Below are 55,067 nucleotides of genomic sequence, written 5' to 3'. Positions count from 1 at the left end.
AGCCGGGCGGCAAGGGAAATCCCCGGCCGCCCGGCCGCACCCCGAGCGAAATTCAGGCGCGCGCCTTCGAATGCGTCCGCCCGCGCAGGTCGAGTTCGATTTCCTCCAGCGTCCGGCCCTTGGTTTCCGGGACGAGCCACTTGGTGAGGAAGAACAGGACCACGTTGATGCCCGCGAACAGGAACATCGAGCCGCCGAGGCCGAGTGCGCCCGGGTCGGAGATGATCGGGAACACGGCGCTGATGATGCCGGTCGCGGCCCACAGCACGACGCTGCTCACGCCCATGCCCGCGGCGCGGACCTTCAGCGGGAACACCTCGGCCATCATGACCCACACGACCGCGCCCCAGCCCAGTTCGTAGCCGACCAGGTAGAGCACCATGGCGACGAGCATCAGGATGCCCTTGGTCGCGGTGTCGTGGACTTCCAGCACGATGAACCCGGCCGCGACCAGGGTGAGCACCATCAGCACGTTGCCGATCAGCAGCAGCGGCTTGCGGCCCCACCGGTCGACCACGAACACGACCCACGCGGTGAACAGGAACTTGGTCACGCCGAGCAGCACGCCGGACAGCAGCGCCGCCTGGGTCGCGAAGCCGAGGCCGATCAGCATCGTCGGGAAGTACGCGTTCACCGCGTTCACGCCGCTGAACTGCTGGCCCATCGCGAGCAGCAGGGCCACCACGAGCATCGGCCGCACAGTGGGCGTCAGCAGGTCGCGGAAGCGGGTCTTCGCCGATTCCGAGTCGAGCCGGATGACCTCGCGGATCGTGCCGATCTCCTCGTCGACGTTCACACCGCCGCCGTGCGAGCTGAGCAGGACCGCGCGGGCCCGCTCCTCGTGGCCGTTCGCGACGAGCCAGCGCGGCGTTTCGGGCAGGAGCACCAGGCCCGCCAGCAGGATCACCGCGGGCACGATGGCGCCGGCGAACATCAGCCGCCAGTTGCCCGAGGTGCCGAGCCCGTAGCTGACCAGGAACGCGATCAGGATGCCGAGCACGATGAAGATCTGGTTCAGCGCGCCCATCGCCCCGCGCAGCCGGGCCGGAGCGAGTTCCGACAGATACGTCGGAACCGTCGACGACGACAGCCCGATCCCGACGCCGATCACCAGCCGGGAAATGATCAGCAACGTGAATGTCGGCGAAAACGTGGCCGCGAGCGTGCCGATGATGACGACGACCGCGGCCACCATGATCGTGCGGCGGCGGCCGAGCCTTTCGTTGAGCCGGGAGGAGAAACTCGCGCCGACGATCGCACCGATCGAAATGCTCGCGGTGATGACGCCTTTGTCCCAGCCGGACAGGCCCCAGAGTTTCCCGATGAACGGCAACACCCCGGAAATGACGCCGAGGTCGTAACCGAACAGGATGCCGCCGAGGGCACCGAAGAAATACAGCGTCGTTCTGCCGATAGGCCGCCGCGCCGCGGCTGTCTGTGTCATTGCCGAGCCGTCTCTTTCCGGGATGGCCGGCCGGTCCTGGTCCGCTGCCCGCGAGGTCAGCGCCGTCCTGGCCGGACGAATGGGGGTCGAGGGGACAAGGACTGCCGGACTGGTCCAGCACTGCGAAACGGCCGGATCCGCCGCCGTGCAACGCCTTTCCTCGCCGTGCGCCGGCCCGCTCGCTCCGGTACGAACTTCGCCGTACACAGTCACACGCTGGTCATCGGCGGGCAAGACGCGGGCTGATAACTATTCAGTCACGTGACTAGCGTTCACATATATGGACGCGGTAGGCGGGTGTTTTCACAGGTCACCGCCTTGATGGGGAGATCTTGCCCAGCGTTTTCGTGAACGTCGAACTGCCGGGAACCGGCTGCGGCGGATGTCCGTCGTACGGGTCGTCCGGTCGCCGCGGTGGGGGAGATGCGCATGGGAACGGGTTTCGAGGTCGCTCCGGGGGAGGTCGCGACCGCGGCCCGGCGGGCGCACCAGGCGGCGGCGACCGTGCGGACGGTCGACCTCGCGGGCGCGCTCGCCGGGGTCGGGCTGTCCGGCGGCACGAGCGTGGCCGCGGCGGACCGGCTGTCCAGCACCTGGGGCCGCGCCGTTCCGAAGTGGGCAGCCGCCACCGAGGCCTACGCGGGCAACCTCGACCAGGCCGCGGCCGGCTACCGCGACACCGACCAGAACGCGACCGGCAAGATCGCGGCGGCGGGCCGATGATCACCTGGGGAGACGTCCGGCGCTGGAATCCCGCCGCCCTTGCCGCAGCCGTCGACGCGCTCGGCACCCGCGCCGCCCGGCTCACCGCGGCGAACGACGATGCCGACGACATGACGAAGTTCGGTGCCTGGCAAGGCGACGCGGCGGACGCGGCGACCGCTAAGGGCACTGCGCTCACGGCGGAATTGCGGCAGCTGACCACCGACGTTTCGGCGGTCCGGCGCGGGGTGCACGACGCGCAGCTGGCGGTCGAGCGGATCAGCTCGGCGGTGCGGGAGGTCGACGATTTCGCCTCGCGCAACGGAATGCGGATCGACGACGGCGGCGGCGTCAGCGGCGAACCCGGGCGGCAAGCCGAACTCGCTGACCGCGTCAGTCAGATTCTCCGCGATGCCACCGAAACCGACGCCGACCTCACCGTCGTACTCGACCGCGCGGTGAAGGGCGAAAGCGGCGGGACGGGCGTCGTCGCGCTGGCGATGGCGACCAGCAGCCAGCCGAAACCGAACGGCACCCCGGCGGAGAACCGGGCGTGGTGGGACAGTCTGTCCGACTCCGCGCAGTCCGCGATCCTGCGCGACAACCCGGACCTGATCCGCAACCTCGACGGTATCCCGGTGGTCGATCGCGACGCGGCGAATCGCGTTGTGCTGCACCAGGAAATCGACAAGCGCAACGGTGACGACGCGCAACTGCGCGGCCTCACCGCGATCCGCGACCGGCTCGCGGCCACCGGCGACGGCAAACCGCCCGCGTTCCTGATCTCGCTCGACGTCAGCGGCGACGGCACCGCGGTGGTCGCGGCCGGAAACCCGGACACCGCGGCGAACGTCGCGACCTACGTGCCCGGCACGGGCAGCGAGCTGGCCAAGATCGGCGGCGACCTCGGCCGGTCGGACAAGATGTGGCAGTCGGCGACGATGGCGGGCTCGTCTTCGACGTCGGTGATCACCTGGGTCGGCTACGACGCGCCGGACGAACTCGTGAACGCCGCCAGCGAGAAATACGCCGACGGCGGCAAAGACGCGCTGTCGAAATTCGAGGACGGCCTGCGGGCTTCGCACGAAGGCGCGCCGTCGCACAACACCGTGCTCGGCCACAGCTACGGCACGACCGTGATCGGCCATGCGGCTCGCGACGGCGGGCTCAACGCCGACGACCTGATCTTCGCCGGCAGCCCCGGTGTCGGCGTCGAGCACGCGAACCAGTTACACCTCGACGGCGTCCCGCAGGATCAGGTCGCCCAGCACGTGCACTCGACGGTCGCGGAACACGACCTCATCAAGATCACCAACATCGGCGTCGGCGGCCACGACCCGCTCGGCCCGAGCCCGACCGTCGGCGGATTCGGCGGACAGGTCTTCGAATCGGCACCGGGCGACAAGGGCCCGTGGTACGAGGGCGGCTTGTCCGGGGCCGCGCACAGCCAATACTGGGAGGACAACAACCCGTCGCTGCGCAGCTTCGGCCGGATCATCGCGGGGCTGCCGGCGTGACGGCGCGCCGCACCGCGCTGGCCTGCCTCGCCGCCCTTCCTCTCGTAGCCTGCTCCCCAGGAGGTGCAGCCATGACCCCCACGATCACCGAAACCGAAGCCCGCGACCAAGTCGAGGACTACGTGCGCGGCGCGTTCTCCGCGCTGCCCGCGCCTGCTGGTCGGCAATTGTTCTCCCGCAACCGTTCCGAATGCGCCGACCCGACTGACAACGGTCCGGCCGGGCGGTACGAAATCTCCGCCACCTACGAGGTGACCGGCCTCGAACCGGACACCTTCAAGGCGCAGTTCGAGGCCGTCGTGAAGTGGTGGCAGGGACATGGCTTCACGGTGCTGACCGACCGGCGGCCGACCGACCAGTACGTCTTCGCGCGCAACGAGCGGGACGGCTTCGACATGTCGTTGCAGGCCAACGAACTCGGGAAGCTCTACCTCGGTGCGACGTCGCCGTGCGTCTGGCCGAAGGGCGCTCCCGAGGCCGAGCCCGCGGCCGCCGTGGAAGAGGAGGTCGCGGAAGCTCCGGAGCCCGAGCGTCCCCGGCCGCGCCGCGAGCCGGTGGACGACGAGGACTTCGGCCAGACGTCCTGGTCCGACGGAGGTACCGCGTTCTGAGTTCGCGCGGGTAGAGTGGACTCGCAGGTCCATTCAGGAGGCAGGCGGATGACGCTCACGCGCAAGGGCGAGGCTACGCGACAGCGGATTGTGGAGGGCGCGGCCGAGGTGATCCGCGAGCGCGGCGTGCTCGCGACGACGCTGGACGACGTCCGCGCGCAGACCGGGACCAGCAAAAGCCAGCTGTTCCACTACTTCCCGGACGGCAAGGAAGCACTGCTGCTGGCCGTCGCGCGCTGGGAAGCGGACCGGGTGCTGGAGGTGCAGCAGCCGTCGCTTGGCACGCTGCGCACCTGGGACGACTTCCGGACCTGGCAGCAGGTGGTGCTCAGGCACTACACCGAGCAGGGCAGGCACTGTCCGCTGAACGTGGTGATGTCGCAGATCGGCCGCAATACGCCGGGCGCGCAGGCCGTGGTGACGCAGCTGATGCAGCGCTGGCTGGGCGAGTTGACCGCGGGGATCGAGAACCTGCGGGCGGCGGGGGAGATCCGGCCCGGGCTGGACCCGAAGCAGGCCGCGTCGGCGCTGCTGGCCGGGGTGCAGGGCGGCGTGCTGATGCTGCTGACGACCGGCGAACCGCAACACCTCGAAGCCGCGCTAGAGGTAGGCATCGCCGGGTTGCGTGCCGCTTAGCCAAAGTACGTGAGGGGAACCCTGAGGGAATCTGATTCCCTGGGGGTTCCCCTCACATGCGGTCGGGGCGGTTCAGGCGTTCTTGATCGCGGAGATCTCGAACTCGAGGGTGATCTTGTCCGAAACCAGCACGCCGCCGGTCTCGAGCGCGGCGTTGAAGGTGACGCCGTAGTCGCTGCGGTTGATCGAAGTGGAGCCCTCGAAGCCGACGCGGTCGTTGCCGAACGGGTCCTTCGCGGAGCCGCCGAACTCGAACGGGATGGTGACCGACTTGGTGACGTCCTTGACGGTCAGGTCGCCGGTCACGTCGAAGGTGTCCTCGCCGGTCTGCGCGATCCCGGTGGAGGCGAAGGTGATGGTCGGGAACTGGTCGCAGGACAGGAAGTCGTTGTTGCGCAGGTGACCGTCGCGGTCGGCGTTGCGGGTGTCGACGCTCTTGGCCTGGATGGTGAGGTTCGCGCTCGAGTTGGCCGGGTTCTCGCCGTCCAGGGTGAACGAGCCCTCGAACTCGTTGAAGGAGCCGCGGACCTTGGTGACCATGGCGTGGCGGGCGACGAAGCCGATCCGGCTGTGCGCACCGTCGATCGTGTAGGTGCCGGTCAGGTGGGCGTAGGTGGTCGCGCTGGTCATGAGTTCAGTTCCTTCGGGTCCTTGGTTGAGTGTTCAACTAGCACTGTAGCCCACAATAACTGATTGCGCGAGCAAGTGTCGGATATACTCCTCTTCTGTGGTGACCAGAACCCCGCTGACCAGTGAAGAAGAGGCAGTGTGGCGTCCGCTGATGCGGGTCGTCACGGTCCTGCCGCGGGCTCTCGACGACCAGTTCGCGCACGACAACGGCGTCTCGCTGACGGACTACACCGTGCTCGTGTCGCTCTCGGAAGCGCCCGAAGGCAGGCTGCGGCTCACCGATCTGGCGGAGTCCACGGCGCTGTCGCTGAGCCGGATCAGCCGGGTCGTGGAGGCCATGGTGCGCCGCGGACTGGTCCGGAAGGTGAAATGCCCGCAGGACCGCCGGGCCGCACACGCGACGCTCACCGAACTGGGGCGGGCGAAGCTCGCCGCCGCGTACCCGGGGCATCTCGAACGCGTGCGGTCGTTCCTGTTCGACCACCTCTCGCCCGAGGAGGTCCGCGCCGCGGGCCCGATCCTCGCCCGGCTGGCCGCCGCGCTGGAGCCGCCGGACTGTCCGGCCTGCCCGGACGATCAGACCTGACTCCCGAAGAAAGGGTTCCGATGCCCGACCAGGGTGAGTTCAAGCGCGACACGAACTACATCTCCGACCGCATCACCGTCGACGGCCGCGACGGCTGGCCGGTCGAACCCGGCCGCTACCGCCTGGTGATCGCGCGCGCGTGCCCGTGGGCGAACCGCGCGTCGATCGTGCGCAGGTTGCTCGGCCTCGAAGAGGTGCTGTCGATGGGCCTGTGCGGCCCGACGCACGACGAGCGCAGCTGGACCTTCGACCTCGACCCCGGTGGCCGTGACCCGGTGCTCGGCATCGAACGGCTGCAGGAGGCGTTTTTCGCGCGGTATCCGGACTATCCGCGCGGGATCACCGTTCCGTCTATTGTGGATGTCCCCAGTGGACAGGTGGTGACCAACGACTTCAAGCAGATCACCGTCGACCTGTCGCTGGAATGGGGCGCCTACCACCGCGACGGCGCGCCCGAGCTGTACCCGGAACGGCTGCGCGACGAGATCGAGGACGTCGCGGAGAAGGTCTTCCGGGAGGTGAACAACGGGGTGTACAAAGCGGGTTTCGCCACTTCGCAGGAGGCTTACGAAGAGGCGTACCGCGCGTTGTTCTCCCGGCTGGACTGGCTGTCCGAGCGGCTGGCCGGGCAGCGGTACCTGGTGGGCGACACGATCACCGAGGCGGACGTGCGGCTGTTCACGACGCTGGTCCGCTTCGACGCGGTGTACCACGGGCATTTCAAGTGCAACCGGCAGAAGCTCACGGAGATGCCGGTGCTGTGGGCGTACGCGCGGGATCTGTTCCAGACGCCCGGTTTCGGGGACACCATCGATTTCGGGCAGATCAAGGAGCACTACTACGTGGTGCACCGGAATGTGAACCCGACCGGGATCGTGCCGCTGGGGCCGGACTTGGCGGGGTGGCTGACGTCGCACGGGCGGGAGGAGCTGGGCGGAAGGCCGTTCGGGGACGGGACGCCGCCTGGGCCGCCGCCGGCGGGGGAGCGGGTGCCTGCGCTGGAGTCGTGAGTGTTCCTGCCGGTTCTAACCGGCAGGAACACTCACGAGGCACCCGGGCTGCGATGCTGGCCTGGTGTGCTTCGAGCCGTTGCGCGACAGGCCAACGAAAGCGGCTCGGCAGTTCAGCCCGGCGCGTACGCCGAGATGAGCCGGACCGAGGGGCGATCACGGAGACCAATGCGCTGAGCGTGGTCGCGGCCAGGTGTGCCGGGCAGCGGCCGGTGTCCGGAAGTCGCCTTGGCCCACCGGCAGTCGTCCTCAGTCCGCCCCGGCACTCTGGTGCCGACCTGCAACTGATCCGGTAACGCCGGTGCCGAGGAAAGGAGCCTGCCGTGGTTGCTGAGCCATTCGAGGTCAGCATCGCCGAAGCCGAGATCGCGGACCTGCGCGAACGATTGCGCCGGACGCGGTGGCCCGAGCCCGAGCCGGTCGACGACTGGTCGCAGGGAGTGCCGCTGGCTTACGCGCGGGAGCTGTGCCGCAGCTGGGCCGAGGACTACGACTTCGGATTCGCCGAGCGGCTGAACGCCTTCCCGCAGTACCGCGACACGATCGACGGGCTGGGCATTCACTTCCTGCACGTCCGCTCGCCGGAGCCGGACGCGTTCCCGCTCGTGCTCACGCACGGATGGCCGGGTTCGGTACTGGAGTTCCTGGATGTCCTCGGCCCGCTGACCGATCCGCGCGCGCACGGCGGGGATCCGGCGGACGCGTTCCACGTGGTCGCGCCGTCGTTGCCCGGGTACGGCTGGAGCGACAAGCCGTCGGCAACCGGGTGGGGCGTCACAAGAATCGCGCGCGCCTGGGACACGTTGATGGTTTCACTGGGTTACGAACGGTATGGCGCGCAGGGCGGTGACTGGGGTTCGGCGGTGTCCGGCGCGCTGGGCGAGGTGGCGCCCGAGCGGGTCGCCGGCGTCCACCTGAACCTGGGGTCCGTGGCGGCGGGCACCTTCGACGACCCGACGCCCGCGGAGCTGGCAAACCTCGAAGCAGAGAAGGAATTCCAGCGCACCGGCCGGGGGTACTCGGCGCTCCAGGCGACCCGGCCGCAGACCCTCGGCTACGGCCTCACCGACTCTCCGGCGGGTCAGGCCGCCTGGATCGCCGAGAAGTTCTGGGCCTGGACGGACAACGACGGCCGCCCCGAGGACGCGTTGCCGCGGCAGAAGATCCTCGACGAGATCTCGGTCTATTGGTTCACCGCGTCGGCCACGTCGTCGGCACGCCTGTACTGGGAGAGCTTCGCCCGCTTCCGGGACAAAGTCACCGCGCCGTGCGGACTGTCGGTGTACCCACGGGACATAACGCGCCCATCGCGGCGGGAGGCCGAACTGCGGTTCACCGACCTGCGCTGGTTCGAGGAACTGCCACGAGGCGGCCACTTCGCCGCGCTGGAGCAGCCGGAGTCACTGATCCAGCAGATACGCGGGTTCTTCCGCCTCTTCCGCTGATCGTCGGCTATGCCCGCCCGGGCAACGGCAGGTCGTGTGCCTTGCGGAAGTCGTTCAAAGCGGCCCACGCGAGGTGCGGGTCCAGTGCGAGCCGCCGTCGGGCGACGGCTAGTTCGTGCAGGCTCGGCGTGAGGCGGGATTGGGTGAGCGCGTCGGTGAACACGTCCAGGACCGTGGCGCAGAAGAGAACGAACGCGCTGCTGTGCAGCCGCACTCGGTTGACCGCGCCGGCGAGGTCGGGGGTCGCGCCTTCGTGCAGTTCGGCGGCGAGTTCGGCGAGCTCCACGGCTTCGCGGGTGTCGGGGATGCGGAGCAGTTTCGGCCACAGTTCGGTCAGCTCCGGCGTTTGCGCGAGTCCGCGGGCTTGTCCGGTGAAGCCGCTCGCCTTGGCGGTCAGGTCGGCGCGGACCAGGATGCCGGTGACCGTCGACAGCGACGGCTCGTAGTGTTCGATCGTCACGTCCACCATGTCGATCGTCGTGCGGCGCAGGTCGCGCGGCAGGCCGCCGGAGAGGCAGTGGCCGAGGTAGCAGAACTGCTCCGGTACGCCGGGCAGCCGCTGCGCGATCCACAGCCTGCTTTCGTCCAGCGTGAACGATTCCAGGCGCACCACCTCGGAAAACGCGCTGTCGAACGCGTCGCGCACGGCCAGTCCGCGTTGCTCGAAGCTGAGCACCGCGTCGTCGGACACCGCCACGAAGTACAGGCAGCCGGGCACGCCGAAGATGCCCTTGATGTCGTTCACCAGCTGCTGGGCTTTGTCCTGCTCGCCGATCTTGTCCAGTTCGTCGATGGCGACCACGACCCGGTCGGTGATTCCGTCCTCGCGCAAGGACTCGGCGGTCAGCTGGGCGAACGCGCGGAACTCGTCGACGACCTCCGGATGCGTCAGCTGCTGTTCGGCCCGTTGCGTGGTGCGGGTGCGGCCCAGTTCGCCGCCGGCCGGGACGGCGAGCTTGCCCGACCAGCCGGTGGTGTAGGTCAGGAGGTACTGGATCCGCAGCAACTGGCGTCGTGCTTCGGCTTCGAGAGCGCGCGGTCCGGCGGACGACTTCCGTCGCAGGAAGAGGAGTACTGCGCCGGTCGCGGTCGCGAGGAGTTTCCATGCCCAGCGAAGCGCGAGGACGGCGACCACGGCCAGGGCGATCCGGTTGCCCACCGGTTGATTAGTCCACAATGGACCTAGCAAGTCCGGGAAGCGCGCTGCGGTGATGGTCTGCCACAGTTCGGCGGGGAACTGCGTGAATTCTCCGTTCCACAGCAGGCCGCCGATCGCCCAGCCGAACGCGGCCGAGAGGACGAGGCCGGCCGACCCGCGCCAGAACCGGCGGGCCCACCAGCGCCAGCCGAGTTCCGGGCCCAGTGCCCGCCGGATCCGGGCGAGGACGGCTTGGCACAGCAGTTTGTGCAGGTGCAGCACGAAATCGCGGGCGTCGTAGGTGGCCGGGGCGGAGGCGACGACGACCAGTGGCGCGGGGTTTTCGCTGCCGTGCAGCAGACCTCGCTGCAGGGAACGGATCGCGGTGGTTTTGCCGGACCCGCGTTGCCCGCCGAGCGCCACCGCGCCGGACCCCGCGCGTTCGAGGACACGCCGGATCCGTTTCGCCGCTGCGGTCGGCACGATCCGGCTGCTGTCCTCCTCGCCGAGGTCGTGTTGCTGGTCGAAAACCAGCGTCGTGCCGAAATGCAGCCGCCGGTGCGCGGAAATGACGTCGCGGACCTCGGGCAGCACGATCTCGCGCGCGGCGAACGAACGCCGCGGTCCAAGGCCGAATTGCTCCTCGTGGAACTGCATGGAGTCCGGATTGATCCACTCGTGCAGCGCGGCGACCTTGCGGACCGCGAGCGCGCCGGTGGCGAACAGGACGCACGGCATCATCATTCCGGCGAAAACCCGGAAGAACAGCGGAAGCTGGGTCCACGCGGCGCTCATCAGGCTGAGGTAGCAGAGCCCGAGCAGCACCGCGACGAGCAGCCAGATCACCTCGCCTGGCGACACCGCCCGGTTTCGCGGCCGGAACCCGCGGTCGCCTTCGGCCATGACCTGATCCTGCAGCGTCCGGATCTTCGCGAGCAGCGTCTCGTTCGCGAACAGTTCCTCGCGGACGACTTCGGTGCGCAGCGATTCGCGCGCGAGCAGCCGGGTGACTTCGGGCGAGCTGAGCGTTTCGTCGATCAAGGAGGCCAGCGCGGCTTGGGCGGTCCAGGAGTCGAAATCATCGAGGTCCTCCTCCTCGATGGAATGTGGGTCGCTTCGCTCTCCGGTCACCGGCGGATGATGCCATACCAGGTGCTGCGGGCAGGGCGGTTTCGGCGGCGGTTAGCGCGAAGCGAGCAGCCGCAGTGCGTCCCGGGAAGCGGCGTCGCACGGGGTGCAGGCTTCGAGTCGGTGGCCGGGGCTGTCGGGACGTCCACGCGGCCGGGCGTCCGATGGCGCAGCGCGCGACCTCGGTGTTCCGGCCCGCGGATTTGTCCGCGCGACATCCTCGTCGGCGACCGTCTCACGGAGGATTTCGGTGTGCGCAGCGGACAGTTCGGGGGCCGGATCCGCGCCACAGGTCGCCCCCTCGCGAAGCAGCACGGCGCGCTTCTCCTCAGATGCGATGTCCCGAGGCTGGGAAAAAATAGAGTCGACACCAAGTTTGCAGTCTGCTTCACTATCCGGCGTGGGACTTCGAGAACGGAAGAAGCAGGAGACGGTGCAGCGCATCGCGGAAACCGCGCTGCGGATGTTCGTCGACCGCGGATTCGAGGCGGTGACGATCGCCGAGGTGGCCGAGGCCGCCGACGTCGCGGTCAACACCGTCTACAACCACTTCCGCGTCAAGGAAGACCTGGTGCTGCCGCCGTCGGAGGCGTCGGCGGGACGGCTGGCCGGGATCGTGCAGGCGCGCGGGCCGGGAGTGTCCGCGGCGCGCGCGGTGCTGGACCACCTGCGCGGCGAGATCCAGCGGCGCTCGCGGACGATCGGGCTCAGTCCGGGGTTCGGCCGGGTGCTGCCGATGATGCTGGCCGCGCCCACGCTCGCCGCCCGGCTGCGGGATCTCGGCGAGCAGATGGTCGCCGAACTCGCCGACCTGCTGGCCGCGGAAACCGGCGCGGCGCGGGGAGATCCGGTGCCCGGGCTGGTCGCCGCGCAGATCGGGTGGGTGCACAACCTGCTGTACGGCGAGATCGGCAAACGCACCGTCGCCGGCGAGCGACCGGACGACATCGCGGAGGCGGCACTGACGCTCCTCGACGCGGTGGAAGGCCTGCTCGGCGAGCAAGTACTGACTTATGCGATCCGGAAGGACACTTGACATGGACGCGTTCCGCGTGATCATCCGCGGCAAATTCGACGCTCTCGACGAGGCCGCCCGTGCTTTGCTGGAGGCCGAGACCGACGTCGCCTTCACCGAGGAAGGCACCTTCACCCACGACGTCAACGCGACGGCGTTCACCTTCCGCTGCCAGGTCCCGGCCGGTCCGGACGACGACGAACGCGCGGCCAAAGACGGCGCGACCGCCGCGTTGGCCGCGCATGGCCTGCCGTACCGGGACCTGAACTACGCGGTCACCGACCTGCGGACGATCAAGATCCGGCGCAAGAACCGCTAGCGACCTCCGCCAGTGCGGTCGCCGCGCGCCAGCAGTCGTGGAAGGTGGAGTACATCGGCACCGGCGCGAGGCGGATGACGTCCGGGCGGCGTGCGTCCGCGACAACGCCGTGCCGGGTCCGCAACGCGGCGCTGACCTCGTCGGCGGCCATACCGTGCAGGCGGACGGAAAGCTGTGCGCCCCGACGGTCCGGGTCGCGCGGCGTGAGCACCTCCATCGGACCTTCCGCGCAGATCTCGCCGAGCAGCGTTTCCAGGTACGCGGTCAGCCGGATGCTCTTGGCGCGCAAGGCGTCCATGCCCACCGCGTCGAACATCTCCAGCGAGGCTCGCACCGGGGCCATCGCGAGGATCGGCGGGTTCGACAGCTGCCACGAGTCGGCGGTGTCGACCGGGGTCACCGTCGGCCGCATCCGGAACCGCACGTCCGGGTCGGTGCTCCACCAGCCTGCCAGCTTCGGCAGCGAACGGTCCGCGAGATGCCGCTCGTGCACGAACGCGCCCGCGATCGCGCCCGGCCCGCTGTTGAGATATTTGTAGGTGCACCAAGCAGCCCAGTCGACGCCCCAGTCGTGCAGCCGCAGCGGCACATTGCCCGCCGCGTGCGCGAGATCCCACCCCACGATCGCTCCGGCGGCCTGCCCGGCGCGGGTGATCGCCGGGATGTCGAGCAGTTCCCCGCTGTAGTAATTGACTCCGCCCAGCAGGACGAGCGCGACCCGATGCCCGTGTTCGGCAAGCCAGCTGGCGATGTCCTCGCTGCGCAACGTCGATTCCCCGGGACGGGGCGAAAGCCGGATGACGGCTTCGTCCGGGTCGTAGCCGTGGAACGCGACCTGGCTGCGCACCGCGTAGCTGTCGGACGGGAACGCGGTGTCCTCGATGACGATCGCCTGCCGTCGCGGGGTCGGCCGGTAGAAGCTGACCATCATCAGGTGCAGGTTGACCGTCAGCGAGTTCATCAGCACGACCTCGGCCGGGCGCGCGCCGACGAGCCGGGCGGCCGGATCGCGTAGCTGCTGGTGGTAGGAGACCCACGGACGCGCTGCTGCGACGTGGCCTTCCACGCCCAGCCGGGCCCAGTCGGCGAGTTCCGCGTCCAGCGCGGCGCGGGTCGCGGCCGGCTGCAGGCCGAGGGAGTTCCCGGCGAAGTAGGCCGCCTCGGGGTAGCCGCCGCCGGTCGCGGGCGGGAGGTGGAACCGCGCCCGCAACGTCGGCAACGGGTCCTGGGCGTCGAGATCGCGGGCGGCCGCTTCGGCGAGGGCCACGGTCATGGGAACTCCACAAGGTCGGAGAAGGAACGCGGGCTTCTCATCGTTCTTGCCGGGCGTCATGCCCGTCCAATGCCTGATTCGCTCGCTCCCATGCCCGCCCGGCTATCCCGCGGTATTCCCGAACGGCTATGCCAGGGCGGGCATTCGGTATTTCCGAAGCGTCGCGGATTGGGTCACGCTGTGCCGATCGACAACGGCCAGCAGAAGGCAGTGATCAGGATGCCGACCGAAGCAGACGCGAACCTCAAGCGAAGCATCTCCCTTTTCCAAGCCGTCGGAGTTTCGTTCCATCAGGTAGTCGGCGGCGGGGTCGTCGCGTTGATGGGCACCGCCATCGCGCTGACCGGGGCCGGCGCGCCGATCGCCTTCGCCATCGCAGCGCTCGCGGTGATCGTCTATTCGCTGCCGATCGCGTCGCTCGGCAGCGCGATGCCGGTCACCGGCGGCCGCTACACCTATGCCGCGCGGCTGGTCTCGCCTGCCGCCGGATTCGCGTCGATGTGGCTGTCCGCCGTGTCGGTCATCCAGCTCAGCCTGATGGCGCTGGCCGGGGCGAACTACGTCAGCGCGCTCGTGCCGGGCGTTCCGGTCCGGCCGCTGGCAATCGCTCTGATCACGGTGTTCTTCCTGACGAACCTGGCGGGCGCGACGTTCTCCAGCCGCGTCGGCATCGTGCTCGCGGTCGTCATGCTCGCCGCCTTCCTGCTGTACGGGATCGCGGGTGCCGGGCAGGTGCGGTGGAGCGAGTTCGGGAACCTGACCCCGCACGGCATCGGCGGCTTGCTCAACGCGGCGGCCATGCTCACCTTCGCCACCACCGGTGCCTTCCTCATCGCCGACATCGGCGGGGAGATGAAGCGGCCGGGACGCGACATCCCGCTGTCCGTTGTCGGCGGCACTCTCGTCGCGGCGGTGATCTACGTGGTCGTGGCGATCCCGTCGGTGGGCGTGCTCGGGGCAGCGGCGTCCGCGGGCAAGCCGATGTCGGACGTCGCCCGGCACCTCCTTTCCCCGGGCGGTTTCGCGTTCTTCATCCTCGGCGGCGCGATGGCGTCGGTGATCGGCCACATCAATTCGCTGCTGCTGGCCGCGACGAAACCCGTGCTGGCCGCGACCGGCGACGGCTGGCTGCCCGCCGGGCTCGGCGCGGTGAACCGCCGGTTCGGCACCCCGCACTGGCTGCTGGCGATCCTCTACCTGATCGGCGTGGTGCCGGTGCTCGCCGGCTTCAGCGTCGCGAACATCGCAGCCATGACGTCGATCGTGACCGGGCCGTTGCTCACTTTGCTGATCATCGCGTCGTGGCGGGTTCGCCGGCAGTGTCCGGAACTGCACGCGGCGGCCCCGTTCCGGATGCGCCGGACGTCGCACGCCGCGCTGTCCGTGCTCGGCGTCGCGATTCTCGCGGTGCAGACTTGGTTGCTGCTCAAGCAGATCACCCTGCCGGCGCTGCTCGCGCTGGCAGCCTGGAGCGTGCTGGGTCTCGTCGTGTGGCTGGCCCGCCGTTCTGCTTCCGTCAAGCTCGAAAGCGAGTACGCATGACCACGCAGCTCATCCTCCTCGGCACGGCGGGCGGTCCCGCACCGAAACGCACCCGGAGCGCTCCGGCACAGGCGATCGTCGTCAACGGAGCCACCTATGTGATCGACTGCGGCAACGGCGTCGCCCGGCAGCTGGTGCACGCGGGCATCCCGCTCGACTCGTTGCGCGCGGTCGGCATCACCCATCACCATTCCGACCACAACGCCGACTACGGCAACCTCTACCTGCTGGCCTGGGCCGCCAACCTGGAACGACAGGTCCCCGCGTTCGGCCCGCCGCCGCTCGCGGACATGACCCGGCATTTCCTGGCGATGAACCGCTTCGACATCGACACCCGGGTCGGCGACGAGGGTCTGCCTCCGCTGGACGAACTGCTCGACCCGCACGAGGTAGCGGCGGACGGCGTGGTCTTCGAGGACGAGAACGCGCGGATCACCGCGGCCCGCGTGGACCACCCGCCGATCGTGGACGCGTTCGCCTACCGAGTGGACACTGCGGACCGGTCGATCGTGATCTCCGGCGACACCGCGCCGTGCGAGAACCTGGTGCGGTTGGCTGCTGGTGCGGATGTGCTGGTGCATGAGGTCATGTATGTGCCTGCGGTCGATGCCATGGTGAGCCGGTACAACGGCACGACGTTGCGGGATCACCTGCTGGCGAGCCACACGAGTGTCGAGCGGGTCGGTGCATTGGCCAAGGAAGCGGGGGTGGGGACTCTCGTGCTGTCGCATTTCGTCCCGGCTGACGCGGATATCGCCGACGAGGTGTGGCGCGAGCACGCCGCGGCCGGGTTCGACGGTGAGGTGGTCGCCGGGAAAGACCTGCTGCGCCTCTGACCGGATCGGGCCGAAGTCGCGTCGTTCCCCGGGTTCGGCACCCTTCGTACCTACAGTGGCCAGGTGACTACGCCTGCAGAGGACCAGCGCGACCACGTGATGGCGCGCGCGTCCGCGCTCCGCCGTGAGCTTCGCGCGGGTCTGGCGCAGCTGCCGGACCAGGCGGAAGACGAACGCACGCAGACGCTCGACGCCTTGGCCGAGCGGGCGGAGGCGCTGCTGAGCGCCGAGAAGGAGGTCGACGCCGCCGTCGAACAGGTGCGGCTCGCCCGGTTGGCGGCGAAGCGCGGGAAGGTGCAGCGGACGACGCTGTACCTGGCGGTCGCGCCGGTCGCGGTCGGGATGGTGAGCGGGGCGATGATGCTGTTCGGCGCGCTCAACGCGGTCTGGCTGCTGCTCGCGTTGCCGCTGCTGGGAGCCGGACTGCGGATCGCGTTCGGGCCGCTCGGGCCGGCACCGATGATGGTCAACCGGCGGCAGCGTGCCGCCTGGAGCGGAGTGCTGGCCGCGGTCTTCACCGCGGTCGCGCTCATCGGGACCGGGCCGGCCGCCCAGCTGATCGTGGTCATCCTGGCCGCGCTCACCACGGTGGCGACCGTGGCGTTCCTGGTGCGGGAGGCGCGGTGACCTACTCCGAGTACTACCGCGACACCGAGTACTACCCGGCCGAGGAGGGGCCGGAGGCCGATCCGGAACTGCTTGCCCTCACCGACACCGTCGGCGGTATGCAAGAGACCGTCGACGATCTGGAAAACCGCACCGTCCGCGAGCTTTCCGAACTGCGCGAGACGGTCGAGTCGTTCGCCGAAACCCATTCCCGGCACGAAACCCGGCTGGACCACACCGCGCGGCAGCTCGAACGGCTCCGGCAGCGGTTGCTGGTGCTCGAACGCGCGGTTCGGGTGTCGGAGAAGGTGCCGGTGGTCGACCTGGACGACGTCGGCCCGCGGCTGCGGCAGCTCGCAGCGGAGGCGGAACGGCGGCACAGCCTGGCCGCGCAGTTGCTCACGCCGAGTCAGCGCCGACCGTACGAAGAGGATGTCGCGCGGCTGCCGCAGGCACGGGAAGTGTTGGGGCAGAGCGAAGAAGCGCTGATCGCCGTGCTGGAGGTGCTGGCGAAAGCCGAGCGTGGCACACCGGAACGCGACGACGCGGAGTCGCGACTGTCCGAAGTGATCGCCCGGCGGCGCGGTGTGCTGGATCGCCAGCTGCCCGCCGCGCAGCAGGATGCCGAAGCGGCGCAACAGGTTCTGGCGGCCGACGAGGTGACGCGGACCCGGGTGCTGCCGCAGATCGAGAAGTGCGAACGGGATTGGGAAGAGCTGCATTCCCGGCTGCGCGAGCGGATCACCGACGCGATCGGATCGAGCGCGTTGCTGCCGGTGTGGTTCACGCACGCGTTCGGAGTCGCGCCGCCCTCTGGTGCGGCGGGGGACAAGTGGATCCGCGCAGCGACTTCCGCGCTGGCCTACCGGGTGACGCACGGCGTGGTCGATCCCGCGCTGCCGCTGGGGGAACCGCCGCCCTCGGACACCGACTGGACGGAACCGAAGTGGTCCTGGCGGGCCCGCCTGGAGCACGACATCGAGGAACTGGACTTGGGCTCGTGAGTGGCGATCCCGGTTCTACCCGGGATCGCCACTCACGAGGTCAGTTCGCGCTGCATCCACGTCACGTCACGCCACGCACCATGCTTCCACCCGATCCGCCGATAAGTCCCGATCACCTCGAAGCCCATCGCCTTGTGCAGCCCCACGCTGGCTTCGTTCGGCTGCGTCATCCCAGCCACCGCCATCCGGAGGCCGCGCTCGGCAAGCCGGGCAAAGAGGGCTTCGTACAAGGCTTTCCCGCCACCCGCGCGTCGACGGTCCTGTGCCAGGTACACACTCACCTCGCACGACCAACGGTAGGCGGCACGCTCCTTGTGCGGACTTCCGTACGCGTATCCGACGACCTCGCCGTCGATTTCCAGCACCAGCCACGCGTACGACTTCGTCGCCTTCGCGATGCGGGCGGCCATTTCCGCCGGCGTCGGCGGTTCGGTCTCGAAGCTGATCGTGGTGTCCCGGACGTACGGCGCGTAGATCGCCGCGCACGCCGCAGCGTCCCGTTCTTCGGCAGGTCGGATCAACATGTCCCTGATAGTAGACACGATCCGCTGCTATAGTCGACCACTGTGACCGATCCCCTCTCCGCCTCGCTCGCCGCGGCGGTGCGCGAAGCCCGGCAGGACCGCGCGTTGTCCGCTGGCGTCCTCGCCGAACGTTCCGGGGTTTCCCGCGCCATGATCGGGAAAATCGAGCGCGGCGAAGCGCAGCCGACGGCCGTGCTGCTGAGCCGCCTCGCCACCGCGCTCGGGCTCACGCTGTCCGAACTCATCGCTCGCGCGGAGGGCGACGACCGCAGGTTTGTTCGGCGCGAAGACCAGCCGACCTGGCAGGATCCGGTCACCGGTTACGTGCGCCGCGCGGTTTCGCCGCCCGGGCACGGGGCTGCCGAGCTGGTGGAGGTCGACCTGCCGCCCGGTGCGAAAGCCGAGTTTCCGGCCAGTTCCTATGCCTTCGCCGATCACCAGGTCTGGGTGCTGTCCGGCCAGTTGCGGTTCCACGAAGGCGAAGTCGTGCACGAACTCGGCGAGGGCGACTGCCTCCAGCTGGGCCGCCCGGCCGACTGCGCGTACGAGAATCCCGGTGCCGAGGCGTGCCGCTATCTGGTGGTACTCACCAAAATGTGACCCAGTTCACGCCTGATTTGTCTGATTACCGGGGTCTCCCGCCCGGACATGATGCGACCGCGGAAGCATCCGGGAGGAGAAACAAGTGGGTTCGTGGCGCGAATTGGGAGCGCATTTCAGCACCGCGGCCGTGCTGGCCGGCGGCGTACTGGTCGGCGCGGTCAACATTTATGTGGCGGCCAGCCTTTTGCCGACCGCGGTCGCCGACATCGGAGGGGAGCGGCTCTACGCGTGGAACATGACAGCGTTCCTGGTCGCGCAGGTCGTCGCGACGATGTTCGTCAGCCGGGCGCTCGCCCGCCTCGGCAACGCGGCGGCGTACTACCTCGGGTTCGGCGTTTTCGCGGCGGGCTCGGTGGTGTGCGCGGTGAGCCCGGCGATGCCGGTGCTGCTGGCCGGTCGCGGAGTGCAAGGCTTGGGCGCCGGATTGCTGACCGGACTTGGGTTCGCGGTGATCCATTCGGCGCTGCCGCGGCATCTGTGGACGCGGGGGAGTGCGTTGATCTCGGCGATGTTCGGCGTCGGCAACCTCGTCGGCCCGGCGCTCGGCGGGTTGTTCGCGCAATTCGGTTCGTGGCGGGCGGCGTTCGTCGTGCTGGCTGGCGCAGCGGTCGTGATTGCGGCGCTGGTGCCGCGGGCGCTCCCGCGCAGTGCGCGAAGCGGCGAGCCGACCCCGGTGCCGACGTTCGCGCTGGTGGCCGTCGTGGGCGCGGTCGGAGCGGTGAGCATCGCCGGAATCTTGGCCAACGTCGTCGCGATGGCCGCGTGCATCGTGCTGGGATTCGGTTTCGTCGCGGCTTTTCTGCTCGTCGAGAAGCGGGCCGCGGTGCGGGTCCTGCCCGCTGAGGCCTACGAGCCGGGCTCGCCGCTGCGGTGGATCTACCTGACCATCATGTGCCTCGCCGCGGGAGTCTCGGTCGAGGCGTTCCTGCCGCTGTTCGGTCAGCATCTCGGCGGATTGCCGCCTGCCGCAGCGGGTTTCTTCTCCGCCGCGTTGTCCTTCGGCTGGTCCGCCGGCCAGATCGTCAGCTCCTCGGCCCGCCGCGTCCGGCTGCTCTGCCTGGCCGGACCGACGCTGCTGGCGGCCGCGTTCGTCGTACTTGCCTTGCTGCAGAAGGAAAACGCCTCGGTACTGGCGTGGCTGGTCGTCCTTCTCGCCGGGGGCACGGGGATCGGCATCGCCATGCCGCACCTGTCGGTCGCCGCGATGGCCAGCGGTCAGCAAGCGGCCGCCGCGATCGCGACCGTGCTGACGATGGCGACGGCGTTCGGTGCCTCGATCGCCGGTCTGCTGGTGAACTTGGGCGCACCGTCGATGGTGACGTCCGCGCGCTATCTGCTGATCGGCTTCGCAGTCGTGGCCGCGGCGGGGATTTTCACGACAGCCGCGGCAGGCGTTGGTGCACGTCAAGCAGCTGCGCGAACGGATCTCCCGCCTTCGCCACGCGATCGAGCACCGTCTGGATCGTCCACCGATCCGGAGTGAGGCCGGGGTCGTCGAGTTCGTCCCACTCCAGCGGGACGGACACCGGCGCCCCCGGCTTCGGCCGCACGCTGTACGGCGCGACGAGGGTTTTGTTCAGCACGTTCTGCGTGTAGTCGAGCCGCGCCAGCCCGCCGCGGCGGTCCTTCTGCCACGCCCAGCTCACCAGGTCCGGCACGGTTCTGCCGATCGATTTCGACACGGTTTCCGCCCATGCCCGGGTCTCGGCGTAGGTGTACCGCGGCTCGATCGGCACCCAGATCTGGATCCCGCGTTGCCCGGTCGTCTTCGGCCGCCCGATGAGCCCGAAGTGATCGAGCGCGGTGCGGTGCAGCCGGGCGAGCGCGAGCACGTCGTCGAACGAAGTTTCCGAACCGGGGTCGATGTCGAACAGCAGCCAGGTCGGATGCTCCACGTCGGACGTGCGCGACGTCCAGGCGTGCAGTTCCAGCGCGGCGAAATTGGCCAGCCAGGCCAGATCCGCGACGCCGGAGGGCACGAGGTACTGCTGCACGTCGCCGGGGCCGGCTGCCTCGTAATGCCACCGGTGCAGCCACTCCGGCGCGTGGCCGGGGACCTCCTTGTGCCAGAACCCGGGTTTGCCGGCACCGCCGGGGAACCGGTTGGTGTTGAGCGCGCGGCCGGCGAGGTAGGGGAGCATCGTCGGCGCGATCCGGGTGTAGTACTCGATCAGTTCCCGTTTGGTGATCGGCGCTTCGCCGTCGCGGCCGGGGATCAACGTCTTGTCGAGATTGGTGAGCTTCAACTGCCGCCCGGCGACCGTCCACGTGCCTTGCTTGCCCAGTTCGCTCAGCGCTTTGAGTTCGTCCTCCGACGCTGGCTCGAACACCGCGTGCAACGGTACTTCCGCCTCGGTCGCGGGCAGATCGCTCCGCCACAACGCAGGCGGAGCGGCCGCGATCTCGTCATTGGTGAGCCCGCTTTTCACCGACTTCGGATGATCCTCGGCGTCCCAGCCCGAGGTGGCGTGGTCATCCCGCTTGTGCAGCAGAAACCACTGCTTTCCGTCATCGTCCTTCTGGGGGCGGATCAGCACGAAGCGCCCGGCCAGCTTCTCGCCGTAGAGGTCGAAGTGCAGGTTCCCGTCCGCGAGCGCCTGCTCGGGATCGTCGGTGCCGACCGGCTCCCAGCGTCCGCGATCCCACACGATCACGTCGCCGCCGCCGTACTCGCCGCGCGGGATGACACCCTCGAAATCGGCGTACTCCAGCGGATGGTCCTCGACGTGCACGGCCATCCGCCGCGCCTTCGGATCGAGTGTCGGCCCCTTCGGCACCGCCCAGCTGACCAGCACGCCACCCAGTTCGAGCCGGAAATCGTAATGCTTCCGCCGCGCCCGATGCCGCTGCACGACGAACCGGTAACCAGGTTCCTTCGGGGTATTCGCACCAGAGGGCTCGTCGGTCTTCGCGAAGTTGCGCATGGCGCGGTACTTCGCCAGCCGCTCGGCGGCACCGTCCATGCGCTGCCCCTCCCGTCAGCAGGTCGGCGGAGGCTCCTCGGTGCAGGAGCTGCTGTCGACCGTTCCGGAAGCCGCTTGCAACAGCAAGTTGTAGAGCTGCTCGCGCTGATCCGGATCGAGCGCCGCGAAGACCTCGTCCTCGACCGCCGCGAGCGCCGCCTCGGCCCGGGCCAGCTCCTTCGCGCCACGCTCGGTCAGCACGACGACGTGCCGCCTGCGGTCCTCCGGCGAACGGCGCCGCTCGATCAGCTGGTCGGCTTCGAGATCGTTGAGCAGGCCGACGACGTTGGTGCTGTCCATCTCGAGGATCTGCGCGAGGGACTGCTGGGTGCTGGAACCGCGGGTCTGGAGGACGGTCAGGGCGATCAGATGCCGGGGCCGCAGCCCGAACGGGGCGAGCACGCTCTCCGCGCGCAGCCGGATCCGGCGCGCGAAGTGCTCGAGCAACGCACCAGACCTGCGCGGAGCCTGGGCGACGAGCGGCAGCGGAACCATGTGTCCAGTCTACGAGACAGTCCGGGTGGCTGCCGTGCTATAAATGGTTTGTCTTACGCAAACTATCTACGGACGGTCATCGACATGGCACACCTGCTGCACCTTGACTCCAGCATCAACGGCGACCGCTCGGTGAGCCGCAAACTCAGCGCTCGCGCCGCACAAGCCTGGCTCGCGGCTCATCCGGACGGGACGGTGACCTACCGAGATCTGGGCGCGAACCCCATTCCGCACCTGGACCCCCTGGCCTGGGAAGCCCGCATCACGCCCGCGTCCGAGCACACCGAAGACCACCGCGAAGCCGCCCGAATCGGCGAAGAACTGGCCGCGGAAGTGCTGGCCGCGGACACCGTGCTGCTAGGACTGCCGCTCTACAACTACGGCGCCCCCAGTTCGGTGAAAGCCTGGGTGGACCGTCTGATCGCCGCCGCGGGCGACGACCCGTCCGTCCTGGGCTCCGGCCGGGAACTCCTGGTACTGGCAAGCCGCGGCGGCGGCTACGGTGAAGGCGCCCCTCGCCACGGCTGGGACCACGCAGAAGGCTGGCTGCCCCACGGCCTTTCCTTGACCGGTCTGGAACCGCGCTTCATCACCGCGGAATTCACCATGGCAGGCGTCAACCCGGCGCTGGCGGAATTCCGCCAGCATGCCGAAGAAAGCCTCGCCGCCGCGGAACGAGAAATCGACGCCCTCTGGACTCCCGCCGCCGCCACCCGCTGACGATCCAACGCCCTCCCGGAGGCAGCCGAGCCGGTCGTGAGGGGAACCCGCAGGGACTCAGATTCCCCCAGGGTTCCCCTCACGACACCGCAACCGAGGCAACCCCCGCGAGGCCTCAGACAACATCCCCCCGCCGAACCCGGTAAACCTGCAACCTCAACTCGTAGTACTTGGTGGTCTCCCCCACCCACTGCATCCCGATCCGCTCCGCAGTGGCGATCGCCCGCGAATTGCTAGGCCGGGCAACCGCGAACAACTCATCCGTCCCGTCCTGGGAAAACGCCCACTCCACCAACGCCCGCCCGGCCTCGGTCGCGTACCCGTGCCCCCACTCCTCGGGCCGCAACTGCCAGCTCAACTCCAAATCCTCCCGATAGGGAGGCAGCAACCGAATCCCCAGCCCCCCGATGACCCGGCCGTCGGAACGCAGCTCCACCGCCCACCGCCCCCGAGGCGGAATCAGATTGGGCTGTGCCTCCTGCCAGGCCTGCAACACCGACCGCATCGCGGCGGCATCGGACACCCGGTCCATCGCGGGAGTGAGCCAATGCGTCACGTCGGAAGAGCCGTAGATCTGATACGCGGCTTCGGCGTCCTCAGTCGTCCAGTCCCGGATCACGAGACGGTCGGTGGTAATCGGCAGGGTCATGTACGAACGGTACGCCCGTTCCACCCGGTCCGGGCAAGTGATCCAGGACGCACCGAAGAACTCTTGCCTGCCAAGGACTCCGCCCGCAACACCACGCGGGGTAAACTGCGCGGGTGGAGATCTGGGTGAACCCGCGGTGCGCCAAGTGCCGCTCGGCGGTGTCGCTGCTCGACGAGGCGGGCGCGGAGTACACCGTGCGCCGCTACCTGGAGGACCCGCCGACCGAGGCGGAACTCGTCGCGGTGCTCGACCGGCTCGGCCTCGACCCGTGGGACATCACCCGCACCGGCGAGAAAATCGCCGGTGAACTCGAGCTGAAATCCTGGTCCCGGACCCCGCGGGACCGTCCACGGTGGATCGCCGCGCTCGCCGGGCACCCGGAGCTGATCCAGCGTCCGATCATCACCGCCGACGACGGCACCACGGTCGTCGCGCGCGACGAGGACACCGTCCGGTCGGTGCTCAGCTGACCGCGACCGCGATCAGCGCCGCCGCCAGCAGCACCACGTAGGCGACGGCGTGCACCTTGTCCGGCAACCGGTCGGCGACCCGGCGGACGAGCGCGATCGTCGGCAGTGAACCGGCCAGCAGCGCCGCACCCGAGATCGGATCGAGGTACCCCGACGGCCCGCTGCCCGCTGTCGCGTAAACCGCGGTCGCCACCACCGCGACCGGCACGCTGAGCGGGTTCGCCATCGCCGCCGCGTCCGCCATCGGCAGTCCCTTGCGGCGCAGCAACGGCACCGTCATGACGCTGCCGCCCACCCCGAGAAAACTCGCCACCGCACCGATGCCGACCCCGCCCGCGGTAGTCGTGAAGGTGCTCAGCGGCTTGGGTTCCCCTTGCGGTTTAAGGAATCCGCCGCGCGCCAGGCTGTCCACAATGGTCACTGCCAGGTAGCCGATGAACAGGACGCGCAACAGTCCGTCCCCCGCGTAGGTGGCGGCCACCGAACCTATGCCGGCGCCGATCGCGACGAACGCGGCGAGCGGCCAGATGTAGTCGCGACGGAGACGTCCGGCCCGGGCTTGCACGACGGTCGCGCTGACCGCGTTCACCACCATCACCGCGGTAGACGTGGCGACTGCGACATGCATCGCGTCGCCGCGGCTCGTGACCGCCGCGACCACCGGCACGGTGACGAATCCGCCGCCGAAACCGAACAGCACGGTTGTGACGCCGCTGAGGCAGCCGAAGAGCAGAAGAATCAGGATCGAGGTCGACACTGGCTTCAAGGTAGGCCGTGCCGGGTGCGGCGCGCATCCGAAGATTCGCCAGATTCTTTCGAGGATCGGACACCTACTCTGTAGGCATGCGCAACGTTCCGTTGTCCGAGGTCGACGCCCTGCCGCGGGCCGTGCTCGCGATCAGCACGGACTATCCGCCGGACCACTTCCTGCCGCCGCACCGCCATCGCCGCGCGCAGTTCCTCTACGGAGCCACCGGCGCCATGCGGGTCGGAACGGCCGACGGAACCTGGACCGTCCCGACGCGGCGCGCGGTGCTGATCCCGCCGGAAACCGACCACAGCGTCGTGATGATGAACGTGACCACGCGCAGCCTGTATCTGGAACCCTCCGCGGTGCCGTGGTTCCCGCGCCGCTGCCAGGCCGTCGACGTCTCGCCCTTGCTGCGGGAATTGCTCCGGGAAGCCGTGGACGTCGCACCGGAGTACCCTCGCCGCGGTCGCGATGCCACGCTGATTTCCCTTCTGCTGCAAGAAATTTCCCGCTGTGTTCCGTTGCCGCTGGAACTCCCGTGGCCGCGGCACGAGGGCTTGCGCGCACTGTGCCGGTCCTTTTCGGACGCTCCCGATGTGCACGATCCGCCGTCTCGCTGGGCGGAGGCACTGCACGTCAGCGAACGGACGCTGCACCGGTTGTTCCGCGCCGAAACGGGCCTGAGCTTCGCGCGCTGGCGCGAGCGGGCCTGTGTGCTGTACGCGCTCCCGCTGCTGGCCGCGGACCTTCCGGTCGCCGACATCGCGGTCACCCTCGGATACGAAAGCCCGGCCGCCTTCACGACGATGTTCAGCCGCCTGCTCGGCACCCCGCCGCGCGCCTACCGGGAGCCGTGACCCAGGTCTCATTGAGTGCAACGTGATTGTGCACAACTTAGTTGTACTGTTGGTCCCGTTCGGAACTTTCTCCGCGGAGGACCTCCTGACTGCCACTGTCGTTCTGGTGCACGGCGCGTTTGCGGATTCGTCCAGCTGGAACGGGGAGATCGAGCGGTTGCGAGCCGCCGGGCACCGGGTGATCGCGGCAGCGAACCCGCTGCGCGGAGTCGCCGAGGACGCCGCCTACGTGCGGTCTTTGCTGGACCGCATCGAGGGCCCGATCGTCCTGGCCGGCCACTCTTACGGCGGCTCGGTGATCTCGGCCGCCGCGACGGGGTGCGGGCGCTGGTCTCCATCGCGGGATTCCTCCCGGACGAGGGCGAAAGCGTGGGCGAACTGGCCGGAAAGTTCCCCGGCGGCACCCTCGGAGAGACGTTGGAGCAGGTCGCCCTGTCGAACGGCGTAGACCTTTATGTCCGGCAGGACCTGTTCCCGCCAGCAGTTCCCGGCCGCACCGGCCAGCCAGATGGCAGCAGGCCAACGCCCGATCGCCGCGGCGGCCCTTGACGAGGCCTCGCCCGCACCGGCGTGGAAGGACTTGCCGGTGTACAGCCTGATCCCGACCGCGGACAAGAACATCCCGGCCGCGGCGCAGCGTTTCATGGCGGAACGCGCGGAGGCGGAGGTCGTCGAGGTGGAGGGCGCTTCGCACGCGGTGCTGGTTTCGCGGCCGGAGGCGGTGGCGGAACTGATCCTGCGCGCTGCCCGGTGACTTTGCCGGGTGAGACCGGTCCGCGCCGCGCCTGGATGCGCGGCGCTGGCCGGGCTGGGAAGCACTCGGCCAGGCGGCTGGCTCAGTGGTTCCGGTGGGTGGCTCTCCGGGCGTGGTTTCGGCGATGGGCCTGCTCATCGGGCCCGTTGTGCGGCGTTCGGGGAGCCGATCGGTCCCGTTGTGCGGACTCGTCATGGCCGAGCCGGACTTTCGCCGATCGCCGCGTCGGCGCGGCAGTTACCATCGGCGGCCATGAGTACCTCAGGGGGTCCACAGGAGCAGCCGGGCACGCCGCAGGAGCCGGGCGCGGTCCCGCCGGGATGGCAGCCGCCTCCGCCGGGCGCCGGTTATCCGCAGCAGCCCGGAGTTCAGCCGGGTTATCCGCAGCAGCCTGGGCAGCCTCCGCAGTACGGGCAGCCCGCGCAGCAGTACCCGGGCCAGCCCGCGCCGGGGTCCTACCCGGGCCAGGCCGGGCAGCCGCAGCCGGGGCAGGCTGGGCAGCCGCAGCCGGGACAGCACTCCGGGCAGGGGCAGTACCCCGGGCAACCGCAGCCGGGACAGCACCCCGGGCAGGGGCAGTACCCCGGGCAACCGGGCCAGCCGCAACCCGGTCAGTTCCAGCCGGGCCAGCCCTACCTTGGTCAAGCTGCCTACCCCGGCCAGCAGGGTTATCCAGCACAACAGGCGGGTTACCCGCCCCAGCAGCCGGGTTATCCAGCACAGCAGCCGGGTTATCCGCCCCAGCAGCCGGGCACCGGCTACGCACCGCAACCCGGCCAGGGCTTCCTGCCCCAAAACCAGCCGCTCACCACCGCGGGGCTCGGCGCGATTCCGGTGGCGCTCGGCGGCATCCTCGAGGTCGTCGCCCTCTTCATCCCCTGGGTCACGTTCACCCTGGGCTCCCAAACCGCCTCGGTCACCTTCCTCGACGCCTTCAGCAAGATGACGTCCGGCATGGACAGCTTCGCCGCGATGTACGTGCGGTTCCTCGCCTTCATCCTGATCGCCGGGACGTTGTTGTCCACTCTCCCGTGGACGCTCGGCGCGTTGCGCACGAAGAGGTCCGCGTACTGGTTCAGCGGGATCCGCCGCCGGGAACTCACTCCGCCGAACTTCTGGTGGTACCGCACCGTCTTCGCGGGGCGGGCGACGGTCATGCTGCTCTTCCACATCGCGGGGATCATCGCGATGTTCTACGAGGATCTGTCGAAGATCGGGCTCGGCGCGTATCTGCTCCTCCTCGGCGGGGTGCTCGTGATCGTCGGCGCGGCGATCGGGCCGAAGCTCACGGCTGCCCGCTGACGTCGCGGATGACCGGGTTCTGACAAATGTCATCGCGCACCGGTGCGCGGTGACACTACGGCTCGCTTGCCCGTCCGCACCACCATGGGACGGGCACGCGGCACCGGACCTCCGGGCCGATTCACGGTCTGGAAAGGACAGTCATGACCTCCCGCCCCGCAACGGTTTCCGAACATCCCCGGATCAGGGCGGTCCGCGTCCTCACCGGGGCCTACCTGGCGCTGAGCGTGCTCACCCTCGGCGCGATCTTCCTCCTCCGCGACGACCCGTCGATGGTCACCGACGTCGTCTGGGTCCGGGCCACGATTGTGGCGGCGAGCGCGCTGCTGACGTTCCTGTTCGCGAGAAGCGCGGCTCGCGGGTCGAAACGAGGGCTGCTGCGGCTCCGGATCGTGTCAGCGGTGATGACGGTCGCGATCGTCGTCATCGTGTCGATTCCGGGCTTCCTGCCGCTGTGGGTCCGGCTTGAGCAGGGCGTCTGCGGGGTGCTGCTGCTGGCGGTGGTCGTCCTGGTCAACGGAGGGCACGTGCGTTCGCTGGTCTCCGAGTAGCGTGCCGGACGTGGACCGCGGCCCCGATTCCGACGCGCAACGCTGGGTACTGGGCTGGCGTCGGCTCGTGCTGGACGCCGGCCTCCTGGTGTACCCGCTGATCGTCCTCGCCCAGACGGGAGAGCGGCCGGCGGCGGTGGTGGCGCTGCTGGCGTTCTGCGTGTGCTACATCGGGGCGGCCGTCGCCGCTTACCGGTTCCGGAGCCGGCTTTTCTGGATCCTGACCGGGGTGTTGACGGTGCTGTTCGCCGTCGTGCTGCCGATCGCCCGGGCGAATGCCTTTTACCTGCTTGCCGTGGTGGTTTCGCTCGCGGTTCCGCGGTTGCCGCGCTGGGGTGCGGTCATCGTGCCGGTCGCGGCGGCAGCGACTGTGGTGGTGCCGTGGGCGGTTTGGCGTGCGGACCCGGGGTGGGCGCAGGCCGCGGCGTTGGTGTTCACCGTGTTGGTGGTCGTCGCGTTCGCGGAGGCGTTGCGGGCGAACCGGGCGTTAGTGCAGGCGCGGGCGGAAGTGCAGCGGTTGGCCGCGGATGCGGAACGGTCGCGGATCTCGCGGGATTTGCATGATCTCTTGGGACATTCGCTTACCGCGATCACCGTGAAGAGCAATCTTGCCCGGCGGCTCGCGGAGAAGGGGGACGAGCGGGTGGTCGAGGAGATCGGCGAGGTTGAGCAGTTGTCCCGGCAGGCGCTGGCGGATGTTCGGGCGGCGGTTTCCGGGTACCGGGATGTGACGCTGGCCGGGGAGCTCGCGCGGGGACGGGAATTGTTGCGGGCCGCGGGGATTAGTGCGGATCTTCCCGCCGCTGTCGACGGGCCGCATCAGGAGTTGTTCGGGTGGGTGGTTCGGGAGGGGTTGACTAACGTGGTCCGGCATTCTCGGGCTACCGCTTGTGCGGTGACTGTTTCGGGTTCTTCCGTGGAGATCCGTGACGACGGTGCCGGCGCTTCCGCGGATTCGGGGAATGGGTTGTCCGGATTGCGGGATCGGGTCGTGGCGGCCGGCGGGCGGATGGAGGCGGGGCCGATTCGGCCTCGGGGGTGGCGGTTGCGGGTGACTGTGGCGTGACTATCCGGTTGTTGCTCGCCGACGATCAGGCCTTGGTGCGGCAGGCGTTGGGGACCTTGCTTGATCTTGAGGACGATTTTGTGGTGGTTGCGCAGGTGGGGCGGGGGGATGAGGTGGCAGGGGCCGCGCTTGAGCACCGACCGGATGTTGCGTTGCTGGATATCGAGATGCCGGGGTTGGACGGGTTGGCCGCGGCCGCGGTTTTGGCTGAACAGGCGCCTGCGTGCCGGGTGGTTGTTCTGACGACGTTCGGGCGGGCCGGGTATTTGCGGCGGGCTATGGAGGCTGGGGCGGTCGGTTTTGTGGTCAAGGATGCGCCTGCCGAGGCATTGGGGGATGCCATTCGGCGGGTGATGCGAGGGGAGCGGGTGGTGGATCCGGCATTGGCGGTGGCTACCTTGGCCGCGGGGGAATCGCCGTTGACTGCCCGGGAGAGGGATGTGTTGATCGCGGCTCGGGGCGGGGGGTCGGTGGCGGAGATTGCCGGGAGTTTGTATTTGTCTGAGGGGACGGTCCGGAATTATTTGTCTGGGGCTATTGCCAAGACCGGGGCCCGGAATCGGATGGGGGCGGTTCGGGTTGCTGAGGAGCGGGGGTGGTTGTGACGGCTCGTCGCCTGGGGGCGACATTGCTTTGGGGTTGCGGCGGGGTGCCCCGAAGCTTGATTGTGCAGGTGGGCTTCGTATCGGGGTGCGGGATGGTGTGGATGCCTCGTTCGTGGGGTGCGCTGGCCGCGGGTTGGGCGCTTGGTGAGTTCGTCGCGCGCGGCGGGTTTGTAGCGGGTGTGGGGTACCTGGTCGCGGTGGGGTTCGCGGGTGCCGGGATAGCGCCCCGATGCCGCACTGGGTGCGTCGGGGCGGTGGGGTGGTCGTGAGGGGAACCCTCACCGACTCGTGCGGCGCGCCGGAAGGTCCGAAGTGGACGGACTAGTCGTTCTTCTCCGCGTTCAGCCGGGCGGCTTCGCGGCGGACTTCGGCTTGGGTTTCGCGTTCGCGTTGCAGCCAGGTGGGGTTGTCGGACTTCAGGGTCTCGATCTGGTCCGTCGTCAGGGCTTCGGTGACACCGCCCCTGGCCAGGCCGCCGATGGAGACTCCGAGTTTCGCCGCTACCACCGGGCGCGGGTGCGGGCCGTTGCGGCGCAGGTCGCGGAGCCATTCCGGCGGGTCGGTCTGCAGGGCGTTCAGCTCCTCGCGCGAGACGGCGCCCGCGCGGAACTCTGCGGGGGTCGCTTCGAGGTAGACGCCCAGCTTCTTCGCTGCCGTCGCCGGCTTCATGGTCTGGGGGGTCTTCTGCGCCGTCATGCCCACCAGCGTAACCGGCGACCCCGCGCCGGTAGCCTTGCCACGTGACAGGAGCCGACCAGGCCTCGGCGTTCCGGCTCGCCTACGTTCCGGGTGCGACCCCCGCGAAGTGGGTCCGGATCTGGGGCGAACGCAATCCCGAAGTGCCGCTTGACCTGGTCGCGGTCGCTGCCGCCGAGGCCGCAGGCGTCGTTCGCGAGGGCGGGGTGGACGCGGCGCTGCTGCGGCTGTCCGAGGACCGCGACGGGCTGCACGCGATTCCGCTCTACACCGAGACCACAGTGGTCGTCGTGCCCAGGGATCACCTGGTCGCGGCGGCCGACGAGGTGTCCATTGCGGACCTCGCGGACGAGCTCGTGCTGCATCCGCTCGACGACTCGCTCGGGTGGGACGAACTGCCGGGCAAGCCCGCGCTGGAGCGGCCGGAGACGACTGGCGACGCGATCGAGCTGGTGGCGGCGGGCGTCGGCGTGCTGATGGTGCCGCAGTCGCTTGCCCGGTTGCACCATCGGCGTGATCTCACCTACCGGCCGGTCGAGGACGCACCGCAGTCGCGCGTCGCGTTGTCCTGGCCGGAGGGCGAGACCAGCGATCTCGTGGAGCAGTTCATCGGCATCGTTCGCGGGCGCACGGTGAACAGCACTCGCGGACAGCAGGAAACGCGGGCGAAGACGGGCAAGGCGGCACCGGCCAAGAAAAAGCAGCGCGAACCGGACCGTCGCCGGAGCGTGCCCAAGTCTGGCGGGCGCGGTAAGCCTCGCCGTCGGCGTTGACGCTCAGGGGGCAGTCGTGGATCTCGGGTTGAAGGGCAAGTGCGCGGTCGTCACGGGGGCTAACCGCGGGATCGGGCTGGCGGTTGCCGAGGTGCTCGCGGCGGAGGGGGCTGACCTCGCGCTTGTCGCCCGGGACGGCGAAGCGCTTGCCGCTGCGAGGGAAAGCCTCGGCAGGCACGGCACGAAGGTCATCGCGGTTCCGGCGGACACCACCGACGACGCTGCGGTCGCGGCGATGGCGGAGCGGGTCAAGGCGGAGTTCGGGGCGGCGGACGTCCTGGTCAACTGTGCGGCTCCGGCCTCCAGCGGGGTTCGCACGCCGCTCGACGATCTGCGGGACGAAGACCTCCGCCTCGAGATCGAGACCAAGGTGCTCGGCTACCTGCGGTGCGCTCGTGCGCTCGCGCCGGGGATGCGGGAGCGCGGCTGGGGCCGGATCGTGAACGTCAGTGGGCTCAACGCGCGGCTGGCCAGTTCGACGTTCGGGTCGATTCGCAATGTCGCGGTCGCGGCGATGACCAAGAATCTCGCCGACGAGCTGGGGCCGCGGGGAATCGCCGTGACGGTCGTGCATCCGGGCTACACGGTGACCGAGCGGACGCCGGAGAAGTTCGCCGAGATCGCCGCGGCGCGGGGGATTTCCGTGGCAGAGCTGGAAAACAGCATCGCGGCCGGGGTGAGCATCGGGCGGCTGGTGACGGCGGCCGAGGTGGCGGACGTGGTGGCGTTCCTCGCGTCTCCGCGCAGCGCGGCGATCAACGGAGACGCCATCGCGGCCGGCGGTGGCGTTCCGGGGCAGATTTACTACTGAACGACCTGGAGTTCGCGCCGGCGTTCCGAGATCGGATAGCCGAGGCGGCCCTTGGTCCAGGCGAGCACGATCAGCGGCAGGTGCTCGGCGAGTTTCGGGTCCGGCGGCTCGGGACTCGGCGGGATGCGCCGCCGGATCGAGGCGCTCGACGGAGCCTTCGCGCTGGCGAGTTCCGCCGGCGGACCGCCCACTCTGACGGTGAGCCTGCCATGCGGATTGTGATCGCCGAGGACGACCCGTTGCTGAGCGAAGGACTCGCGCTGCTGTTGTGCGCGCCGAGGGGCCTCGACGTCGTCGCGACCACCGGCAACCCGGCCGATTTCCTTGCTGCAGTGGACAAACACAAGCGATCGTGGACGTCCGGATGCCGCCGACGCACACCGATGAGGGCATCGTCGACGACGTCCGGGGCTTGCCGGTGCTGGTGCTGTCGGCGTATGTCGAGCAGGCATTCGCGACTGATCTGCTGGGCAGCGCGCGGCTCGGGTATCTGCTGAAGGAACGCGTCGGGCGGGTCACCGAGTTCATGGCGGCGCCGAATCGGACGGCCGACGGCGGGACGGCGATCGATCCGGAAGTGGTGGCGCAGTTGCTGACCCGGACGCGTGCGGATTCCGGGCTGGAACGGCTCAGCCCGCGCGAACGGGATGTGCTGGCGTTGATGGCGGAAGGATGGGGGAATGGTGCCATCGCCGAACGGCTCATGGTAACGGACGGCGCGGTGCACAAACATATTCGCAGCATTTTTCGCGAAACTGGAGTTAGCGCCGGATGACAGCGCGGATCGGCAGGTTACCGCGGTGCTGCGTTATGTGGAAGAAGCCCGTCGTTGATCCTTTGCGTGCTCCTGGATGAATCGGTGAAGGCTTGACGGCAAGGTGCTGCCGGTCTTCCGGCGAGGGCGAAGCGGGCAGCGTTCACCGGCATTCGGCCAGGCGCAGTTCACCCGGACGAGTGCAGTCTCGACCGCACAAACCGGTGACCCCGAACTGGTCTGAGCCCACCCGGGTGCGGACGTGCGAAGACCGCACCGGAGCGGGACCGGTGCTGCTGTCAGCCGGGACGAGCTACGTGCCCGAGCCGGGCTTCTCGTCCGCCGCGCCCTCGGGCACGTCCTCTTCGGACCAGTCGAGCCCGGCCTCGGCGACCACGCCGTCGAAAATCGGGGTGGCCACGGCCTGCTCGGCGCTCACGACGCGCTCACCACGTCGATGATCGCGTCGGCCGCGATCCACTGCGGATCCGCGTCTCTCGCCTGGCCGTCGACCTGGACCGGGACCCAGGTGACCGCGGTGGCGTCGTCGGTGACCGGGGTTCCGGTGACCACCCCGCGCCGGCACAGCTGGCGCCTGCCGGTGCGCTGGCCGACCAGGTAGGTGACCCGGTGGCCGGTGGACAGTTCGGGCCGGTGCTGTTCGCCGTCCATGTGTTCCTCCCTGCACGTCGCCCAGGCGGGCGACGCTCGCTTCATCGACGCGACTCGCTCCCCGCGTGCCGATGACGCACTCCCGGCCCATGATCTGGGCCACATCGAGGCAACCCGACCACAGACCGTTATCCCTCGGTACAAAAAGTAACAGGTACAGCACCGTATCTGGTATGTGACCCGGCGATACACTCGCGCGGATGACGTCCTCAGGTACTCCGCCCGACGGGCGGGCCACCCGGTGGGCAGGGCAGCGCGAACGCCGGCGCCGGGAATTCGTGGAAGCCGGAATGCGCGCGATCGCCCGGTTCGGGCCGGAGGTGTCCACCGAGCAGATCGCCGACGAGGCCGGCGTCGCTCGCACGCGCATTTACAAGCATTTCGCCGACACCGCGGATCTGCAGCGTGCTATCGCGTTGCGCGCGGCGGAAATGATTGGCGCGCAATTCTCTCCGCTGTGGGGAGTTTCCGGTACTCCGCGCGAAATGGTGCACGCGACGATCGGCGCGCACATCGAATGGCTTTCCGAGCATCGCGCGCTGTATCAGTACCTGATGCGGCAGTCGGTGACCGGGCCGCGCGACGTCGTCGCGGACGTGAAAACCGCGATCGCCCGCCAGTTGACTGTGCTGTTCGAGTACTACCTCGGCCTCTTCGGCGCGGACCAGCGCGTCGGCGAGACGATCGCGTACGGGCTGGTGGGGTTGGTCGAGTCCAGTACGGCGCACTGGCTGGACACCCCGCGCGGCATCGACCGCGACGATCTGCGCCAGCTGCTCGCCCGCTGGGTCTGGTCGATCCTCGACGACACGCTGCGCACGGTCGGCGTCGTCCTCAACCCGGATTCGCCGCTGTCCGATCTGGACTATCGCGTCCTCGAACGCCCGTGAAGGGCCCCTCGCGGGAATCAGATTTCCGCAAGGGGCCCTTCACTGACGTTCAGCGGGGCGCGAGCGTCAGGCCTTCCGGCCGACTCCGCCCGCGATGCACTCCTGGACCTGGTTCAGCGGCTGGTACCGCGGGCCGTCCGGCCACCAGTCCTCGCACAGCACCAGGCCCGGGTCGACCAGTTCGGTGCCGCCGAACATCCGGCCGATCTCGTCCCACGTGCGGAAGAGGCCGCTGCCCATCGGGCTGTGCGTGAACTTCTCCTCCATCCGCCGGGCGATCTCGCTGTGCTCGGGCGTCTGCGGGTCGAGGAAGTGCGCGACCACCACGAACGACCCGGACGGCAGCGCGTCCACGTAGGTCCGCATCATCTCCTCGTAGTCGTCGCCGAGGTAGTGGTGCAGGGTTCCGTTGTGCAGCAACGCGATCGGCTTCGTCCAGTCGAGGAACTCGCGCGCGGTCTCGTTCCGCAGGATCTGCTCGGGCTTGAAGATGTCCGCTTCGACGAACCGGGTGTTGTCGTTCTCTTCGAGCAGCGCGCGCCCGTGCGCGAGAACCACCGGGTCGTTGTCCACGTACAGGACGCGGGCGTCCGGGATGATCCGCTGCACGACCTGGTGCGTGTTTTCCGCGGTGGGCAGGCCGGAACCGCAGTCGAGGTACTGGGCGACCCTGCCCTGGGTGGCGAGGAACCGGCAGGCGCGGATGAGGAAGTTGCGGTTGGCCCAGGCGAGGTCGTTGACCTCCGGGGCCACGGTCCGCACCTGGTCGAGCACCCTGCGGTCGATCTCGTAGTTGTTCGTGCCGTTCAGCGCGGCGTCGTACACCCGGGCAATGCTCGCTCGCGTGATATCGACCCCGACCGGGTGCGAACTGGGCGATTCGACGGCCTCGGTCATTTCTGGCGTCACCTCGGATGTGTCGGACGTCTCTTTGGCCTACTCACCGTAGACCTCCCGGGCTGTCAAGCGACCGCCAGGAGGAGGACTACCGGAGCGGGTGACAGATTCTTGATTCATTCCAGAAAATGCGGCAGACTCCGGGGCATGCCGACGACCACGGACTTCGAGCAGCTGCTGCGCGGAGTGCAGTTGCGGATCACGCGCCCTCGGCTGGCCGTGCTCTCCGCCGTGCACGCCAACGCGCACGCGGACACCGAGTCCGTCATCGGCATGGTGCGCGCGGATCTCGGCGAGGTTTCCCACCAGGCCGTTTACGACGTGCTGCGCGCGCTGACCGACGCGGGGCTGCTGCGGCGCATTCAGCCGCCCGGTTCGGTCGCACGGTACGAGGCCCGGGTAGGGGACAACCACCACCACGTCGTGTGCCGCTCGTGCGGTGCCATCGAAGACGTCGACTGCGCGGTCGGAGAGGCGCCCTGCCTGACCGCTTCGCAGACGCACGGCTTCGTCATCGAAGAGGCCGAGGTCGTCTACTGGGGCCGCTGCCCCGACTGCTCCGCCGCTTTGAGTTCCTGAGCAAGACCAAGATTCCCGGAAGGATTTCAGTTGTCCGAATCGCTTGACTCCGTTGCCGACGACCACACGGCGGGGTGCCCGGTCACCGGGCGCATGGGCTACCCGACCGAAGGTGCCGCGAACCGTGACTGGTGGCCGAACCAGCTCAACCTGAAGATCCTCCGGAAGCACGCTCCCGCGGCGGACCCGATGGGCGGGGAGTTCGACTACGCCAAGGAATTCAAGAGCCTCGACCTCGACGCGCTTGCCCGCGACGTCGACGCGCTGCTCACCACTTCGCAGGAGTTCTGGCCTGCCGACTTCGGCAACTACGGCCCGCTGTTCATCCGGATGGCCTGGCACAGCGCCGGCACCTACCGGATCGACGACGGCCGCGGCGGGGCGGGCGGCGGCCAGCAGCGGTTCGCGCCGCTGAACAGCTGGCCGGACAACGTCGGCCTGGACAAGGCGCGCCGTCTGCTGTGGCCGGTCAAGAAGAAGTACGGCAAGAAGATCTCGTGGGCGGACCTGATGGTCTTCGCGGGCAACCGCGCGCTTGAAACCATGGGCTTCAAGACCTTCGGCTTCGCCGGCGGCCGCGCCGACGTGTGGGAGCCGGACGAGGACATCTACTGGGGCCCGGAGCGCACCTGGCTCGGCGACGAGCGCTACCGGGGCGACCGCGAGCTGGACAACCCTCTCGCCGCGGTCCAGATGGGCCTCATCTACGTGAACCCGGAAGGCCCGAACGGCAACCCGGACCCGATCGCCTCGGCGCGCGACATCCGCGAGACGTTCGCCCGGATGGCGATGAACGACGAGGAGACCGTCGCCCTCATCGCCGGCGGCCACACCTTCGGCAAGACGCACGGCGCGGGCGACGCGGACGCGAACGTCGGCCCGGTGCCCGAGGCCGCGCCGATCGAGCAGATGGGCCTCGGCTGGAAGAACAGCTTCGGCAGCGGCAAGGGCCGCGACCAGATCGGCAGCGGGCTCGAGGTCACCTGGACCCCGACCCCGACCCGGTGGAGCAACTGGTTCTTCCACAACCTGTTCACCTACGAGTGGGAGCTGACCAAGAGCCCCGCCGGCGCGCACCAGTGGAAGCCGAAGAACAACGCCGCGCAGGGCACCGTGCCGGACCCGGAGACCGGTGAGCTCAACCGCGCGCCGAGCATGCTGACCTCGGACCTGGCGCTGCGCTTCGACCCGATCTACGAGCCGATTTCGCGCCGGTTCTACGAGAACCCGGAGGAGTTCGCGGACGCCTTCGCCCGCGCCTGGTACAAGCTCACCCACCGCGACATGGGCCCGATCCAGCGCTACCTCGGCCCGCTGGTGCCGCGGGAAGAGCTGATCTGGCAGGACCCGGTCCCGGCCGTCGACCACGAGCTGGTCAGCGAAGCGGACGTCGCGGACCTGAAGGCGAAGATCCTCGAGTCCGGCCTGTCGGTCTCGCAGCTGGTGTCCACCGCGTGGGCGTCGGCCTCGACCTACCGGCACAGCGACAAGCGCGGCGGCGCGAACGGCGCCCGCATCCGCCTCGAACCGCAGCGCGGCTGGGAGGTCAACGAGCCCGACGAGCTGGCTCAGGTGCTGCGCACGCTTGAGGGCGTCCAGGAAGCGTTCAACAGCGCGCAGACCGGCGGGAAGAAGATCTCGCTCGCCGACCTGATCGTGCTGGCCGGCGCGGCGGGCGTGGAGAAGGCGGCGAAGGACGGCGGGGTCGACCTCACCGTTCCGTTCACGCCGGGCCGCACCGACGCGACGCAGGAGCAGACCGACGCGGACTCGTTCGCGCCGCTTGAGCCGAAGGCCGACGGGTTCCGCAACTACCGCGGCAAGGCCAACCCGCTGCCGTCGGAGTACCTGCTGGTGGACAAGGCGAACCTGCTCAACCTGAGCGCGCCGGAGATGGCCGTGCTGGTCGGCGGCCTGCGAGTGCTGGGCGCGAACTACCAGAACTCGGCGGCAGGCGTGCTGACCGACCGGCCGGGCACGCTGACGAACGACTTCTTCGTCAACCTGCTCGACATGGGCGCCGAGTGGAAGCCCGCCGACGGCGAGGGCCCGCACGCGGAGTCCTTCGAGGCCCGCGATCTCGCCACCGGCGAGGTCAAGTGGACCGGCACCCGCAACGACCTGGTGTTCGGTTCGAACTCCGAGCTGCGCGCCGTCGCCGAGGTCTACGGCAGCGACGACGCCAAGGAGAAGTTCGTCCGCGACTTCGTCGCCGCGTGGCACAAGGTGATGAACAACGACCGGTACGACCTGGTCTGAGTTCCGCCTGAACGCCTAGGTCCGGGAAGGGCCCCTTGAGGGAATCTGATTCCCTCAAGGGGCCCTTCCCGGCTTTTCGGGCGGGTGCGGGGGTCAGCTCTGGACGAGCTTGCCCATCGCGTTGACCTCGTCGACGTCGCCGGTGTTGAAGAACGACCACGGCACGGTCACGAAACCGCTGTCACCCCAGCTGGATCCCCAGCTGTTCTCGATCTTCACGCCCTGCTCGTTGTAGGCCACGATGGTGACCTCGTGCCCGCCGACGACCGGGTCGCTGTTCGAGTCGCCGGGCAGGTACGAGTAGTCGCTCGCGGTCGAGGAGTTCAGATCCATGAAGCTCTGGTGCACGGTGAACCCGATCGCGACCGGCTCGCCCTGGGAAATGGCGTTCTCGATGTCGGTTTTCGCCGCGTTGCCGCTGGTCGACAATTCGGTGTAGCCGGACAGCTTGTAGTGCGCCGCATTCGCCTTTTCGTTCTGGTCGGGCTGAGTCGTGTAGTCGAAATCGCCCTGCCAGTAGTCGGACTTGGTGTCGATGCCTTGCTTCTGTTCCATCGGCAGCGCGACGCTCGCCCAGGTGCCCTGGTCGTTGCCCTTGGCGATCTGGCTGTAGATGAACATCGGCGCCATCGGTCCGCCGTCGATGCCCTGCTCGTTCATCAGCACGCCGTAGCCGGTGTAGCCGGTGGCCCAGGTGACGCACGAGCCGACCTGGCCCTGGTCGCCGGGGGTGTTGGCGTACTGGGTGAGGTCGCCGCTGGAGGGAGCCTTGGCCGTGCCGAGCGGGTGCACCGGCAGCGCGGAGTTCGCGTGGGCGTGCTTGGCCGCCTTCGCGGCTTTCAGTCCGGCGATGTTCAGCCCGAGGCCGTGCTTCTGGTGCGCGGGGTGGTGCTGGGCGGCGGCCGCGGTGGCAGGGGTCGCGCCCATCGTCGCGGCCAGACCGGCCGCGGCGAGCAGGGAAACGAGTGCGGACGTTTTTCTGATCTGCATTCTCAGACTCCTTGTGGGCATGCAGAAAAAGAAATCGGAAAGGGTGGGGATAGTGGATCCGAACACAGCAAAGGTAGATCGTCGGAAATTTTCCGGGAACCTACGAAAGGAGGGATCGCATCAACTGTCGAATTGAAGCGGATCGATCAAGCGGACATTTCACCCGTTATCGCCGCTATTCCGGCGTACCGGTCCATGATGGACTCGGGGCACACCCCTGCCCCGGCAGTGGTTTGAACCATTCAGCCGGGTTCTCCGCTGCCGCGGACGTTCGTAAGGGCCACCCTGCGGGAATCTGATTCCCGCAGGGTTCCCCTCACGGACCACTCAGTCGGGCAGCGGGGTCGTGCGCGCGCCGTTGAGCAGGGCGTCGATCGCCCACCGGGAACGCGTGTCCGCGTTGCCGGAGAACAGGTTCTCGCTCGCCGCGGCGATGTTCGGATACGTTTCGGGCGAGAGTCCGCGGACGGTTTCGGCGAGCGCGTCGTGCTGCCGTTCCGCGTCCGGGCGGTCCTTGCGGGTGCTGTGCTCGACCGCGCTGGCGGTGGCGACGAGCAGCAGCAGGTCGACCGTCCACGCGGCCGGGCCGGACGGAACCCCGGCCTCGGCGAGCAAGCCGAGCACGGTGTCGACAACGGCGAGGTAGTTCGGCCCGTTCAACGGGGTCACGAGCGCGACGCGGGCGAGGCCGGGGTGGGCGTACAGGACGTCGCGGTAGGTGGACATGACTGTCCACAAACGACTCCGCCAGTCTCCTTCGGCGGCGCTGGCGGTGGTGGGGACTTCGCCGAGGAGTTCGTCCAGCACCGCGGCGTGGAGTTCGTCGGTGTCGCGGACGTAGACGTAGAGCGAGGCCGGGCCGGTGTCCAGTTCCTTCGCGAGCCGCCGCATGGTGACGCGCTCGGCCCCTTCGCGGCGCACGACGTCGAGAGCGGCCGCGACGATGCCTTCGCGGCTCAGCGCGGGCTTGGCGGGACGTTCCCGGCGGTTGTAGCCACTCGCGGTCATCCGCCCATGGTAGGCGCACGCCGCCCGAACGGTCTGGACCTTGGCCGGCCTACTCGGCGAGCACGCTGTCCAGGGTGGGCTGGACGTCGGTTCGCAGGACCGCGCCGAGGTAGACGGCCGCGACCCGCTGCCGTTTGTCGACGATCAGCGAGATCGGCACCGCGCTCAGCGGGAGGCCGCGCAACTGCAGCGCGACCCGGCCGGACGGATCGAAGATCGACTCGTAGTCCAGTCCGAGGTCCTTGACGAAGTCCGCGGCGTACTTCGGGTTGTCGCGGACGTTGATGCCGAGCACCCGGATCCCGCGGCTGCGCCCGGAGCCGACGATGGCCTGAAGAGTACGCGCTTCGGCGCGGCACGGCCCGCACCAGGCGCCCCAGAGGTTGAGCAGGACGACTTTGCCGGAGTAATCGGCCAGCGAGAGGTCCCGGCCGGGTTCGCGCAGGCTCTGGCCCTTGAGGTTCGCTACCTTTTTGCGTTGCTCCACGGGATAGTGGATGGTCGTCTGCCCGCCCGGCGAGACGAATTCGAAGGTGTCTGATTGGCTGACCGCGTCCTTCCCGGTCGCGCACGCGGCGAGGGGGAGCAGGGCCAGCAGGAGGAAGAGACGGGCGAGGCGCACGCGGCATGGTATCGCCGGTACACCGGGCGGCTTCCGACGCGGTTTTCTAGGCTGGACCTCGTGTGGGAGACAGCGCGGGACCGGTTGCGGGGCAGGCTGGCCGACGGCTTGGCCCGGTCCGGGCTCACGCTGCCCTGGTGGGTTCCGATGGGGACGACCGCCTTCACGGTGATCGGGCTGGTGGTCGCGGTCGGGCAGCGGGCCGGGACCGCGCTTCCGGTCGCGATCGCGGGGTTTCTGCTGGCCACGGCGTCGACGCTGCTGTGGGTGTGCACCGGGCGGCTCGCGCCGTCGTGGATGAAGGCGCTCGGGATGCTCGCCGGGATCGGGCTGCTGCTGACGTATCCGGTGGTGCCGGACTTCGCGCCGATGCCGTTGATCGTGCTCGCCGGCGAACTGGGGTCCATCGCTTCGGCGCGGGTCGCGTTCGCGGCGACCGGCGGGGCGATCGCGGTGCTCGGGGCGGCCGCGTCGACCGTCGGGCTGGTCGGGTTTCCGGTGTACCTGCTCGCGGTGGTGGTCGGGATGGCCGCCGGTTTCATGTTGCGGTGGTACGTGCGCGCGCTGGACGCCGAGCGCGGCAAACAGGAAGCCGTGCGCGAACAGGCGATGCTCGGCGAACGGCAGCGGATCGCGCGCGAGGTGCACGACGTCGTCGCGCATTCGCTGAGCATCACGTTGCTGCACGTCACGGGCGCGCGGCATGGGTTGCGCACGGATCGCGACATCGACGAAGCCGTCGCGGCGCTTGCCGAGGCGGAGCGGATCGGGCGGGCGGCGATGGCCGATATCCGCCGCACGGTTGGATTGCTCGCGCGGGAGCCGGCGGGGACGCGGCCGTTGCCCGGTGCGGGCGACATCGCGGACCTGGTGGCCGAAACGTGCGCGGCCGGGCTGGTCGCGGACTACGAACTGGAGGGCGACGTGACCGCGGTCGACAGCACGGTGGGGCTGGGGCTCTACCGGATCGTCCAGGAGTCGCTGGCGAACGCGGTCAAACACGCGCCGGGGGAGAAGGCGTTGGTACGGCTGGAGATTGCTGCGGCGGACGCGCGGTTGACAGTCCGCAATGGACACAACGGCGCGGCCCGCGACCGAGGCGGCTCGGGGTTGGCGGGCATGACGGCGCGTGCGGATCAGCTCGGCGCGCGGCTGGCTGCCGGAGTTAAGGACGGCGAGTGGGTCGTCGAGGTGACAGTGCCGTTGGCGCGCGGGGCCGCGTCGTGACCGTTGCGTTGGATGAGATGCGGGTCTTGCTCGTCGACGATCAGGAGCTGGTGCGGTCCGGGTTGCGGTTGATCCTTCGGCGTCGGGACGGGTTCTTCGTGGTAGGCGAGTGCTCGGACGGCGACGAGGTCCCGGCCGCGCTCGAAGCGGCCGGCGGGGTCGATGTCGTGGTGATGGACCTGCGGATGAAGCGCGTCGACGGCATCGAAGCGACGCGACGGCTGCGCGCGTCCGGCCCGCGCCCGCCAGTGCTCGCGCTGACCACGTTCGACGACGACGAACTGCTCGCCGGGGTGCTGCGCGCGGGCGCGGTCGGATACGTGCTGAAGGATTCCCCCGCGGAGGACCTGATCCGCGCGGTGCGAGCGGTCGCGATGGGCGAGGCGTGGCTCGATCCGGCGGTCACCGGCCGCGTGCTCACGACCTACCGCGAGGCGGCCGCCGATCGCCCGGCGCTGCCTTCCGGAGTGCTGACGCCGCGCGAAATGGACGTGCTGACGGCGGTGGCGCGCGGCTTGACGGACGCGGAAATCGCCGGAACGCTGGGGATTTCCGCGAGCACGGTCGAGGCGCATTTCGAGCGGGTGTGCGCGAAACTCCGCCTCCGCGACCGGGCGGCGGCCATCGTCTACGCCTTCGACCACGGCCTGGTCGCCCCCGGCGCCGCCCCCGCTCCGATCGGCCCGGACTCGTTGCGCTTCAGCGTGCTCGGCCCGTTGCGGGCTTGGCGGGGACCGAACCTGCTGGACCTGGGCCCGGTGCGGCAACAAGCGCTGCTCGCGGCGCTGGTCCTGCGCCCCGGCGAGACAGTCAGTCCAGGGGAGTTGCTCGACGGCGTGTGGGGCCTGGAGCCGCCCGGCACCGGTGGCCGGGTGGTCCCGGTCTACGTGCATCGCCTGCGGAAATGCCTGCGCGGGGCTGGCGAACGAAGGGAAGACTCGGTCATCGGCAGCGACCGCGGCGGATACCGCTTCGCCGGGGAGCGAGCACGACTGGACGTCACCGAGCTGACCGACCGGATCGCGGAAGCCGCGATCGCCGCCCGCGGCAGCGACCCGGCAGCCGCGGTCGACGCCTACGACGGCGCGTTGGCCCTGTTCCACGGCGAGCCGCTGGCCGGGTTGCCCGGCCCGTTCGTCGAGGGGGAACGCGTACGCCTGACCGAGCGGCGGCTGACATTGGTGCAGGAGAAGGCCGTGCTGCAGCTGAAACTGGGGCGAACCGACGACGTGGTGCACGAGCTGTCGGCGTTGCTGGCGGTGTATCCGCATCGGGAACCGCTGGCGGTGCTGCTGATGCGGGCGCTCCACGGCGGCGGACGGCGGGCGGACGCGTTGGCGGTGCACCGGCGGATGCGGGAACGGCTGCGGGCGGACCTGGAGGTCGAACCGGGGGCGGAGCTGGACCGGGAACTGCGAGTGGTGCTCAGCTCGGATCGGGGTCCCGCTTGAGCGCGCACGGGACCCTGCACCATGTCGAGTTGTGGGTGCCGGACCTCGGCCGCGCGGTCGCGTCGCTGGGATGGCTGCTGGAAGAGCTGGGATATCGGCGGTTCCAGGACTGGGACGCCGGGCGCAGCTGGCGGCTCGGGCCGACGTATCTCGTGGTCGAGCAATCCCCGGCGCTGACCGCGGACCGGCACGACCGCTGCCGGCCGGGGCTGAACCACCTGGCGTTTCACGTCGAGGACGCGGCGACGGTCGAGCGGTTGACCGCCGACGCCGCCCGGCACGGGTGGCAGCTGATGTTTCCGGAGAAACATCCCCATGCCGGCGGCGCGGAGCACTATGCCGCCTACCTGCAGAACGACGACGGCTTCGAGGTCGAACTCGTCAGCTCTGCCGGGCCGAGCTGACCGGAGTGCGCGGGCGGTGCTGATCTGAGTACTGGGAATCGGCCGAGTCGTCCGAGTAGCGCGAATCCGCCGGATACCGCGACGCCGGATACTGCGAATCCGAAGAAGAACCCGTCCCCGGCTCCTCCCCGGAGCTGCTCTTCGAAGCCTCGCTGAGCTTCGTCATGAGCTGCGTGGCGGCCTCCAGCCCCTGGGTCACCGAAGTGATCAGCTGCAGCAGATTGTCCGAATCCGACAGCAAAACCCCGAGCTTCTGCGCGATCTGCCCGCCGTACTGCGTCGCGATAGCCACTGCCTGCGGGATCGCCGCCGCGATGCTCGCGCCGAAGGTCGCCTGCGCGGCGGCGAAGGCCTGCGTCATCAGCTGGATGATCTGCCCGGCAGCCTCCGAAATGAGCCCGCCGACCTCCTGCTGCGCCTTCGCGACGACCTTCCCCGCCCCGGTAGCCGCCTTGGCCATCGCGATGCCTGCCTGGCCGACGGCCTCGACGCAGTCCGCGTGCTGCGAGCTGTTGTCGCGGTAGCTCGAAGCCGAAGAACCGCTCCACCCCGACGTTTCCGGACCGCTCGACTGCCGGTAGTCATCCGCGACAGACGACACCTGCTGGCCGCCGCCCTCCATGCCCTGCGAGTGCGACGACACCGAATCCGGGTTGCCCTGCAACTGTTTCAGCGGTTCTTCCAGGAACCGCACCAGTTCGGTGATCATGCCGAAGCCTGCGGAAGTCAACGCGGCGAGCGGGTCCTGCGACGCGCCGAGCAGGTCGAGCGCGGTGGTCGCGCCGCCGAGTCCGGCGGAGACCCAATCGTGGTTCTCGACCGCCTGCGTGGTGGTCTTCAGGTCTGCCAGGAGCTGGCCGGAGTCGGTCACGGCAGGTCCTTTCCGGGCAGCGAGGCCGCGTTGCCCTGGTCGCGACGCTCGTAGCTTTCCGCGGCTTGCGTGAGGTTCGCGCTCACTTTGTGCACAGTGGACGATGCATGCGCGACGGCGTCGTTGGTCTGGCCGGCCGCTGACTGCAGGCCCGCGGTGAGGAACTGCACGAAGACGCCGAGCGTCTGGTCGCCGAGCCCGGACGGGGCGCTGCGGGCGACATTGCCGAGCCGGTCGGCCAGGTCGCCGACGGCGGCCGCGTGCCGGCGCAGTTGCGCGGGGTCGACCTCGAAGCCGGCGGTCACGAGATGATCCCCGGGTTCGCGAAGTAGTCGTCCTCGCGCGGAGCGGCGGGAGCGGCCTCGACCGGCAGGTTGTCGCGGACGAGCTGGAGTGCGGGGCCGTCGCCGACGTAGTCGGTCATGATGTCCACGACTCGCGCCCCGGCCTGGCGGTGCGCGTCGTGCACGGTCGCCAGGATGAGCCGGGCGAGCGCGTCGGCTTCCAGCGCGCGGGCGGCGGGGCTCAGCCGCAGGTCGGTCAGTGCGCCGCTCGGGCCCACTTCGACCTCGACCTCGCCGCGTGGGGACGCGGCCCGGCCGGCGACGCGGCTGAGGCTCGCGCTCGCGGCCTCGGCTCCGGCCCGCATCCGGGACAGGTTTTTCTCGTAGTCGGCGAGCCAGGCCGCCGAGTCTTGGATCGGCACGGAAGATCCTCCGGTCGGTTTCGGTGCGGTCATCACGGCCGCCGCGCGGCGGTGGCCAGCTCGCCGAGGGCGAAGCGCAGGTCGGCCCGGCGCAGCGAGTTCACGCTGAGCCAGCCGTCGCGCGCGGGGTTGATCCGGACGCGGCCGCGCGGTCCGTCCATCCAGGACAGTTCGCGGCCTGCCCTGGTGCGCCCGTCGCGGGTCGCGCCGAGCTGGCCGCGGCCGGTCAGCGGGACGACCAGGCCGACGAGACTGTCCAGCGCCGCCGGGTCTCCGCCGCTGTCGTGGACGAGGTCGCGCAGCCGGTGCGCGCGGGAGGCGTCGTCCTCGTCGTCGGTGAGTGCCATCGCCTCCTTGACCGCGTGCGCGGGCAGCGTGACCGGCATCGTGCGGGCCGCCTCGACCTTCGGGATCTCCGCGAGCACGGCGTCCACCAGCGCGGTCTCCTCCACCCGGCGCACCGACAGCGTGCCGGCCGCGAGCCGCTGACGGCAGATCAGCGCTGAGGACCGATAGACGAGTGCGGTGACGGCGGTCGCCCCCTCGGCGTCCGCCACCACCAAATCGACGATGCCGCGGCGTTCGCGCAGCGCGGCCACGGCTTCCGCGGCGAGGCCGTCCGGCCCGGATTCGTCCGCGAGACCGCGCGCTCGCAGTGCCTGTCCCGCGGTGGCGAACAGAATCTCGCGCTCGCCCTCGATCCGCCCGTAAGACGGCACCTGCAACGGAAACGGCCAGCTCGCCCCGGCGTGCGCGGCCAGCAGGCCGGCCTCGACAAGTCCGATGTGGACGGTCTCGTCGCCAGTGCGCGGCGCCACGGCGGTCATTCGGCTTGCCGTTCGAGTCGCTGGAACGCTTCCCGCACGCCGGATTCGTGGTCCTGGTAGCGCCGGATACCCGCCCGCAGTGCCTCGTGGAATCCGGTCAGCTCGGTGTCCGCCGCACCCAGTTCGCCGGCGAGCCCGGCGTGCCCGGCGGCCTCGCGCAGCCGCTGTGCCAGGTGCAGTGCGGGCGGCGCGGTGCCGAGCTGCGGGAGCCGGTCGGCGAGCCGCCCCGCCGAACCGACGAGTTCCCCGGTCTGCTCGCCGAGTCTGCCGAGCGCGGCGACCTGCCGGTCCAGTGCGTTCGGGACGACCTCGTGGCCGGTCATCGCAAGCTCCTGTCTTTCACAGCCCGATCACCGGGCTGATGGTCTTGTCCTCGGGGTGCAGGAGCGGCTGGTCGAGCACCGGCATCTTGTTCTTGTGCTCCTCTTCCTCCTCCTGCGCGGCTCCCGCGCCGCGGCCGGGCATCATGCCGTTGCCGTTGGCCGCGCGCGCGGCGGCCATCTCCGCCATCGCGGCGTTGCGGGCGAGCAGCGCGCCCTCCATGCCGAGCGCGGAGCGAATACCGGCGGACAGCCCCGATTCGACCGGGGCCGCGGCGGTCAGCGCGCCCCACGGCATGCCGCTGCCCGCGCCGGTCCCGGCTCCGCCGAGCGGACCGGCGTAGCTCGACGCACTGGTCGACTCGTCCGCGCCGTAGGAATCCGCTGTCGTCGACCCGGCGGGAGGCGGATTGATGGCGCGCGAGCTCTTGTGCAGGCTGGCTTCGTAGCGCTGCATCACGTGCACCGCTTCGGCTTTCTGCTCGGCCGCCGCGACATTCGCGGCGAACAGGCTGGCCCCGCCGCCCGCGACCGCGCCGATCGCCGCGCCCATCAACGCACCCGGACCGGCGCCGATCCCGCCCGCTCCGGCGCCGAGGATCCCGCCGATGACCGCGCCCGCACCCGCTCCGGCCGCCGCGGCGGCGACTGCGCCCCCAGTCGGGTCGCCCGGCGGCTTCGGCATGGTGTTGCGCGCGACGGCGAGCGAATCGCCCGCGTTCTGGGCCGCGCTGCCGACGGTCCCGGCGCGGTCGCCGATCCCGGACGCGCGCTCGCCGAGCGAACCCAGCCGTCCGGAAGCGCGTTCGGCGGCCTGTCCGCTCCAGTTCTCGTGCAGCGTCCCCTGCTGCGACTTGAGCGAATCGCCGTGCGAGCGCATTTCCGAACCGTGCCGCTGCCACTCCGCGGCGACCGTGCTGACGTCGCCGACGTCGGCCTTCTCCCACAGCATCTGGTACAGCTGCTGGTGCGTGTAGGCGTTCCAGTTGGTGCTGCCGGGCGGGACCGGGGCCCCGAAGTAGCCCTCCCACACGTTGCGCAGCGCGGACACCACCGGTTTGGCCAGGTCGCCGACCGGCCCCGCCTTGCCGAGTCCCGCGAGCGCCGAGTCCGCCAGGTTCTCCACCCCGGCCGACGCGGCGTCGGCCACAGATCCGGATTCGCCGGTCATACCCCCACCTTCGCCTCTGCCCGGCCGGCTGTCGCCAGGCACTCGCGCACAGTAAGGGGCGGCGATGAAATCACGATGAAAGCTGTGATCACCGGGGCGGGACGAGGTCTCCGCGCTCGATCCGGGCCGCGGTGCGGGCGAGCCAGTCAGCGTCGTGCCGGAGCCGGGAAACGAGGAAATGCGCCTCGATCATCTGCATCTCCGGCAAATCGGCGTTATCGAGCGTCGCGGACAGTTCTCGCCGCTGGCCGCCGACTCGCTCCGCCCGGTCGCGCAGCAGGGTCACCGCGCGGGCGGGCGGCAGCGCGCCGAGGTAGGCCAGCGCGATCAGGAACCGGGAATCGAGGTTCGGGTCGGCGTCGCGCAGCTGCCGTTCGATCCGTTCGCGGAAATCGGCGAGGCCCGCCTCGGTCAGCCGGACCGGTCGCGGATCGCCCTCGCCGTCCGGTTCGACAAGCCCGTTCCTGGTCAGCGTGCCGACCAGCGTGTACACGGTCGACGTCTTCGGGTTCAGGAACGGATAGCGCGTGCGGAGCTCGCGCAGGAGCGCGTACTGGTGGCGCGGGGTTTCCACGAGCAAGCCCAGCATCGGCAGCACGAGCGGGTTGTCGAGAGCGTTCGTCGGCACCGGTCCAGGGTAGCGCACCTTGGTCGTATACGAGTATGTTGCTCGTATACGACTACTGGAGGAGATGTTCATGATCGCTTTTGGCGTGTGGCCCGGCGTGGTCAGCACCGATCTGGTGCGGCTGGAAACCTTCATCGACGCGCCGCCGGAGGACGTCGAACGGACCGCGGAAGCGTTGCGGGACCTCGCGAAGGGCACGGAACGGTTCTATGTGCGGTGCTACCGCAACTACCGGGGGCCGTACGGGCCGACGCCGCCCAACCCGGTGCCGTATCTCGGCGACGGGCGGGCGGTCGACTACGTGCTCGGCTACGGCAGTTCGGAGGCCGATCCGGCCGGGTTCGCCGCCGCGGTGCGTGCCGCGGTTCGCGAGGTCGCCGAGTTGGGCGGCGGGAAACTGCAGGTCTGCGAGGAGGTCAACGTGGCCGCGCCGCTGGACGGCGGCAGTCCTGGTTGCTACGAAGCGCTCGGCGCCGGGCTCGCGGCGGCGCTGGACGAGCGGGCGCGGTTGGGGGTCGACGTGGCGATCGGATTCAACGCCGCGGTCGCACTGCCCGGTGATCCGTTCTGGGCCGCGGTCCGCTCGGCGGTGGCTCCGCAGGTGCTGGCTCGGGTCGATTTCCTTGGCCTGGACTTCTTCCCGGACGTCTTCCGCCCGGTGCCTGCCGACGCGTTGGCCGGTGCGGTGACCCACGTCGTGCGGTCGTTCCGGGAATCCGCGTCGGCGATCGGAATCCCGGCGAGTGTGCCGATTCATATCACCGAGACCGGGTGGCCGACGGGACCGGAGAATTCGGAGGAGCAACAGGTTCGCGTGATGGAATCCGTGGCGCGCACAGTGTTCGGGCTGGCTTCCGAGGTCGGCGTGACCACGTACGAGATTTTCGGGCTGCGCGACGGATTGTCGGGCGGTCCACGGGAAAACCGGTTCGGGCTGCTGCGGGACGACTATTCCGCGAAACCGGTGTACGAGACGGTGAAGCGGCTGATCGCCGAATATTCTTCCTGACCGGAGATTCGCGAAAGATGGACATTCCGCCGCGCGCAGGACCCGGTTAGTGCCATCTGGCCCCTGGCCACGGGGAAGGCGAGGCCCGATTCTGGATCGGTCAGAGATCACCAGTGCCTTCAGGGAGATACCGTGCGCAGAAAGAAGTTTGTGGCAGGCGCGTTGGGTGCCTGCGCACTGGTCATGGGCGTGGCGCCAGCGGCCAGCGGTTACGTCGGCGAGCAGTTGCCCGACACCGCCCGGCAGCCCGCCGGGGCGGCTTACCGAGGCGGCGATGCCGCCTCCGCCACGCTGAAGGACGCCAAGGGCAACGAGGTCGGCTCCGCGTGGTTCACCACCGACAGCCGTGCGCACGCCGTCTGGGTCGAGGTGTACCTCACCGGTCATTTCCCGCCCGGGTTCCATGGCATGCACGTTCACGAAAAGGGAAACTGCACCGTCGGCGATCCGACGAACCCGTTCACCGCGGCGGGCGGGCACCTGATGCCGATGGACCACCACACCGGACTGCCGATCGGGCAGCTGCCGCCGGTCCAGGTGCGGTCGAACGGACGCGGGTATATCAAGTTCGTGCTGGACACCTTCACCCTGGATCAGCTCTTCGGTCCTGCCGGGACCGCGATCATCGTGCACTCGAAGCCCGACAATTTCGCGAACATTCCCGCCGACCGCTACAGCGTCCGGGGCGACCCCAACGCGCCGGTGCCGGACGAGAAAACCACGGCGACCGGCGACGCGGGCTCCCGGTTCGCCTGCGGTGTGATCACCCGCGACCAGAACTGAGTTAGTCCTTTGTGGACTTAAGCTCAGGGTGGTAGCCGGGGTCGCGGAGGCGGCGGCTACTACGATCGACGCATGTCTAGTAAGGCGGTCACGCTCTCGCGGCCCGTGCGGTTCTTCAGTTTCGCGTCCGCGGCGAGTCTGCGCTGGACTGGCTTCGGCGGGGTGCTGCTGCTGGCCGTCGCGGTGTACGCCGGGGCCGCCGGGATGTCCGGGGTCCTGCCGTTCGCGGGCGGGATCGCCGGCGTCGGGCTGGTGGTGCTCGCGTGGGCATTGCTCGGCGGGCGTGTCCTTGCCTCGGACCTCCCCGGCGCGGGCTGGCTGAAGTGGACGCTCGCGCTGTGGTGCGGGCCGTTGCTCGTCGTGCCGCCGCTGTTCAGCGGGGACGTCTTCAGCTATCTCGCGCAGGGTGCGGTGGCCGCGCACGGGTTCGATCTCAACGTCGTCGGGCCGCGGCAAGCACTGGGCTCAGCGTCGGACATCGTCGGCCGGGTCAGCGTTTACTGGCGCGAGACACCGTCGCCGTACGGGCCGTTGTTCGGTGCGGTAGAGCGGGTCATCGCGCAGGCGTCCGGCGGGAATCCGATCGTCGGCGTCGCACTGCATCGGCTGATCGAGGTGGCTGGGCTCGTCCTGATCGCCTGGGCGGTGCCGCGGCTGGCGGCCGCGGCGGGAGCGGCACCGCGAGTCGCGTTGTGGCTGGGCGTGCTGAACCCGCTGGTTCTGTGGCACCTGGTCGCCGGGACGCACAACGACTCGCTGATGCTCGGCCTGATGGTCGCGGGCGTGGCGGTCGCGCTGGAAGCGCTGGGCGATCGGATTCGCTGGTGGCCGCTCGCGGGCGGGGTGCTGCTCATCGCGCTCGGCGCGGAGGTGAAGGTGCCCGCGCTGGTCGCACTGGCCGCGGTCGGAACGGCGATTGCCCGCCGCCGCGGGCGGATCGGCGAATTCCTGCTCGCCGGCGCGGCGATGGTCCTCGTCTTCGCGGCGGTGTCCGCGGCGGTTTCGCTGGCGTCGGGGATCGGGTTCAGCTGGGTGCCGGCGCTGACGACCTCGGGGGAGGTCAACAGCTGGATGGCGCCGACGAACTGGTTCGGCTTCCTCGTCGGCGGCGTCGGTTCGCTGTTCGGCGCGCACATCACGCAGACGATGATCGGTGTCGGCAAGATCATCGGGTACGTGCTCACCGCGGCCGGGATCGTCGTGGCGCTGCGGCGGCAGTGGACCGGCCGGATCGACGCGGTCCGCTCGCTCGGGCTGATGCTGAGCGCGGTCGTGATCTTCGGGCCGGTTGTCCAGCCGTGGTATCTGCTGTGGGCGGTGATCCCACTGGCCGCGTCGCTGCCCGCCGGCCGCGTGCGGTCCGTGGTGAGCACACTCGTCGCGGTGTTTTCCGTCGTGCTTCCGCCGGTGGGCGGCAACTTCAGCGGACGCGTCGGGTTGCTGGTGCTCGCGTACGTGATCGGGCTCGCGGTGGTGGTCGCGGCGTTCTTCACGCTGCGGAGAACCTCCACGGTGGACTGACGCGGGCTGGGCCAGACCGGCTCGCGCGGACGCGCTGGCCTGCTCATGTCCACTGTGGACATTGAACAGCTCGCGAACACCGCGGACACGATGGCGCAGCCGCGTCGGGTCCACGGTTGGGCCGCGGCGGAACACGGGCGCTGGTTGCCCGGTGCGGAACGTCCGGATAGGTTGCGATCATGGATATCGAGGTGCTCGTGTTCGACGTGCTCGGCACGCTCGTCGACGAACCGGCCGGAATCCGCGCGGGGATCCGGAAGCTCGCGCCGTCGCTCGCCGCCGCGGAGGTCGAAGAGCTGCTTTCGGTGTGGCAGAAGCACGTCGAGCAGGAGCAGGTCCGCATTGTCGCCGGGGAACGGCCGTACGTCGCGAGTGATGTCATCGACCGGGAAGCCGCGCAGGCCGTCGCCGACGCAGCCGGTACTGGGGACGCCGCCGAATTGGCGCTGGCGGCCCGCCGGCTGCCGCCGTGGCCGGACACGGTGGATGGCCTCGCCCGTCTTGGCGAACGATTCGCGCTGGCCGGGCTGTCCAACGCGAGCCGGACCGTACTGCTCGATCTGTGCGCGAACGCCGGACTGCGGTGGCACACCGTGCTGTCCGCCGAGGACGCCCGCACCTACAAGCCCGCTCCGGACGTCTATCGCCTCGCCATTGACGTCGCCGGCCGCGCGCCCGAGCGGTTGCTGATGGTCGCGGCGCACGCTTGGGACCTGCGCGGGGCGCGGGAAGCCGGGTTCCGGACCGCGTACGTCAGCCGCCCGGTCGGCGACCCGCCGGGGCCGGCCGATCGGTTCGACTTCCACGCCGGCGGACTCGCGGACCTCGCCGATCAGCTCGAACACGGTCGCGACTGAGCCCCGGACCGGGCATGATCTGAGGCGTGACCGCGCCCCGGACGACCGAGCTCAGCGACTTCGAACAACGTCTGGTCGAATCGGCTCGCGAAGGCGAACTGCTCGGCGCCGCCCAGATCGACGTCGCCGACCTCGCCGAAACCGAAAACCCGGACCATATCCTGCGGGCGCAGGTCCTCCGCGACCTGCTGCTCGGCAGGCACGGCGACCTCGATCCGCGCGGGATCATGCTGGCCAGGGCCCGCATCACCGGGCTGCTCAACCTCGACGGCGTCACCGCGGCCGCCGGGCTGATGCTGCTCGCCTGCGTGTTCGACCAGCCAGTGCTCGCGCGCCAGGCGAGGCTGCCGCACCTGTACCTGATCGGCGGGCGGATGCCGGGCCTGCACGCGTCGCGGGTGCGGATCGAGGGGGACCTGCACCTGTCCGACGGCGTGCGGATCACCGGGGACAGTACGGACGGGGCGATCCGGCTGATCGGCGCGCACATCGGCGGGAGCCTGCTGTGCCGGGACGCCGACATCACGAACCCGGCCGGGCTGGCGCTGGAGGCGAGTTCGGCGGAGCTGGGCAGCGGGCTGTATCTGCACCGGGGAACCCGGATCACCGGCTCGTCGGCCGACGGCGCGATCCACCTCAACGGCGCGTGCGTCGGCGGTCCGCTGGAGTGTCAGAGCATCAAGGTTTCCAACGACCTCGGACCGGCCGTCGAGGCGGACACCCTGACAGTCGGCCGCAGCATGCTGATCCGCGATTCGGAGCTGAGCGGCAAGGGCGAGATCGGCGCGGTGCGGTTGCAGGGCGCGCAGATCGGCGGGCAGCTCGAGTTTTCCGCGACCACGCGCGTCACGTCGCCGGAAGGACGGCTGCTCGGGCTCTCCGACGCGAAAGCGACCACGGTGTTCATGCCGGACGAACTCGTGTGCCCCGACGGCAGCACGAGCGCCGAATGCGGCCATTCCGAGCTGGCCTGGCTGGACGGGTTCACCTACGCCGCCATCGATCCGTCGTTCGGCTGGCGGCGGTGGCTGCACCTGCTTCGCTGTCACACCGAGTACTACGACGCCACCGGTTACCAGAAGCTGGCGGCCGTCGAACGGACCGCGGGCCACGACGGCAACGCGCGCACCATCCTGATCGCGCAGCAGGACGACCTGCGCCGCCGTTCGCCGGAAGCGCTGGGCGGACGGATGTCGCGGCTGTTCCACTGGATCTGGGGTGCGCTGGCCGGATACGGCTACCGCGCCCGGCGCACGGCGGCGGCGTTGCTGCTCGCGCTCGTCGCGGCCGGAGCGCTCGGACTGTGGGCTGGGGCGACCGAAACCCAGCCTGGACATCATGCGGCGCAACGGGTCGCGACCGGTGCGGCGTGTTCCCCGGTGGAGCTGATCGGGCTGGGGCTCGACCGAGGCTTGCCGATCGCGCCGACCGGCTTGCGGAGCCGCTGCGACCTCGACACGGCCAGCGCCGCCGGGCAGGTGTTCACCGCGGCGATCTGGGGAGTGCAGGTCGCGGTGTGGGGACTGGCGACGCTGGCGCTGGCCGGGTACACGAACCTGGTGCGCAAAACCGCCTGACTTTCCGCGCTGCTCACAGCAGATCTGCCGTCGGCAGAGAAAGCGGACGCGACGGGCGCCGCGGCGGCAAGGTCGAGGCATGACCAACGAATCGACTCCGCCGATGTTCGACCAGCGGCTCCGGGAACGATTCCTGAGCCAGCGGGTCCTCGTACTGGACGGCGTGCTCGACGACGACAACGGGACGGTCCTCGCGACCCAGATGCTGTCCCTGGCAGGCGAAGACCCGGTCAAGGACATCGCGCTGTGGATCCACTCGCCCGGCGGTTCGGTCCCGTCGATGCTCGCGATCCGCGACGTGATGCGGCTGGTGCCGTGCGACGTTTCGACGCTCGCACTCGGATTGGCGTGCAGCGCCGGGCAGTTCCTGCTGTCCGCGGGCACTCCCGGGAAGCGCTTCGCCCTGCCGCACGCGCGAATCCTGATGCACCAGGGATCGGCGGGAATCGGCGGCTCGGCCGTGGAGGTCGAGGTACAGGCCGACGACCTGCGCTACACGCGGGACACCGTGCTCGGCCTCACCGCACAGGACACCGGACAGCCGTTCGACCGCATCTTCGCCGATTCCCTGCACGACCGGTGGTACACCGCCGCGGAGGCGCGGGACTACGGCTTCATCGACCAGATCGTCGACCGCCTGGAGCAGGTCGTGCCGGTGCGCACGCACGCGATGGGCCTGGGGGTACGCGCATGAGCACCTACACCATCCCGAACGTCGTGACCCGCAGCCCCGGCGGCGAGCGGATCATGGACGTCTACTCGCACCTGCTGTCGGAACGGATCGTGTACCTGGGCACGGCGATCGACTCCGGCGTCGCGAACGCGCTGATCGCGCAGCTGCTGTTCCTGGAGTCGGACAACCCGGAGCAGGAAATCAACCTGTACATCAACTCCGAGGGCGGCGACCCCGCCGCGATGCTGGCGCTGTACGACACGATGCGCTTCATCAAGGCCCCGGTGGCGACGACCTGCGTCGGCCAGGCAGTGGCGACGGGCGCGGTACTGCTGGCCG

The 55,067-nt window shown here is 69.6% G+C and carries 61 protein-coding genes and 2 pseudogenes (1 of these 63 cut by a window edge); 39 read left to right on the top strand and 24 right to left on the bottom strand.

The annotated features are described in order from the left end of the window. Positions 1–52: 52 nt before the first annotated feature. Entirely contained in the window at positions 53–1,444 is a 1,392-nt protein-coding gene (locus BM362_RS20040; protein ID WP_093574154.1) for a sugar porter family MFS transporter, read from the bottom strand. 429 nt (positions 1,445–1,873) lie between these two features. On the opposite strand from BM362_RS20040, the gene BM362_RS20035 reads away from it, so the two are divergent. The 4 genes from BM362_RS20035 to BM362_RS20020 all read left to right on the top strand — a co-directional run bounded on the left by BM362_RS20035 (position 1,874) and on the right by BM362_RS20020 (position 4,910). Next, positions 1,874–2,167 carry a hypothetical protein gene (locus BM362_RS20035; protein ID WP_093574153.1) on the top strand — a complete coding sequence of 98 codons (294 nt, stop codon included), beginning with the start codon at positions 1,874–1,876 and terminating at the stop codon, positions 2,165–2,167. Further along, on the top strand, positions 2,164–3,663 hold the full coding sequence (locus tag BM362_RS20030; RefSeq protein ID WP_093574152.1) for an alpha/beta hydrolase: 1,500 nt from the start codon (positions 2,164–2,166) through the stop codon (positions 3,661–3,663). Before BM362_RS20035 ends, BM362_RS20030 begins: the two co-directional genes overlap by 4 nt. Before the next feature lie 71 nt (positions 3,664–3,734). Beyond that, the gene (locus BM362_RS20025) at positions 3,735–4,274 is read left to right on the top strand and encodes a hypothetical protein (protein WP_067591683.1); all 540 of its coding nucleotides are present in this window, start codon (positions 3,735–3,737) and stop codon (positions 4,272–4,274) included. 48 nt (positions 4,275–4,322) lie between these two features. Next, on the top strand, positions 4,323–4,910 hold the full coding sequence (locus tag BM362_RS20020) for a TetR/AcrR family transcriptional regulator (protein WP_093574151.1): 588 nt from the start codon (positions 4,323–4,325) through the stop codon (positions 4,908–4,910). Positions 4,911–4,982: 72 nt separating this feature from the next. Here the strand turns inward: BM362_RS20020 and BM362_RS20015 are convergent, their stop codons facing one another. After that, positions 4,983–5,540 carry a YceI family protein gene (locus BM362_RS20015; protein ID WP_067591677.1) on the bottom strand — a complete coding sequence of 186 codons (558 nt, stop codon included), beginning with the start codon at positions 5,538–5,540 and terminating at the stop codon, positions 4,983–4,985. Between the two features lie 97 nt (positions 5,541–5,637). On the opposite strand from BM362_RS20015, the gene BM362_RS20010 reads away from it, so the two are divergent. The 3 genes from BM362_RS20010 (at position 5,638) to BM362_RS20000 (ending at position 8,581) form a co-directional block, all read left to right on the top strand. After that, entirely contained in the window at positions 5,638–6,126 is a 489-nt protein-coding gene (locus BM362_RS20010) for a MarR family winged helix-turn-helix transcriptional regulator (RefSeq protein WP_093574150.1), read from the top strand. Between the two features lie 20 nt (positions 6,127–6,146). Further along, positions 6,147–7,136 carry a glutathione S-transferase family protein gene (locus tag BM362_RS20005; RefSeq protein WP_093574149.1) on the top strand — a complete coding sequence of 330 codons (990 nt, stop codon included), beginning with the start codon at positions 6,147–6,149 and terminating at the stop codon, positions 7,134–7,136. A 323-nt stretch (positions 7,137–7,459) separates the two neighbouring features. Further along, the gene (locus tag BM362_RS20000) at positions 7,460–8,581 is read left to right on the top strand and encodes an epoxide hydrolase family protein (protein WP_093574148.1); all 1,122 of its coding nucleotides are present in this window, start codon (positions 7,460–7,462) and stop codon (positions 8,579–8,581) included. 7 nt (positions 8,582–8,588) lie between these two features. Here BM362_RS20000 and BM362_RS19995 read toward each other — a convergent pair whose 3' ends face one another. Beyond that, positions 8,589–10,850 (bottom strand): hypothetical protein, encoded by a 2,262-nt coding sequence (locus BM362_RS19995; protein ID WP_067591667.1) that lies wholly within the window; start codon positions 10,848–10,850, stop codon positions 8,589–8,591. A 397-nt stretch (positions 10,851–11,247) separates the two neighbouring features. Here BM362_RS19995 and BM362_RS19990 point away from each other — a divergent pair, with 397 nt between their 5' ends. Beyond that, a complete protein-coding gene (locus tag BM362_RS19990; RefSeq protein WP_067591664.1) occupies positions 11,248–11,883 on the top strand; it encodes a TetR/AcrR family transcriptional regulator in 636 nt (211 codons plus the stop codon). A gap of 1 nt (position 11,884) precedes the next feature. Next, positions 11,885–12,181 carry a DUF6204 family protein gene (locus BM362_RS19985; RefSeq protein ID WP_067591662.1) on the top strand — a complete coding sequence of 99 codons (297 nt, stop codon included), beginning with the start codon at positions 11,885–11,887 and terminating at the stop codon, positions 12,179–12,181. Here BM362_RS19985 and kynU read toward each other — a convergent pair. Beyond that, entirely contained in the window at positions 12,156–13,454 is a 1,299-nt protein-coding gene (kynU, locus tag BM362_RS19980) for a kynureninase (protein ID WP_093574146.1), read from the bottom strand. The two genes, BM362_RS19985 and kynU, sit on opposite strands and share 26 nt — an antisense overlap. A gap of 180 nt (positions 13,455–13,634) precedes the next feature. Between kynU and BM362_RS19975 the strand changes: the two genes are divergently transcribed. The 4 genes from BM362_RS19975 to BM362_RS19960 all read left to right on the top strand — a co-directional run bounded on the left by BM362_RS19975 (position 13,635) and on the right by BM362_RS19960 (position 17,442). Then, on the top strand, positions 13,635–14,996 hold the full coding sequence (locus BM362_RS19975) for an APC family permease (protein WP_167545370.1): 1,362 nt from the start codon (positions 13,635–13,637) through the stop codon (positions 14,994–14,996). After that, on the top strand, positions 14,993–15,832 hold the full coding sequence (locus BM362_RS19970; protein WP_093574144.1) for an MBL fold metallo-hydrolase: 840 nt from the start codon (positions 14,993–14,995) through the stop codon (positions 15,830–15,832). The genes BM362_RS19975 and BM362_RS19970 overlap by 4 nt, the downstream gene beginning before the upstream one ends. 63 nt (positions 15,833–15,895) lie before the next feature. Further along, positions 15,896–16,459 carry a hypothetical protein gene (locus BM362_RS19965; protein WP_067591648.1) on the top strand — a complete coding sequence of 188 codons (564 nt, stop codon included), beginning with the start codon at positions 15,896–15,898 and terminating at the stop codon, positions 16,457–16,459. Beyond that, entirely contained in the window at positions 16,456–17,442 is a 987-nt protein-coding gene (locus tag BM362_RS19960) for a hypothetical protein (RefSeq protein ID WP_093574142.1), read from the top strand. The genes BM362_RS19965 and BM362_RS19960 overlap by 4 nt, the downstream gene beginning before the upstream one ends. A 32-nt stretch (positions 17,443–17,474) precedes the next feature. Here BM362_RS19960 and BM362_RS19955 read toward each other — a convergent pair whose 3' ends face one another. Then, a complete protein-coding gene (locus BM362_RS19955; RefSeq protein ID WP_093574141.1) occupies positions 17,475–17,966 on the bottom strand; it encodes an arsinothricin resistance N-acetyltransferase ArsN1 family B in 492 nt (163 codons plus the stop codon). A 42-nt stretch (positions 17,967–18,008) separates the two neighbouring features. On the opposite strand from BM362_RS19955, the gene BM362_RS19950 reads away from it, so the two are divergent. After that, positions 18,009–18,566, top strand: a complete 558-nt coding sequence (locus tag BM362_RS19950) for a helix-turn-helix domain-containing protein (RefSeq protein WP_093574140.1) — start codon at positions 18,009–18,011, stop codon at positions 18,564–18,566. A gap of 85 nt (positions 18,567–18,651) precedes the next feature. Beyond that, positions 18,652–20,052: an MFS transporter gene (locus tag BM362_RS19945; protein WP_093574139.1), complete on the top strand. Its 1,401-nt coding sequence runs from the start codon at positions 18,652–18,654 to the stop codon at positions 20,050–20,052. Here BM362_RS19945 and BM362_RS19940 read toward each other — a convergent pair. Both BM362_RS19940 and BM362_RS19935 read right to left on the bottom strand, forming a co-directional pair. Then, positions 19,943–21,532 carry a DNA polymerase domain-containing protein gene (locus BM362_RS19940; RefSeq protein ID WP_093574138.1) on the bottom strand — a complete coding sequence of 530 codons (1,590 nt, stop codon included), beginning with the start codon at positions 21,530–21,532 and terminating at the stop codon, positions 19,943–19,945. The genes BM362_RS19945 and BM362_RS19940 overlap by 110 nt on opposite strands. 15 nt (positions 21,533–21,547) lie before the next feature. After that, entirely contained in the window at positions 21,548–22,027 is a 480-nt protein-coding gene (locus BM362_RS19935; protein WP_093574137.1) for a MarR family winged helix-turn-helix transcriptional regulator, read from the bottom strand. 84 nt (positions 22,028–22,111) lie between these two features. On the opposite strand from BM362_RS19935, the gene BM362_RS19930 reads away from it, so the two are divergent. Then, complete coding sequence (locus BM362_RS19930) at positions 22,112–22,747, top strand: FMN-dependent NADH-azoreductase (protein WP_067591633.1); 636 nt, start codon at positions 22,112–22,114, stop codon at positions 22,745–22,747. Between the two features lie 115 nt (positions 22,748–22,862). Here BM362_RS19930 and BM362_RS19925 read toward each other — a convergent pair whose 3' ends face one another. Further along, the gene (locus tag BM362_RS19925; protein WP_067591629.1) at positions 22,863–23,396 is read right to left on the bottom strand and encodes a GNAT family N-acetyltransferase; all 534 of its coding nucleotides are present in this window, start codon (positions 23,394–23,396) and stop codon (positions 22,863–22,865) included. 113 nt (positions 23,397–23,509) lie between these two features. Between BM362_RS19925 and BM362_RS19920 the strand changes: the two genes are divergently transcribed. Further along, positions 23,510–23,866, top strand: a complete 357-nt coding sequence (locus tag BM362_RS19920; RefSeq protein ID WP_067591626.1) for an ArsC/Spx/MgsR family protein — start codon at positions 23,510–23,512, stop codon at positions 23,864–23,866. On the opposite strand, the gene BM362_RS19915 is transcribed toward BM362_RS19920, so the two are convergent. Further along, complete coding sequence (locus BM362_RS19915) at positions 23,859–24,623, bottom strand: sulfite exporter TauE/SafE family protein (RefSeq protein ID WP_067591623.1); 765 nt, start codon at positions 24,621–24,623, stop codon at positions 23,859–23,861. The two genes, BM362_RS19920 and BM362_RS19915, sit on opposite strands and share 8 nt — an antisense overlap. Before the next feature lie 86 nt (positions 24,624–24,709). On the opposite strand from BM362_RS19915, the gene BM362_RS19910 reads away from it, so the two are divergent. The 6 genes and pseudogenes from BM362_RS19910 to BM362_RS19880 all read left to right on the top strand — a co-directional run bounded on the left by BM362_RS19910 (position 24,710) and on the right by BM362_RS19880 (position 29,752). Next, positions 24,710–25,474: an AraC family transcriptional regulator gene (locus BM362_RS19910; protein WP_093574136.1), complete on the top strand. Its 765-nt coding sequence runs from the start codon at positions 24,710–24,712 to the stop codon at positions 25,472–25,474. A 22-nt stretch (positions 25,475–25,496) separates the two neighbouring features. Further along, positions 25,497–26,228, top strand: a pseudogene (locus BM362_RS19905) (alpha/beta fold hydrolase). A 252-nt stretch (positions 26,229–26,480) separates the two neighbouring features. Further along, positions 26,481–27,530: a polyadenylate binding domain-containing protein gene (locus BM362_RS46895; RefSeq protein WP_143132458.1), complete on the top strand. Its 1,050-nt coding sequence runs from the start codon at positions 26,481–26,483 to the stop codon at positions 27,528–27,530. Positions 27,531–27,673: 143 nt separating this feature from the next. Further along, positions 27,674–28,081, top strand: coding sequence for a hypothetical protein (locus BM362_RS19890; protein WP_067591617.1), 408 nt, complete (start codon positions 27,674–27,676; stop codon positions 28,079–28,081). Between the two features lie 10 nt (positions 28,082–28,091). Further along, positions 28,092–29,147, top strand: a complete 1,056-nt coding sequence (locus BM362_RS19885) for a sensor histidine kinase (RefSeq protein WP_232791948.1) — start codon at positions 28,092–28,094, stop codon at positions 29,145–29,147. Further along, positions 29,144–29,752 carry a response regulator transcription factor gene (locus BM362_RS19880; protein WP_067591808.1) on the top strand — a complete coding sequence of 203 codons (609 nt, stop codon included), beginning with the start codon at positions 29,144–29,146 and terminating at the stop codon, positions 29,750–29,752. The genes BM362_RS19885 and BM362_RS19880 overlap by 4 nt, the downstream gene beginning before the upstream one ends. 321 nt (positions 29,753–30,073) lie before the next feature. On the opposite strand, the gene BM362_RS19875 is transcribed toward BM362_RS19880, so the two are convergent. Then, positions 30,074–30,448, bottom strand: coding sequence for a DUF5997 family protein (locus BM362_RS19875; protein WP_093574133.1), 375 nt, complete (start codon positions 30,446–30,448; stop codon positions 30,074–30,076). 44 nt (positions 30,449–30,492) lie between these two features. Between BM362_RS19875 and BM362_RS19870 the strand changes: the two genes are divergently transcribed. Both BM362_RS19870 and BM362_RS19865 read left to right on the top strand, forming a co-directional pair. Beyond that, entirely contained in the window at positions 30,493–31,221 is a 729-nt protein-coding gene (locus BM362_RS19870; protein WP_093574132.1) for a LysR family substrate-binding domain-containing protein, read from the top strand. Between the two features lie 16 nt (positions 31,222–31,237). Then, positions 31,238–32,032: an SDR family NAD(P)-dependent oxidoreductase gene (locus BM362_RS19865; protein ID WP_067591608.1), complete on the top strand. Its 795-nt coding sequence runs from the start codon at positions 31,238–31,240 to the stop codon at positions 32,030–32,032. On the opposite strand, the gene BM362_RS50600 is transcribed toward BM362_RS19865, so the two are convergent. Beyond that, the gene (locus BM362_RS50600) at positions 32,026–32,223 is read right to left on the bottom strand and encodes a hypothetical protein (RefSeq protein WP_425285713.1); all 198 of its coding nucleotides are present in this window, start codon (positions 32,221–32,223) and stop codon (positions 32,026–32,028) included. The genes BM362_RS19865 and BM362_RS50600 overlap by 7 nt on opposite strands. A gap of 48 nt (positions 32,224–32,271) precedes the next feature. Here BM362_RS50600 and BM362_RS19860 point away from each other — a divergent pair. Beyond that, a pseudogene (locus tag BM362_RS19860) lies at positions 32,272–32,865 on the top strand (LuxR C-terminal-related transcriptional regulator). A gap of 234 nt (positions 32,866–33,099) precedes the next feature. On the opposite strand, the gene BM362_RS49975 reads toward BM362_RS19860, so the two are convergent. Both BM362_RS49975 and BM362_RS19855 read right to left on the bottom strand, forming a co-directional pair. Next, on the bottom strand, positions 33,100–33,225 hold the full coding sequence (locus tag BM362_RS49975; protein WP_280142734.1) for a hypothetical protein: 126 nt from the start codon (positions 33,223–33,225) through the stop codon (positions 33,100–33,102). Continuing rightward, on the bottom strand, positions 33,222–33,458 hold the full coding sequence (locus BM362_RS19855; protein ID WP_198545583.1) for a hypothetical protein: 237 nt from the start codon (positions 33,456–33,458) through the stop codon (positions 33,222–33,224). The genes BM362_RS49975 and BM362_RS19855 overlap by 4 nt, the downstream gene beginning before the upstream one ends. Before the next feature lie 200 nt (positions 33,459–33,658). On the opposite strand from BM362_RS19855, the gene BM362_RS19850 reads away from it, so the two are divergent. Then, the gene (locus BM362_RS19850) at positions 33,659–34,348 is read left to right on the top strand and encodes a TetR/AcrR family transcriptional regulator (RefSeq protein ID WP_067591599.1); all 690 of its coding nucleotides are present in this window, start codon (positions 33,659–33,661) and stop codon (positions 34,346–34,348) included. A 66-nt stretch (positions 34,349–34,414) separates the two neighbouring features. Here BM362_RS19850 and BM362_RS19845 read toward each other — a convergent pair whose 3' ends face one another. Next, positions 34,415–35,245: an SAM-dependent methyltransferase gene (locus tag BM362_RS19845; protein ID WP_067591596.1), complete on the bottom strand. Its 831-nt coding sequence runs from the start codon at positions 35,243–35,245 to the stop codon at positions 34,415–34,417. Positions 35,246–35,392: 147 nt separating this feature from the next. Between BM362_RS19845 and BM362_RS19840 the strand changes: the two genes are divergently transcribed. Further along, complete coding sequence (locus BM362_RS19840; RefSeq protein ID WP_067591593.1) at positions 35,393–35,824, top strand: Fur family transcriptional regulator; 432 nt, start codon at positions 35,393–35,395, stop codon at positions 35,822–35,824. 30 nt (positions 35,825–35,854) lie between these two features. Continuing rightward, complete coding sequence (gene katG / locus BM362_RS19835; protein WP_067591590.1) at positions 35,855–38,083, top strand: catalase/peroxidase HPI; 2,229 nt, start codon at positions 35,855–35,857, stop codon at positions 38,081–38,083. A gap of 93 nt (positions 38,084–38,176) precedes the next feature. On the opposite strand, the gene BM362_RS19830 is transcribed toward katG, so the two are convergent. From BM362_RS19830 to BM362_RS19820, 3 genes are all read right to left on the bottom strand, one after another. Further along, the gene (locus BM362_RS19830; protein ID WP_067591587.1) at positions 38,177–39,073 is read right to left on the bottom strand and encodes a C1 family peptidase; all 897 of its coding nucleotides are present in this window, start codon (positions 39,071–39,073) and stop codon (positions 38,177–38,179) included. Between the two features lie 327 nt (positions 39,074–39,400). Continuing rightward, on the bottom strand, positions 39,401–40,081 hold the full coding sequence (locus tag BM362_RS19825; protein WP_093574131.1) for a TetR/AcrR family transcriptional regulator: 681 nt from the start codon (positions 40,079–40,081) through the stop codon (positions 39,401–39,403). A 49-nt stretch (positions 40,082–40,130) separates the two neighbouring features. After that, positions 40,131–40,703 (bottom strand): TlpA family protein disulfide reductase, encoded by a 573-nt coding sequence (locus BM362_RS19820; RefSeq protein WP_093574130.1) that lies wholly within the window; start codon positions 40,701–40,703, stop codon positions 40,131–40,133. Between the two features lie 60 nt (positions 40,704–40,763). On the opposite strand from BM362_RS19820, the gene BM362_RS19815 reads away from it, so the two are divergent. Genes BM362_RS19815 through BM362_RS19805 form a run of 3 tightly spaced genes read left to right on the top strand, consistent with a single transcriptional unit; the run spans position 40,764 to position 43,785 of the window. Beyond that, positions 40,764–41,930 (top strand): sensor histidine kinase, encoded by a 1,167-nt coding sequence (locus BM362_RS19815; protein WP_093574129.1) that lies wholly within the window; start codon positions 40,764–40,766, stop codon positions 41,928–41,930. Positions 41,931–41,947: 17 nt separating this feature from the next. Continuing rightward, positions 41,948–43,381, top strand: coding sequence for a BTAD domain-containing putative transcriptional regulator (locus tag BM362_RS19810; RefSeq protein WP_208865259.1), 1,434 nt, complete (start codon positions 41,948–41,950; stop codon positions 43,379–43,381). Further along, complete coding sequence (locus tag BM362_RS19805; protein ID WP_093574127.1) at positions 43,378–43,785, top strand: VOC family protein; 408 nt, start codon at positions 43,378–43,380, stop codon at positions 43,783–43,785. The genes BM362_RS19810 and BM362_RS19805 overlap by 4 nt, the downstream gene beginning before the upstream one ends. On the opposite strand, the gene BM362_RS19800 is transcribed toward BM362_RS19805, so the two are convergent. The 7 genes from BM362_RS19800 to BM362_RS19770 form a co-directional block, all read right to left on the bottom strand. After that, on the bottom strand, positions 43,763–44,656 hold the full coding sequence (locus BM362_RS19800) for a hypothetical protein (RefSeq protein ID WP_067591572.1): 894 nt from the start codon (positions 44,654–44,656) through the stop codon (positions 43,763–43,765). The genes BM362_RS19805 and BM362_RS19800 overlap by 23 nt on opposite strands. Beyond that, positions 44,653–44,961 (bottom strand): type VII secretion target, encoded by a 309-nt coding sequence (locus tag BM362_RS19795; protein ID WP_067591569.1) that lies wholly within the window; start codon positions 44,959–44,961, stop codon positions 44,653–44,655. Before BM362_RS19795 ends, BM362_RS19800 begins: the two co-directional genes overlap by 4 nt. Continuing rightward, complete coding sequence (locus tag BM362_RS19790; RefSeq protein WP_369806016.1) at positions 44,958–45,362, bottom strand: YbaB/EbfC family nucleoid-associated protein; 405 nt, start codon at positions 45,360–45,362, stop codon at positions 44,958–44,960. The genes BM362_RS19795 and BM362_RS19790 overlap by 4 nt, the downstream gene beginning before the upstream one ends. Before the next feature lie 32 nt (positions 45,363–45,394). After that, on the bottom strand, positions 45,395–46,189 hold the full coding sequence (locus BM362_RS19785) for an ESX secretion-associated protein EspG (RefSeq protein ID WP_093574126.1): 795 nt from the start codon (positions 46,187–46,189) through the stop codon (positions 45,395–45,397). Next, positions 46,186–46,512: a hypothetical protein gene (locus BM362_RS19780; RefSeq protein ID WP_093574125.1), complete on the bottom strand. Its 327-nt coding sequence runs from the start codon at positions 46,510–46,512 to the stop codon at positions 46,186–46,188. The genes BM362_RS19785 and BM362_RS19780 overlap by 4 nt, the downstream gene beginning before the upstream one ends. A 16-nt stretch (positions 46,513–46,528) precedes the next feature. Further along, positions 46,529–47,680: a WXG100 family type VII secretion target gene (locus tag BM362_RS19775; protein WP_093574124.1), complete on the bottom strand. Its 1,152-nt coding sequence runs from the start codon at positions 47,678–47,680 to the stop codon at positions 46,529–46,531. 88 nt (positions 47,681–47,768) lie between these two features. Beyond that, positions 47,769–48,308, bottom strand: coding sequence for a PadR family transcriptional regulator (locus BM362_RS19770; RefSeq protein WP_198545581.1), 540 nt, complete (start codon positions 48,306–48,308; stop codon positions 47,769–47,771). A gap of 70 nt (positions 48,309–48,378) precedes the next feature. On the opposite strand from BM362_RS19770, the gene BM362_RS19765 reads away from it, so the two are divergent. The 7 genes from BM362_RS19765 to BM362_RS19735 all read left to right on the top strand — a co-directional run. Beyond that, the gene (locus tag BM362_RS19765; RefSeq protein ID WP_093574230.1) at positions 48,379–49,317 is read left to right on the top strand and encodes a hypothetical protein; all 939 of its coding nucleotides are present in this window, start codon (positions 48,379–48,381) and stop codon (positions 49,315–49,317) included. 132 nt (positions 49,318–49,449) lie between these two features. Then, a complete protein-coding gene (locus tag BM362_RS19760) occupies positions 49,450–50,100 on the top strand; it encodes a superoxide dismutase family protein (protein WP_143132457.1) in 651 nt (216 codons plus the stop codon). 72 nt (positions 50,101–50,172) lie between these two features. Beyond that, positions 50,173–51,621: a polyprenol phosphomannose-dependent alpha 1,6 mannosyltransferase MptB gene (gene mptB / locus BM362_RS19755; protein WP_067591548.1), complete on the top strand. Its 1,449-nt coding sequence runs from the start codon at positions 50,173–50,175 to the stop codon at positions 51,619–51,621. 179 nt (positions 51,622–51,800) lie between these two features. Beyond that, the gene (locus tag BM362_RS19750; RefSeq protein WP_093574122.1) at positions 51,801–52,478 is read left to right on the top strand and encodes a haloacid dehalogenase type II; all 678 of its coding nucleotides are present in this window, start codon (positions 51,801–51,803) and stop codon (positions 52,476–52,478) included. A gap of 26 nt (positions 52,479–52,504) precedes the next feature. Further along, positions 52,505–54,055: a hypothetical protein gene (locus tag BM362_RS19745; protein ID WP_067591542.1), complete on the top strand. Its 1,551-nt coding sequence runs from the start codon at positions 52,505–52,507 to the stop codon at positions 54,053–54,055. A gap of 79 nt (positions 54,056–54,134) precedes the next feature. Next, the gene (locus BM362_RS19740) at positions 54,135–54,749 is read left to right on the top strand and encodes a ClpP family protease (RefSeq protein WP_067591539.1); all 615 of its coding nucleotides are present in this window, start codon (positions 54,135–54,137) and stop codon (positions 54,747–54,749) included. Then, positions 54,746–55,067: the 5' portion of a ClpP family protease gene (locus BM362_RS19735; protein WP_009073577.1), read on the top strand. 269 nt of this gene lie beyond the right edge of the window; only the first 322 of its 591 coding nucleotides appear in the window; its start codon is at positions 54,746–54,748; its stop codon lies beyond the right edge, outside the window. The genes BM362_RS19740 and BM362_RS19735 overlap by 4 nt, the downstream gene beginning before the upstream one ends.

Origin of the sequence: Amycolatopsis rubida, from assembly GCF_900115345.1 — a bacterium.
GTDB classification, from domain to species: Bacteria; Actinomycetota; Actinomycetes; order Mycobacteriales; family Pseudonocardiaceae; genus Amycolatopsis; species Amycolatopsis rubida.
Note: the sequence above shows the minus strand (reverse complement) of the source record. Positions and strands in the feature narration are given on the sequence as shown.

Coding starts and splice junctions, on each gene's coding strand:
- BM362_RS20040 (WP_093574154.1), bottom strand. CDS start 1,444: ATGACACAGACAGCCGCGGCGCGGCGGCCTATCGGCAGAACGACGCTG.
- BM362_RS20035 (WP_093574153.1), top strand. CDS start 1,874: ATGGGAACGGGTTTCGAGGTCGCTCCGGGGGAGGTCGCGACCGCGGCC.
- BM362_RS20030 (WP_093574152.1), top strand. CDS start 2,164: ATGATCACCTGGGGAGACGTCCGGCGCTGGAATCCCGCCGCCCTTGCC.
- BM362_RS20025 (WP_067591683.1), top strand. CDS start 3,735: ATGACCCCCACGATCACCGAAACCGAAGCCCGCGACCAAGTCGAGGAC.
- BM362_RS20020 (WP_093574151.1), top strand. CDS start 4,323: ATGACGCTCACGCGCAAGGGCGAGGCTACGCGACAGCGGATTGTGGAG.
- BM362_RS20015 (WP_067591677.1), bottom strand. CDS start 5,540: ATGACCAGCGCGACCACCTACGCCCACCTGACCGGCACCTACACGATC.
- BM362_RS20005 (WP_093574149.1), top strand. CDS start 6,147: ATGCCCGACCAGGGTGAGTTCAAGCGCGACACGAACTACATCTCCGAC.
- BM362_RS19985 (WP_067591662.1), top strand. CDS start 11,885: ATGGACGCGTTCCGCGTGATCATCCGCGGCAAATTCGACGCTCTCGAC.
- kynU (WP_093574146.1), bottom strand. CDS start 13,454: ATGACCGTGGCCCTCGCCGAAGCGGCCGCCCGCGATCTCGACGCCCAG.
- BM362_RS19970 (WP_093574144.1), top strand. CDS start 14,993: ATGACCACGCAGCTCATCCTCCTCGGCACGGCGGGCGGTCCCGCACCG.
- BM362_RS19955 (WP_093574141.1), bottom strand. CDS start 17,966: ATGTTGATCCGACCTGCCGAAGAACGGGACGCTGCGGCGTGCGCGGCG.
- BM362_RS19940 (WP_093574138.1), bottom strand. CDS start 21,532: ATGGACGGTGCCGCCGAGCGGCTGGCGAAGTACCGCGCCATGCGCAAC.
- BM362_RS19935 (WP_093574137.1), bottom strand. CDS start 22,027: ATGGTTCCGCTGCCGCTCGTCGCCCAGGCTCCGCGCAGGTCTGGTGCG.
- BM362_RS19930 (WP_067591633.1), top strand. CDS start 22,112: ATGGCACACCTGCTGCACCTTGACTCCAGCATCAACGGCGACCGCTCG.
- BM362_RS19925 (WP_067591629.1), bottom strand. CDS start 23,396: ATGACCCTGCCGATTACCACCGACCGTCTCGTGATCCGGGACTGGACG.
- BM362_RS19910 (WP_093574136.1), top strand. CDS start 24,710: ATGCGCAACGTTCCGTTGTCCGAGGTCGACGCCCTGCCGCGGGCCGTG.
- BM362_RS46895 (WP_143132458.1), top strand. CDS start 26,481: ATGAGTACCTCAGGGGGTCCACAGGAGCAGCCGGGCACGCCGCAGGAG.
- BM362_RS19890 (WP_067591617.1), top strand. CDS start 27,674: ATGACCTCCCGCCCCGCAACGGTTTCCGAACATCCCCGGATCAGGGCG.
- BM362_RS19875 (WP_093574133.1), bottom strand. CDS start 30,448: ATGACGGCGCAGAAGACCCCCCAGACCATGAAGCCGGCGACGGCAGCG.
- BM362_RS19855 (WP_198545583.1), bottom strand. CDS start 33,458: ATGGACGGCGAACAGCACCGGCCCGAACTGTCCACCGGCCACCGGGTC.
- BM362_RS19850 (WP_067591599.1), top strand. CDS start 33,659: ATGACGTCCTCAGGTACTCCGCCCGACGGGCGGGCCACCCGGTGGGCA.
- BM362_RS19845 (WP_067591596.1), bottom strand. CDS start 35,245: ATGACCGAGGCCGTCGAATCGCCCAGTTCGCACCCGGTCGGGGTCGAT.
- BM362_RS19840 (WP_067591593.1), top strand. CDS start 35,393: ATGCCGACGACCACGGACTTCGAGCAGCTGCTGCGCGGAGTGCAGTTG.
- BM362_RS19830 (WP_067591587.1), bottom strand. CDS start 39,073: ATGCAGATCAGAAAAACGTCCGCACTCGTTTCCCTGCTCGCCGCGGCC.
- BM362_RS19825 (WP_093574131.1), bottom strand. CDS start 40,081: ATGACCGCGAGTGGCTACAACCGCCGGGAACGTCCCGCCAAGCCCGCG.
- BM362_RS19810 (WP_208865259.1), top strand. CDS start 41,948: ATGCGGGTCTTGCTCGTCGACGATCAGGAGCTGGTGCGGTCCGGGTTG.
- BM362_RS19785 (WP_093574126.1), bottom strand. CDS start 46,189: ATGACCGCCGTGGCGCCGCGCACTGGCGACGAGACCGTCCACATCGGA.
- BM362_RS19780 (WP_093574125.1), bottom strand. CDS start 46,512: ATGACCGGCCACGAGGTCGTCCCGAACGCACTGGACCGGCAGGTCGCC.
- BM362_RS19775 (WP_093574124.1), bottom strand. CDS start 47,680: ATGACCGGCGAATCCGGATCTGTGGCCGACGCCGCGTCGGCCGGGGTG.
- BM362_RS19765 (WP_093574230.1), top strand. CDS start 48,379: ATGATCGCTTTTGGCGTGTGGCCCGGCGTGGTCAGCACCGATCTGGTG.
- mptB (WP_067591548.1), top strand. CDS start 50,173: ATGTCTAGTAAGGCGGTCACGCTCTCGCGGCCCGTGCGGTTCTTCAGT.
- BM362_RS19750 (WP_093574122.1), top strand. CDS start 51,801: ATGGATATCGAGGTGCTCGTGTTCGACGTGCTCGGCACGCTCGTCGAC.
- BM362_RS19740 (WP_067591539.1), top strand. CDS start 54,135: ATGACCAACGAATCGACTCCGCCGATGTTCGACCAGCGGCTCCGGGAA.